We start from the raw sequence: 54,951 nt of genomic DNA, 5'->3' as shown, positions 1-54,951 counted from the left end.
CCGGCCACTCCTGAGTACTGGGTCGAACACGTGCGGCAGGCCGTCCGGTTCGCCGACGGGATCGAATCGTTGCGCGGCGCCGGAGTGACTACGTTCGTGGAACTGGGCCCGGACGGGGTGCTGGCCGGGATGGCCCAGGAGTGCCTGGCCGAGGCCGGTGCCGAGGTCGGTGTGGTCGCGGGCCTGCGCAAGGACCGCCCCGAGCCGGTGGCGCTGGTGGAGGCGCTGGCCGGGGTGTTCGTGCGCGGACCACGCGTGGACTGGCCGGTGCTGTTCGCCGGGACGAACGCGCGCCGGGTGGACCTGCCCACCTACCCGTTCCAGCGACGCCGCTACTGGGCCTCCGGCCACACCGCGGCCGGGGACGTGAGTTCGGTGGGGCTGGCGCCCGCGGACCACCCCCTGCTGGGTGCGGCGGTGCCGCTTCCGGATTCCAGCGGTGTCCTGTTCACCGGTCGCCTGTCCCCGGGGGCGCAGCCGTGGCTGGCCGACCACGCGGTGTCCGGCGCCGTGCTGCTGCCCGGGACCGCGCTGGTGGAACTGGCGATCCGCGCGGGGGACGAGGTCGGGTGCTCGGTCGTCGACGAGCTCACCCTGCACACCCCGCTGGTGCTGACCGAGGACGCCGCCACCGCGGTCCAGGTCGCGGTCGGCGCGCCCGAAGCGAACGGGCGGCGGCCGGTCGAGATCTTCTCCCGCACCGGCGACCTGCCCGCGACCCGGCACGCCACCGGTTTCCTGAGCGAACGGGCGGCGGAACCGGGGTTCGCCTTCCCGGTGTGGCCGCCGGAGGACGCCGAGCCGGTGGACGTCGACGGCGTCTACCCCGCGCTGGCCGACGCCGGTCTCGGGTACGGCCCGGTGTTCCAGGGGCTGCGCGCGGCCTGGCGGCGCGGCGAGGAGGTGTTCGCCGAGGTCGCGCTGCCCGAACCGGCACGCGAGGACGCCGAGCGGTTCGGGGTGCACCCCGCGCTCCTCGACTCCGCGCTGCACGCGCTGGCCGCGGGCGCGGATGAGGGCCCGCCGCGGCTGCCGTTCTCCTGGACCGGCGTGACGCTGTTCGCCTCCGGGGCGACCTCGCTGCGGGTGCGGCTGACCCCGAACGGGGACGGCGTCACCCTCGAGGCCGCCGACGAGACCGGTGCGCCGGTGGCCGCGGTCGAATCGCTGATCGCGCGGCCCGTCGCCGCGGACCGGCTCCGGGCGGCCGGGCACCGCAGCCTGTTCCGGCTGGCCTGGACCCCGGTCGCGGCGCCGGGAGCCGGTGCGGACGTCACCTGGTCCGATGTGGACTCCCTCCGGGCGGTGTGCGCGTCCGGTGACACGGTTCCCCCGGTGGTCGCGGTCGAAGTGACCGGGGGAGACGGCGCGCTCGCCACGGCGAACCGGGCGCTGGAACTCGTCCGGGCGTGGCTGGCCGGGGAAAGCACGGCCACGGCCCGCCTGGCCGTGGTGACCCGGTGCGCGGCCCCGGCCAACGGGGACGAGGACTTCGACCTCGACGCCGCCGCGGTGTGGGGGCTCGTGCGCACCGCGCAGTCCGAACATCCCGGCCGCTTCACACTCATCGACCTGGACCGCACCGCCACCGCCGCGGATCTGGTGCCCGCCGCGCTCGCCCTCGACGCCGAACCGCAGCTCGCGATCCGCGACGGCGAACTGCGCGCGCCCCGGCTGGAGCGCGCCCCCGCCGAACCCGGCGAACCGGTCGAGTTCGCGGCGGAGGGAACCGTCCTGATCACCGGCGCCAGCGGCACCCTCGGCGGCGTGGTCGCGCGGCACCTGGTGCGCGCGCACGGCGTGCGGCGGCTGGTGCTGCTGAGCCGCCGCGGTGACCGGGCGCCGGGGGCCGCCGAGCTGACCGCGGAACTGACCGGCCTCGGCGCCGAAGTGGTGTGGGCGGCATGCGACGCCGCCGACCGGGCGGCGCTGGCCGCGGTGCTGGGCGAGATTCCGGCGGACCATCCGTTGACCGGCGTAGTGCACGCGGCGGGTGTGCTCGACGACGGGCTGGTGGAATCCCTGACCCCCGAACGCCTCGAGCGGGTGCTGCGCCCCAAGGCCGACGCGGCGATCAACCTGCACGAACTGACCGCGGACCAGGACCTCTCGGCGTTCGTGCTGTTCTCCTCGATCGCCGGGATCTTCGGCGGGCCGGGTCAGGCGAACTACGCCGCGGCGAACGCGTTCCTGGACGCGCTGGCGCACCACCGGCGCGCCCGCGGCCTGCGGGCAACCTCGCTGGCATGGGGCCTGTGGGCCGATGGTGGGATGGCCGGGGACCTGCGGCAGGGCGACCTCGACCGGATGGCCCGCGGCGGCGTCGCGGCGCTGACCACCGAGCAGGGGCTCGAGCTGTTCGACGCCGGGCACCGCGCGGCCGAACCGCTGCTGGTCCCGGTCAACCTCGACCTCGGGGTGCTGCGCGAACAGCACCCGATCCCGCCGCTGCTGCGCGGCCTGATCAAGACCCCCGCCCGGCGCGCCGCGGGTGGCGATCGGTCCGGCGCGTCCGCGCTGGCCGACCGGCTGGCCGCGCTCGCGCCGGGGGAACAGGCCGCGCAGCTGACCGAGCTGGTGTGCCGCGAAGTGGCCGCGGTCCTCGGGCACGCCGGCGCCGCCGACGTGCCGTCCTCGAAGGCGTTCAACGATCTGGGCTTCGATTCGCTGACCGCGGTGGAACTGCGCAACCGCCTGGGCACCGCCACCGGACTCCGGCTCCCGGCGACCCTGATCTTCGACTACCCGACCCCCGCCGTGCTCGCCGATCGGCTGCGGTCCGAACTGACCGGTGAGCGGGCCGGAACCGCGTCGGTCGCGGTCACCGCCTCGGACGAACCCATCGCGATCGTCGGCATGGCGTGCCGGTATCCCGGCGGGGTGTCCTCGCCGGAAGGGCTCTGGCGGCTCGTTTCCACCGGCGGGGACGGGATTTCCCGGTTCCCGGAAGACCGCGGCTGGCCGCTGGAAGCGCTGTACGACCCGGAAAGCGGCCGGATGGGCACCTCCTACGTGCGCGAGGGCGGGTTCCTGCACGAGGCCGGGGATTTCGATCCGGGGTTCTTCGGGATCAGTCCGCGTGAGGCGTTGGCGATGGATCCGCAGCAGCGGTTGTTGCTGGAGACTTCGTGGGAGGCGTTCGAGCGGGCGGGGATCGACCCCGAGTCGTTGCGCGGCAGCCGGACCGGCGTCTTCGCCGGGATGATGTACCACGACTACGCCACCGGGTTGAGCGCGTTACCCGAGGGGCTCGAAGGGTTCATGAGCACGGGAACCTCGGGCAGCGTCGCCTCCGGGCGGGTGTCGTACACCTTCGGGCTGGAGGGTCCGGCGGTGACGGTGGACACGGCGTGTTCGTCGTCGCTGGTGGCGCTGCACTGGGCGTGCCAGTCGCTGCGCGCCGGGGAAAGCGATCTGGCGCTGGCGGGCGGGGTGACCGTGATGGCCACCCCCGGGCCGTTCGTGGAATTCTCCCGCCAGCGCGGCCTGGCCCCGGACGGGCGATGCCGCTCGTTCTCCGCGCAGGCCGATGGTGTCGGCTGGTCCGAGGGTGTCGGTGTGCTGCTGGTGGAGCGGTTGTCGGACGCCCGGCGGAACGGGCACCGGGTGCTGGCGGTGGTGCGCGGTTCTGCGGTGAACCAGGATGGTGCGTCGAACGGGTTGACCGCGCCGAACGGTCCGTCGCAGCAGCGGGTGATCCGGCAGGCGCTCGCCAGCGCGGGTCTGTCACCGTCCGATGTGGACGTTGTGGAGGCGCACGGGACGGGGACCCGGCTCGGGGACCCGATCGAAGCGCAGGCGTTGCTCGCGACCTACGGCCAGGACCGGGAAGACCAGCTGTGGCTGGGGTCGGTCAAATCGAACATCGGGCACACCCAGGCCGCGGCGGGCGTGGCCGGGGTGATCAAGATGGTCGAGGCGATGCGGCACGAGGTGCTGCCGAAGACCCTGCACGCCGAAGAACGGAGCCCGGAGATCGACTGGACCGCGGGCGCGGTCGAACTCCTCACCGAAACGCGGGAGTGGCCGCGATCGGACCGGCCGCGGCGGGCGGGGGTGTCGTCGTTCGGGCTCAGCGGCACCAACGCCCACGCCATCATCGAGGAACCCCCGGCGGTGCCGGAAACACCGGCGGCCCAGGAGGACGACACCCCGCTCTACCCGTTGCCCTGGCTGGTGTCGGCGCGTACCGAACCGGCGCTGCGGGCGCAGGCCGAGCGGCTGCGCACGTGGCTGGCCACCGAGCCCGGCCCGAGCCCGGCCGATGTGGCGTTCTCGCTCGCCACGACCCGCGCCGCGCACGAGCACCGCGCCGTGATCGTGGGCGGCGACCGGGACGAACTGGTCGGCGGGCTCACCGCGCTGGCCCGGGGCGAAGCCGACCCCGGACTGGTCCGGGGCACCGCCACCGGGGACGGCCGGGGCGTGGTGTTCGTGTTCCCCGGGCAGGGCGCGCAGTGGGCGGGCATGGCGGTCGAACTGCTGGACTGCTCACCGGGCTTCACCGAACGGCTGGGGGAGTGCGCGGCGGCGTTGGCGTCCTATGTGGACTGGTCCTTGCTGGACGTGCTGCGCGGTGTGGGCGGCGCGCCCGATCTGGGCCGGGTGGACGTGGTGCAGCCGGTGTTGTGGGCGGTGATGGTGTCGCTGGCGGAGCTGTGGCGTTCCTGGGGTGTCGATCCCGTGGCGGTGGTGGGGCATTCGCAAGGTGAGATCGCGGCGGCCTGCGTCTCCGGTGCGCTGAGCATCGCGGACGGCGCGAAGGTGGTGGCGTTGCGGAGCCAGGCGCTGGCAGCGCTGTCCGGTACCGGCGGGATGGCCTCGGTGGCCGCTTCGCCGACCGAGGTGACCGAGTGGCTGGCGCCGTGGGGCGAGCGGCTCTCCCTGGCGGCGGTGAACGGTCCGGCGTCGACGGTGGTCTCCGGGGAACGCGCCGCCCTCGACGAGTTCCTCGCTTCCTGCCGGGAGCGGGAGGTGCGGGTCCGCGAGGTCGACGTGGACTACGCCTCGCATTCGCCGCAGGTCGAAGCGATCCGTGCCGATCTGGCCCAGGCCCTCGCCGGAATCCGGCCCGGTCCCGCCGCGGTGCCGATGTACTCGACCCTCACCGGCGACCTGATCGAAGGCCCCGAACTGGACGCCCGGTACTGGTACGACAACCTGCGCGGCCAGGTCCGGTTCGCCCCCGCGATCCAGGCCCTCGCCGATGCCGGTCACCACGCGTTCGTGGAGGTCAGCCCGCATCCGGTGCTCATCCCCGGAATCGAGGACCTGCTCACCGAAGCCGGGGTGGCCGGAACCGTGGTCGGCACCCTGCGCCGGGATCACAGCGACCGGCAGCGGTTCCTGAGCGCCGCCGCGGAACTGCACGTCCACGGCGTGCGGGTGAACTGGTCGGCGGTCTTCGACGGTCGCGGCGCCGCACGGGTCGAGCTGCCCACCTACGCGTTCCAGCACCGGCGCTTCTGGCTGGGCGGCACCGGCGGCGACGCGGGCGACGTGACCGCCGCGGGCCTGCGCGCGGCCGGGCACCCGCTGCTCGGCGCCGCGGTGCCGCTCGCCGGTGCGAACGGCGTGGTGCTCACCGGCCGGCTTTCGGTGCGGACGCATCCGTGGCTGGCCGACCACGCGGTCGGCGACACCGTGCTGCTGCCCGGGACCGCACTCGTGGAACTGGCGATCCGCGCGGGTGACCAGGTGGACTGCCCGGTGCTCGACGAGCTGACCCTGCAGGCCCCGCTGGTGCTCCCCGCGAAGGGCGCGATCCAGCTCCAGGTGGTGGTCGGCGAACCGGAAGAGAGCGGACGCCAGGTCGAGATCCACTCCCGGCCCGACGACGCCGAGGACCACCCCTGGACCCGGCACGCCACCGGACTGCTCGGCGACCGGCCCGCCGAGCCGGGGCCCGAAGCGCCGGTGTGGCCGCCGGAGGACGCCGAAGCGGTGGACGTCGACGGCGCCTACCAGGCACTGGCGGAGGCCGGTTTCGGTTACGGGCCGGTGTTCCAGGGCCTGCGGTCGGTGTGGCGGCGGGACCGGGAAGTGTTCGCGGAGGTGGCTCTGCCCGAGGACGCGCGGGACGACACCGCACGCTTCGGCCTGCATCCGGCGCTGCTGGACGCGGCCCTGCACGCACTGGCCGCCGGTCCCGGCACGGGGGAGGGCGCCCCGGGCGGCCTGCCGTTCTCCTGGACCGGCGTCACCCTGTTCGCCTCCGGCGCCACCGCGTTGCGGGTCCGGCTGACCCCGCACGGCGCCGAAGGCGTCGCGCTCGCGGCGTGGGACGAGGCGGGCGCCCCGGTGGTCTCGGTCGGCTCCCTGGTGGTGCGGCCGGTGAACCCGGAGCAGCTCCGCACGGCCGAAGCGCGCCCGCTGTTCCGGGTGGGCTGGCACGCCATCCCGCACCAGCCCGCGGCGGCCGAGATCTTCTGGTCCGATGTGGACTCCGTCCGGGAGCTGTGCGCCTCCGGCGAGGTTCCCCCGGTGGTCGCGGTCGAGGTGACCGGGGACGGCCCCGGTGACACGGCGGCGAACGCGCTGGAACTGGTCCGGACCTGGCTGGCCACCGAGGCATCCGCCGACGCGCGGCTCGTCCTGGTCACCCGCGGGGCCATCGCCACCGGCGACGGCGCGGACGTGACCGGCCTGGACGCCGCACCGGTGTGGGGGCTCGTCCGGGCCGCCCAGTCCGAGCACCCCGGCCGGTTCGTGCTGGTGGACCTGGACGAACCGGCGGACCGCGCCTCGCTCGCCGGTCTGTCCGAAGTGGACGAACCCCAGCTGGCCGTGCGCGGAGGCGAGTACCTCGCTCCCCGGCTGGAGCGCGCCGAGGAGGTGGCGGCCCCGGCGGAGCCGATCGAGTTCGCCGAGGGCGGCACGGTCCTGATCACCGGCGCCGGTGGCGCGCTGGGCGCGCTCGTCGCCCGGCACGTGGTCCGCGCGCACGGCGTTCGGCGACTGCTCTTGCTGAGCCGTCGCGGCGGGGAGGGCGCCGAGGCGCTCACCGAGGAGCTGTCCGCCCTGGGCGCCGAGGTGGTGTGGGCGGCGTGCGACGTGGCCGATCGGGCGGCGCTTTCCGCGGTGCTGAGCGACATTCCGGCGGAGCACCCGCTGACCGGGGTCGTGCACGCGGCGGGTGTGCTCGACGATGGCCTGGTCGAATCGCTGACGCCCGAACGACTCGACCGGGTGCTGCGGCCCAAGGCGCTGGGCGCGTGGCACCTGCACGAGCTGACCCGCGACCAGGACCTCGCGGCGTTCGTGCTGTTCTCCTCGGCGGCGGGTGTGCTCGGGACCGCGGGCCAGGCCAACTACGCGGCCGCGAACGCGTACCTGGACGCGCTGGCGCACCACCGGCGGGCTCGCGGCCTGCGGGCCACGTCGCTGGCGTGGGGCCTGTGGGCCGAGGGCGGGATGGCCGGGGACCTGCGGCAGGGCGACCTCGACCGGTTGTCCCGCGGTGGTATCCGGCCGCTCGACGCCGAGCAGGGACTCGACCTGTTCGACGCGGGCTGGACCGGCGCGGAGTCCCTGCTCGTCCCGATCCGGCTCGACCTCCCCGCCCTGCGGAACCGGCTGCGCGCCGGGGAGGTGCCGCCGCTGCTGCGCGGCCTGGTCCCGGTCCGGGCCCGGCGCGGGGCCGCCGGTGCGGCCGCGCCGGAGGACGCGAAATCGTTCCGGGAACGGCTGGCCAAACACCCCGAGGCCGAGCAGAACGCGATGCTGCTGGACCTGGTGCGCGCCCAGATGGCCGCGGTGCTCGGGCACACCACGCCCGGGGAGGTCGACGTGGACCGCGGTTTCCTGGAATCCGGCTTCGATTCGCTCACCGCGGTGGAGCTGCGGAACCGGTTGAACTCGGTGACCGGCCTGCGGCTTCCGGCTACCTTGATCTTCGATCACCCGGCCCCGTCGGCGCTGGTCAAACATCTGCGGTCGGAGATCGATCCCGGACCGGCCGACGTGGTCGCGCCGCTGCTCGACGAACTGCGGCGGATCGAGGACGCGCTCTCGGCGGTGGAGGCGGACGAGGAGTCCCGGGCGAAGGTCACCACGCGGCTGGAGTCGTTGCTGACGACGTGGACGGGCCCGCGCGGGGCGGACGGATCCGATATCCAGTCGGCCACCGACGACGAGATGTTCGACCTGCTGGGGAGGGAATTCGGCATTACCTGACAGAGCAGTTGATTTCGGGTTGGGGTCGAATTCGTAAGGGGACCGCGTTCGATGGACAATGAGGAAAAGCTCCGCCACTTCCTGAAGCAGGTGACGATCGACCTGCGGCAGGCCCGGCAGCGGATCGGGGAACTGGAAGACGGCGCGCACGAGCCGATCGCGATCGTCGGCCTGGGCTGCCGGTTCCCCGGCGGGGTCGACGGCCCGGAGGACTACTGGCGGCTGCTGGCCGAGGGCGGCGACGCCATCACCGCGTTCCCCACCGACCGGGGCTGGGACCTGTCCGGCCCCGCGGACGGGACCACCCGGGAGGGCGGATTCCTCCCCGAGGTCGGCGAATTCGACGCCGGGTTCTTCGGGATCTCCCCGCACGAAGCGCTGGCCATGGATCCGCAGCAGCGGTTGTTGCTGGAGACGTCCTGGGAAGCGTTCGAGCGGGCGGGAATCGATCCGCACTCGTTGCGCGAGAGCCGGACCGGGGTGTTCGCGGGCATCATGTACCACGACTACGGCGGCGCGCTGACCGACGTGCCCGAAGGCGCCGCCGGGTACGTCGCGAACGGCACCTCGCCCAGCGTCGCGTCCGGCCGGGTGGCCTACACGTTCGGCCTGCAGGGCCCGGCGATGACCGTGGACACCGCGTGCTCCTCGTCGCTGGTGGCGCTGCACCTGGCCGTGCGGTCACTGCGTTCGGGGGAGTGCTCGCTGGCGCTCGCCGGTGGGGTGACCGTGATGTCGACCCCCATGCTGTTCGTCGAATTCGCCCGGCAGCGCGGGCTCGCCGCGGACGGCCGGTGCAAGGCGTTCGCCGAGGGCGCGGACGGCACCGGATTCGGCGAGGGCATCGGCATGCTCCTGCTGGAGCGGCTCTCGGACGCCGAACGCAACGGCCACCCGGTGCTGGCGGTGGTGCGCGGGTCCGCGGTCAACCAGGACGGCGCCACCAGCAGGCTGAGCGCTCCCAACGGCCCGGCGCAGCAGCGGGTCATCCGGGACGCGCTCGCCGACGCCCGCCTGGAACCGTCCGATGTGGACGTCGTGGAGGCGCACGGGACGGGCACCCGGCTCGGGGACCCGATCGAGGTGCAGGCGTTGCTCGCGACCTACGGCCGGGACCGGCCCGCCGAGCGGCCCGTGCTGCTGGGGTCGGTGAAATCGAACATCGGGCACACGCAGGCCGCCGCCGGGGTGGCCGGAGTGATCAAGCTGGTGCTCGCTCTCCGGCACGGCCGGCTGCCGAAGACCCTGCACGTGACCACCCCGACCACCCAGGTGGACTGGTCGGCGGGGGCGCTGGAACTGCTCACCGAGGCCCGGTCCTGGCCGGAGAGCGAGCATCCGCGCCGGGCCGCGGTCTCCTCGTTCGGCATCAGCGGCACCAACGCCCACGTCATCCTCGAGCAAGCCCCCGTACCGGACCGCGCGGACGCCCCCGAGCCCGCGGCCTGCCCCGCGCTGCCCTTCGTGCTGTCCGCGCGGACCGCCGCCGCGCTGCGCGGGCAGGCGGCCGCCCTGCGCGCGCACCTCGACGAGCACCCGGAACTGGCCCCCGCTGAGATCGCCTATTCCCTTGCGACCACGCGGGCCACCCACGAGCGGCGCGCGGTGGTGGTCGCGGCCGACCGCGAAGAGGCGATGCGCGGCCTGGCCACCGTGGAAACGGGGGAAGCCGCCGCGGCGAAGGCCGGGCGGGTGGCCTTCCTCTTCTCCGGCCAGGGCGCCCAGCGACTGGGCATGGGACGCGAGCTGTACGAGACGTTCCCGGTGTTCGCCGAGGCGTTCGACGCGGTGTGCGCGCGGCTCGACGCGGAACTGGCCCGCCCGCTGCGGGACGTGGTGTGGGCCGCGCCGGACTCGCCGGAGGCGGAGCTGCTGGACCGGACCGCGTTCACCCAGACCGCGCTGTTCGCGGTGGAGGTCGCGCTGTTCCGCCTGGTCGAGAACTGGGGTGTCACGCCGGACTTCCTGCTGGGGCATTCGATCGGCGAACTGGTGGCCGCGCACGCGGCGGGCGTGCTGTCGCTGGACGACGCGTGCCGCCTGGTCGCCGCGCGGGGCCGGTTGATGCAGGGGCTCCCCACGGGTGGCGCGATGGTCTCGGTGCAGGCGCCCGAATCGGTGGTCACCCCGTGGCTGGCCGGGCGCGCGGACCGGCTGAGCGTGGCTGCGGTGAACGGCCCGGCCGCCGTGGTGCTCTCCGGTGACGAGGACGTGGTATCCGAAGTGGCCGAGCGGCTGGCCGCCGAGGGGCACAAGACGAAACGGCTGCCGGTGTCGCACGCGTTCCACTCGCCGCGGATGGAACCGATGCTCGACGAGTTCCGCGCGGTCGCGGCCGGGGTGGAGTTCCACCCGCCGCGCATCCCCATAGTGTCCAATGTGCATGGTCGACGGGCGGCGGACGAGGAGGTGTGCTCGCCCGAGTACTGGGTGCGGCACGTGCGCGAGGCCGTGCGCTTCGCCGACGGGATCCGTCACCTGGAAGACGAGGGCGTCGGCACGTTCCTGGAGCTCGGGCCCGGCGGATCGCTCGCGGCGCTGGCCCAGGACTGCCTCGCCGACGAGGCGGCCGCGACGCTGGTTCCGGCTCTGCGCAAGGAGCACGCGGAGGTGCGGACCCTGACCGAGGCCGCCGGGCGGCTGCACGTCCGGGGCGTGACCGTGGACTGGGGCGCGTTCTTCGCCGCGCCGACACCCCGGCGCGTCGAACTCCCGACCTACGCGTTCCAGCGCAAGCGGTACTGGCTCGACCCGTCGGGTGCGGCCGACCCCGCGGCGGTCGGTCAGGACCTCGCGCACCATCCGCTGCTCGGCGCCGTGGTGGCGTTGCCGGGATCGGACGGCGTGGTGCTGACCGGCAGGGTCTCGGCGAGCACGCATCCCTGGCTGGCCCAACACACCGCGGCCGCGGTCGCCGAGCTGGCGATCCACGCCGGGGATCAGGTCGGCTGCCCGATCGTCGAGGAGCTGACCGTGCAGGCGCCGCTGGCGCTGCCCGAGCGGGGCGCGATCCGGATCCAGGTCTCCGCCGGGGCCGAAGCGGGCGGGCGGCGGCCGGTCGCCGTGCACTCCCGCCCGGAAGACGCTCCGGGGCAGCCGTGGACCTGCCACGCGCGCGGTGTGCTCACCGCCGAGTTGACGGCCGGACCGGTCGCCGAACCGGACGGCGACCTCGTCGGCGAGGTCGCCCTGCCGGAGCCGCTGCTGGCCGACGCGAACCGGTTCGTGCTGCACCCCGCGCTGCTGGACGCCGTGCTCACCGTGGCCGCGGACGGGTACCCGGCCGGTTGGCGGGGCCTGGCGGTGCACGCGACGGGGGCGACCTCGCTGCGAGTCGAATGCATCCCCACCGGACCGGACACCTTCCGCCTGCGAGCCGTCGACGAGGGCGGGGCGCCGGTCGTCACGGCCGAGGAGGTCCGGCTGGCCCCGGTCCCGCCGGAGGACGCGCGCCGCCGCCCCGCCGATGCTCTGTACACAGTGGACTGGGTGCGGCTGCCCGCCCCGGCTCCGGCGGAGGTTCGCGCGGCGGTGCTCGGGCAGGGCGATCTCGCCGAGCGGCTGCGCCGCGCGCTGGGCGGGGACGTGCCGATGACCGCCGAACTCGCCGCGCTCGCCGCGGGCGAAGTGCCGGAAGTGGTCTTCCTGCCGGTGGAGGACGAACCGGGCGATCTGGCGGACGCGGCGCGCGCGGTCACGAACCGGGTGCTGGCCCGGGCCCAGGAATGGCTCGCCGACACGCGCTTCGCGTGGTCCCGGCTGGTGGTGGTGACCACGGGAGCGGTGGCCACCGGCCCGCACGACGCCGCGTCCTCGCTCGCCGCGGCGCCGGTGTGGGGCCTGCTCCGGTCCGCGCAGGCCGAGGAACCCGGCAGGTTCGCGCTGCTCGATCTCGACGAGCTGGACGCCTCGTGGGCGGCCGTGCCGTCCGCATTCGCCGCGGACGAACCGCAACTGGCCGTGCGGGCGGGAACCGCGCTGGCACCGCGCCTGGCCAAAGCCGCCGAACCGGCCACCGGACCCGAGCTGGACCCCGACGGCACCGTGCTCGTCACCGGCGCCACCGGCGGCCTCGGGCGCCTGCTCGCCCGCCACCTGGTCACCGAGCACGGCGTCCGGCGGTTGCTGCTGACCAGCCGCCGCGGCCAGGACACCGAGGGACTCGTCGGCGAACTCACCGCGCTGGGCGCGCAGGTCACCCTGGCGGCGTGCGACGCGGCCGACCGGGACGCGCTGGCGGAGCTGCTCGGCCGGATCCCCGCGGATCACCCGCTGCGCGCGGTGATCCACGTGGCCGGGGTGTTCGACGACGCGGTGCTGACCTCGCTGCGCCCCGAACAGGTCGACCGGGTGTTCCGGGCGAAGGTGGACGCGGTGGTGAACCTGCACGAGCTGACCGCGCGATCGGAGCTGTCGCTGTTCACCGTGTATTCGTCGATCACCGGCACCCTCGGCGGCCCCGGCGTGGCGAACTACGCGGCCGCGAACGCGTTCCTGGACGCCTTCGCCGGGCACCGCCGCGCACGCGGCCTGCCCGCCCAGTCCCTGGCGTGGGGTATGTGGGACGTGCGCGAGGGCATGGCCGGGCAACTCGACGAGGGCCACACCGACCGGATGGCGCGCCGCGGGATCGCGCCGATCTCCCCGGACGACGGGCTCGCCCTGCTCGACGCCGCGTGGCGGTCGGAACCGGCGGTCCTGGTGCCGGTCCGCCTCGACGACGCGGAACTGCGCGCGCAGGCCCGGACCGGTGCGCTCCCGCCGCTGCTCGGCGGCCTGGTCCGGACGCGCAGGCAGGCGGCGGTGGCCGGGGCCGAGTCCGCACCGGGCGAGCCGCTGCGCGAACGGCTGGCCGGGCTGGACGAAGCCGAGCAGGAGCGGGTGCTGCTCGATCTCGTGCGCACCCAGGCCGCGGCGGTCCTCGGGCACAGCGGCCCGGAGGAGGTGGAGCCCAGCCGCGCGTTCCGCGATCTCGGGTTCGATTCCGTTGCCGGGCTTGAGTTCCGCAACCGGCTGAACCTGGGCACCGGGCTCCGGCTGCCCGCGACCCTGGTCTTCGACCAGCCGACTCCCGCCGCGCTGGCCGGGCACCTGCGCGCCGAACTGGTGCGCGGCGGAGCGGCGGCCGCGCCGTCCCTGGCGGCCGAACTGGCCCGGCTGGAGAACGCGCTGTCCGGTCTGGACGCGGAGCGGCTCGCCGAACTCGGCGCCGACGAGCGCGCGGACATCACGTCCCGGCTCAAGGCCCTGCTCGCGCGGTGGAACGAACTGCCCGGCGATTCCGCGAGCGGCGCCGCGGACGATCTCGAGTCCGCGACCGACGACGAGATGTTCAGCTACCTCGACGAGAAGTTCGGGATCTCGTGATGCGGGGGAGGGTGCAGCAGTGACCGATGTGGACAAACTCCGCTACTTCCTCAAGCGGGTCACCGGCGAACTCGACGAGGCGCACGCGCAGTTGCGGCGGATGCGCGACCGGGAGCGGGAGCCGATCGCGATCGTCGCGATGAGCTGCCGGTTCCCCGGCGGGATCGACACGCCGGAGGAGTTCTGGGAGCGGATCGCGCGCGGGGAGGACCTGCTCTCGGAACTGCCCCGCGACCGGGGCTGGGACCTCGACGCCCTGTACGACGACGACCCCGACCAGCAGGGCACGAGCTACGTCCGGCGCGCGGGATTCCTGCGCGGGGTGACCGAGTTCGACGCGGGGTTCTTCGGGATCTCGCCGCGTGAGGCGTTGGCGATGGATCCGCAGCAGCGGTTGTTGCTGGAGACTTCGTGGGAGGCGTTCGAGCGGGCGGGGATCGATCCGGAGTCGTTGCGCGGCAGCCGGACCGGGGTCTTCACCGGAACCAACGGTCAGGACTACCCGACGCTGCTCGCGCTCGGCAGCGATCCGGTCGAGGGGCACCTGTCGACCGGGAACGCCGGCAGCGTGCTGTCCGGGCGGGTGTCGTACACCTTCGGGCTGGAGGGCCCGGCGGTGACGGTGGATACGGCGTGTTCCTCGTCGCTGGTGGCACTGCACTGGGCGGTGCGGGCGCTGCGGTCGGGCGAATGCGACCTCGCGCTCGCGGGCGGGGTCACCGTGATGTCCACCCCGATGATCTTCGTGGAGTTCTCCCGGCAGCGCGGGCTCGCGGTCGACGGGCGGTGCAAGGCGTTCGGCGAGGGCGCCGACGGCACCGGATTCGCCGAGGGCGTGGGGGTGCTGCTGGTCGAGCGGTTGTCGGATGCGCGGCGAAACGGCCATCCGGTGCTGGCGGTGGTGCGCGGTTCCGCGGTGAACCAGGACGGCGCGTCGAACGGCTTGACGGCGCCGAACGGTCCGTCGCAGCAGCGAGTGATCCGGGAAGCGCTGTCCAGCGCCGGGCTGCATCCGTCCGATGTGGACGCCGTGGAGGCGCATGGGACGGGGACCACGCTGGGGGACCCGATCGAGGCGCAGGCGCTGCTGGCGACCTACGGACAGGAGCGGGACGAGCCGTTGTGGCTCGGGTCGGTGAAGTCGAACATCGGGCACACCCAGGCCGCGGCGGGGGTGGCCGGGGTGATCAAGATGGTCGAGGCCCTGCGGCACGGGGTGTTGCCGAAGACCCTGCACGCCGACCAGCCGAGTTCGCGGGTCGACTGGACCGCGGGCGCGGTGCGGCTGGCCACCGGGACCAGGCCCTGGCCCGCGGCGGACCGCCCGCGGCGGGCGGGGGTGTCGTCGTTCGGGCTCAGCGGCACCAATGCCCACGTCGTGCTGGAGCAGGCCGAGCCGGTCGAGCAGGCGCCGGGCGCCGCCCCGCCCGGTCCGGCGGCCTGGGTGCTGTCCGGCCGCACTGAGGCGGCGCTGCGGGCGCAGGCGCGGCGGCTGCGCACGTTCGTCGCGGACCGCCCCGAACTTTCCCCCGCGGACGTGGGTTTCTCCCTGGTCACCGCGCGGACGGCCTTCCCGCACCGGGCGGTGGTGCTCGGGGACGACCGCGGCGAACTGCTCGACGGGCTCGACGCCCTGGCCGCCGGGCGCCCGGATCCGGCCGTGGTCGAGGGCGTCGCCGCCGACGCCGGTCGCGGGCCGGTGTTCGTGTTCCCCGGCCAGGGCTCCCAGTGGACCGGCATGGCCGTGGATCTGCTGGCGACCGCCCCGGCGTTCGCGGCGAAGCTGGCCGAGTGTTCCGCGGCGCTGTCCTCCTTCGTGGACTGGTCCTTGCCGGACGTGCTGCGCGGAACGCCGGGTGCGCCCGGTCTGGAGCGGGTGGACGTGGTGCAGCCGGTGTTGTGGGCGGTGATGGTGTCGCTGGCGGAGCTGTGGCGTGCGCACGGCGTGGAACCCGCGGCGGTGGTGGGACATTCGCAGGGCGAGATCGCTGCGGCCTGCGTGGCCGGGGCGCTGAGCGTCCCGGAGGCCGCGCGGATCGTCGCGCTGCGCAGCCAGGCGCTGGCGGAACTTTCCGGTACCGGCGGGATGGCCTCGGTCGCCGCTTCGCCGTCCGACGTGGCCGAGTGGCTGGCGCCGTGGGGCGAGCGGCTGTCGGTGGCCGCGGTGAACGGTCCCGCCTCGGTGGTCGTCTCGGGCGAACCGGGCGCACTGGCCGAGTTCCTCGCGTCCTGCCGCGAGCGCGAGGTGCGGGTGCGCGAGGTCGACGTCGACTACGCCTCGCACGCCGCGCAGGTGGAGGCCATCGAAGCCGAGGTCCGCACCGCGGCCGACGGGCTGACCGCGCGGCCGCCCCAGGTGCGCTGGCTGTCCACGGTCACCGGCGACTGGGTCACCGGCGAGCTGGAAACCGGTTACTGGTACGAAAACCTCCGCCGGCCGGTGCGGTTCGCCGAGGCGATCGGCGCGCTCGCCGAGCAGGGCTACCGGTCCTTCGTCGAGTGCAGCCCGCATCCGATCCTGACCACGGGAATCCAGGACACGGTCGACAGCCGTGCCGCCGACGCGGTGGCCATCGGGTCGCTGCGGCGGGACCACGACGGTACCCGGGAGTTCCGCACCGCGCTGGCCCGGGCGCACACCGCCGGAATCGCCGTCGACTGGGCGAGTGCCCACCCCGGCGCTCGGCGGGTTGACCTGCCCACCTACGCCTTCCAGCGCGCCCGGCACTGGCCGAACCTGCCCGCGCCGGGCGGGAACCTGGACTCGCAGCGCTACCGGATCACCTGGACGCGGGTGGCCGAACCGGCGGCGGTGCCACCCGGTTCGTGGCTGGTCGCCGTCCCGGCCGCGGAGCGGGACCGCGCCGACCGCTGCGTGCGAGCCCTGGCAGCCCGCGGCGCGCGGGTCGAGGTGCTCCCGCTGACCCCGGCCGAACACGATCCCGCCGTGCTCGCCGACCGGCTGGCCGAAACCGCGTCCGGGGTCACCGGTGTGCTCGCCGTGCTGGACACCGGCGCGCCGCATCCGGACCATCCCGGCTTGCCCGCGGGACCGGCCTGGGCGTTGACCCTGCTGCAGGCGCTGGACCGCACCGGACTCGACACTCGCCTGTGGTGCGCGACCCGCGGCGCGGTGTCCACAACGGACTCTCCGGAACCGGTCAGCCCGGAGCAGGCCATGATCTGGGGGCTGGGCCGCGTCGCCGCTCTGGAACACCCCCAGCGCTGGGGCGGGCTCGTCGACCTGCCCCCGGACCTGGACGAGCGGACCGGAAGCCTGCTGGTCGCGGCGCTCACCGCGCTCGGCTCCGAGGACCAGATCGCGATCCGGCCGACCGGATTGTTCGTCCGGCGCCTCGAACGCGCCGAGGCGCCTTCCTCGGATCCGTGGGAGCCTTCCGGCACCGTCGTGGTCACCGGAGCCGCGGGCACCGTGGGCGCGGTGGCCGCGCGCCACCTCGCGCGCGACGGCGTGCACCTGGTGCTGATCACCGAGGGATACCGGCAGGAGGTGGACGCCGACCGGCTGGCCGCCGAAGTGGCCGAACTCGGCGCGGAGGTCACCCTCGTCCCGGCCGGAACCGCACCGGACCTGACCGGCCACCGGGTCACGGCGATCGTGCACGCCGAAGAGGGCAGCCCGGACCTGGCGCCGCTGACCGGAACCGGCGCGGCCGGGCTCGCCGAAGCGCTGCGCGCCAAACTCGGCCGCGTCACCGAACTCGCCGAACGGCTCGATCCCGATTCCGCGGCGGCCCTGGTGCTCTGCACCTCGGTGTCGGGGATCTGGGGCGTCCGCGACCACGCGGCGCACGCCGCCGCGAACGCCTACCTCGACGCGCTGGCCGGTAACTACCGCGCCCGCGGGCTGCCCGCCGTGGCCGTCGCGTGGGCGCCCTGGCGGATCGAGGGCATGCCCGAGGGCGAGGCGTTCGCCGAGGACCTCAGCCGCCGCGGGGTCGCGCTGCTGGAGCCCCGGCGGGCCGTCGAGGCGCTCGCGCACCTGCCGGGAGCGACGGCCGGGCTGACCGTGGCCAGGGTGAACTGGAGCCGGTTCCTGCCCGCGTTCACCGCGGTGCGCCCGAGCCCGCTGTTCACCTCCCTGGCCGCGCCCCCGCCGCCGCGGGCCGCCGAGGAGGCTCCGGTCGAATCGGTGCGGGACCGGCTGCTGGCCGCCCCGGATGCGGACCGGGCGGAGCTGGCGTGCTCGCTGGTTCGCGAGCACGCCGCGATCGTGCTCGGGCACCGCGACGCGGCGGAGATCGAGCCCGGCGCCCGGTTCCTGGACCGCGGTTTCGACTCGCTGACCGTCACCGCGCTGCGCAAGCGCCTGGACGCCGCGCTCGGGCTGCGGCTGCCCGCCACGATCGTCCTGGACCACCCCACCCCGGCGGACCTCGCGCGCGAACTCGTCGCGGTGGTGTCCGCCGGGACTTCGGCGGCGCCGCCGCGCAACGACACGCTTGGCGCGCTGCTACGGGGTGCTCGTGTCCAAGGCGTGCTTTCCGATTTCGTGCCCTTCCTGGCGAACGCGGCCCGGTTCCGCCCGCGCTTCACCGCGCCGGGAGAAGGGGGCGAGGCCGTGCGGCTCGCCCGCGGACCGGGCGAACCCGTGCTGGTCTGCCTGGCGGCGATGACCGCGCTGTCCGGTCCGCGGCAGTACGCCGACTTCGCGGCGGGCTTCCACGGCACCCGGGACGTGTCCGGGGTGCCCCTGCCCGGTTTCGCACCCGAGGAGCAACTGCCCGCGACCGTCGAGGCGCTGGCCGCGGCGCTCGCCGAGCGCGTCCGCGAGCACACCGCGGGCCGCTCGTTCGTCCTCATCGGACACTCCTCGGGCGGGCTGGCGGCCTGCGCCACCGCGAAACGGCTCGAGGAGATCGGCGTCCCCGCGCGGGCGGTCGTGCTGATCGACACCTACCCGCTGCGCGACGACCTGGGCGCCGACTGGCGCGCCGATCTGCTGGCGACCATCCTCGACCGCGACCCCGAGCTGGTCCTCGCCGACGACACCCGCCTCACCGCGCAGGCCGCGTACCTCGAGTTGTTCCGCGACTGGGAACCCGGCGAGTTGTCCTGCCCGATCCTGCTGATCCGGGCCACCGAGGCGACCCGGCTCGGTTCCGCGACGACCCATCAGGTCACCCCGTGGAAACACGCCGACGACATCCTCGATCTCCCCGGCGCCCATTACGGCCTGCTGGAGGAACACGCCGAAAGCACGGCCGCCGCGATCCGGGAATGGCTCGAATGAATACCCGGGAGAAAGGAGGTGTTCCGCTGCGCCGGGCGCACAAGCGCGTTGGTCGACCGCCCGGCGGAGCCTGAGTATCGTCAAACCGCGCACGCGGTTTCCACGATGGGAATTCTCCGCGAACTGGGGTGGACAACGGCGTTGCCCGAGAACGGGTATTCCGAATTCCGAGCAAGAGCTGAAAGGTGATTTTCGATGGAGGTGTCGTGTCGGAGGACCAGACAGCCCACCGGCTGATGATTTTGGGCGCGGGCGTGATGGGCGTGGGCATCACCACGCTCGCACTGGGGTTCGGGTTGCCGGTCACCCTGGTCGACGTCGACGAGGACACGCTGGCGCTGGCCCGCAAGAAGATCCGCCAGCAGCTGAAGCTGGCGCAGATCATGGGCACGCTGCCCGCCGATACCGCCCACGGCGAACTCGTCACCACGGTTTCGGTCGAGGAGGGCGCGGAGGCGACCGTGGTCATCGAGGCCGTGACCGAACTGGCCGACGTCAAGGCCGCCGCGCTGGCCAAGGTTTCCGCGCTGGTCAGCCCCGGGACCCCGGTGGTAACCAACACCTCGTCGATCCCGGTCGACGAGCTGGCGGACTCGGTGACCCGTCCCGAGGACTTCATCGGGACCCACTTCATGAACCCGCCGTACCTGATCCCGATGGTCGAGGTGATCCGCGGGCGGCGCACCGGGGCCACCGCGGAGGCGACTCTCAAGTCCGCGCTGGAACGGCTCGGGCGCAAACCGCTGGTGGTCAACGACAACCCGGGCTTCGTGACCAGCCGGGTGCTGCACCCGATGATCAACGACGCGGTGCGGGTCGTGCAGGAGGGCACCGCGCCGCCGGAGACCGTCGACGCGCTGTTCGAAGGATGCCTCGGCCACCGCACCGGCCCGCTGCGCACCGCGGACCTGATCGGGCTGGACAACCTGGCCGACTCGCTCCGGGTGCTCTACGAGCGGACCGGCGACGAGGGCTGCAAACCGAACGAACTACTGCTGGAAAAGATCCGCGAAGGCAACCTCGGCCAGAAGAGCGGCCGGGGATTCTACGAGTACGGGGGGCAACCTTCATGACCACGACGCCGGAACAGAGCATCGAGCTGACCTCGGCGGTGATCGAGGAGAAGATCCTCGACTTCCTCGAGGAGCGCACCAAGGTCCGCTGGGAGCCCGAGGTGGACCTCTTCGATTCGGGCACGGTGTCCTCGCTGTTCGCGATGGAGCTGGTCGTCTTCCTGGAGGGCGCCTTCGACATCGAGATCGCCGGCCCCGACCTGAAGCTGGCCAACTTCCGCACCGCGCGGATCATGGTGGGCCTGGTCGAGCGCCTGCGGGCGGAGGACGCCGAGGACGGCCGTGGCTGACCAGCTGCCCGGGCTCATCGCCCTCGCCGATGACCTGATCGGCGACCAGCCCGACGCGTGGGACCGGGCCGGGACCATCCCGGAGGATCTGGTGCGCAAGCTCGCCGGTGCGGGCGCGCTGTGCGCCGAGGTCCCGGCCCGGTACGGCGGCCTGGGACTGAGCAGCGCGGACAGCGGCGAGTTCACCGCGCATGTGGGCAGCCGGTGCAGCTCGCTGCGCAGCCTGATGACCTCGCAGGGCATGGCCGCGTGGACGATCCAGCGACTGGGGGACCGGGCGCAGCGCAAGGAGTTCCTGCCCCGGCTCACCGCCGGTGAGCTGGCCGCCGTCGGGTTCAGCGAGCCGGGCGCGGGCAGCGATCTGTCCACAATGGCCACCCGGATCCGGCCCGACGGCGACTCGGTGGTCGTCGACGGGCAGAAGGTCTGGGTGACCGCCGCGGACTACGCCGATCTGCTCGTGGTGTTCGGCCAGTACGAGGGCGGCGCCGCGGCGGTGGTCGTCCCGGCCACGACACCCGGGGTGCGGGTGGAGCGCGTTCCGGAACCCCTGGGCTGCCGGGCCGCCGGGCACGCGAACATCCAGCTCGACGGCGTCCGGCTCCCGGCCGCGAACGTGCTCGGCGGCGTCGGCCAGTCCACCGCCATGCTGGTCACCACCTCGCTGGCCTACGGCCGCATCTCGGTCGCCTGGGGCTGCGTGGGGATCCTGCGCGCGTGCCTGGCCGAGGTGACCCGGCACGCGGGCGCCCGCGAGCAGTTCGGGAAGCCGCTGGGGCAGCACCAGCTCGTCGCGCGGCACGTGGCGGAGCTGCTGGTGGCCGAGCAGTCCGCCACCCGCGCGTGCGAACACGCCAGCCGCCGCTGGGACGAGCGGTCACCGGAAATGGTGCAGGCCACGGTGCTGGCGAAGTACGTGAGTTCCCGGCACGCGGCCGACGGCGCGGCGTCGGCGGTCCAGGTGCTGGCGTCGCGGGGCGCCCGCGACAGCCATCCGGTCGCGCGCGCGTACCGGGACGCGAAGCTGATGGAAATCATCGAAGGCAGCAACGAGATCTGCCAGCTGATCCTGTCCGAGCACGTGCTCGCTGGGGCGAAACGGGAGGAAGATCGGTGAGCGACAAGAGTTCCGCGGACCAGCCGACGATGGTGAAGTGCCTGGTCTGGGACCTGGACAACACGTTGTGGCAGGGCACCCTGCTCGAGGACGGCGAAGTGCGGCTGTCCGACGAGATCCGGAAGGTGATCGTCGAACTGGACGCGCGCGGCATCCTGCAGGCCGTGGCGAGCAAGAACGACCACGAACCGACCTGGCAGCGCCTGGAGGAACTGGGGGTGGCCGAGTACTTCGTGCTCGCCCGGATCGGCTGGGGGCCGAAATCAGCTTCGGTGCGCGAGATCGCCGACAAGCTCAACTTCGCGCACAAGACCATCGCGTTCATCGACGACCAGCCGGCCGAGCGGGCCGAGGTGCAGTTCCACCTGTCCGAGGTGCGGTGCTACGAGGCGGAACGGGCGACCGAGCTGCTCGATCTCCCGGAGTTCACCCCGCGGGCGCGCACGGTCGATTCCGCCAAGCGGCGCGAGATGTACCAGGCGGGTTTCCGCCGCGAAGCCCAACGCGCCGAGTTCACCGGCCCGGACGAGGAGTTCCTGCGGACCCTCGAGCTGGAGATGCGCATCTTCCGGGCCACCGAGGTGGAGCTGAGCCGGGTCGAGGAACTCACCCTGCGCACCAGCCAGATGAATGCGACCGGGGTGCACTACTCCGACGAGACGCTGCGCGGCCTGCTGGCCGATCCGGCGCACGAGGTGCTGGTGACCACTTTGGAGGACCGGTTCGGCACGCACGGTGCGGTCGGCGTGCTGCTGGTGGAGAAGCTGGCCCGGGTGTGGCACCTGAAGCTGCTCGCCACGTCCTGCCGGGTGGTGTCCTTCGGCGCGGGCGCGGTGATCCTGGACTGGCTGGCCGACCAGGCCGCGCGGGCGAACGTGCACCTGGTCGCCGATTTCCGGCGGACCGACCGGAACCGGATGATGGAGATCGCCTACCGGTTCGCCGGATTCGACGAGCAGGACTGCGCGTGCCGCGGGGACTTCGCCGGTTCCCCCGCGGCGGACGGAGTCCAGCGTCTGCACCTGGAAGCCGCCCGGCGCAATCCGCCCACGACCATGCGGCTGATCGCGCCGGAGCTCGGCGCCGGGGTGGCCAGCCCGGCGTGAGCCCCCGGGAGACCGTGCACTTTGTCGGCTGAGTGCGGCGCCTTGGCCACCGAGGTCGCCGCGGTAACGCACTCAGCCGACAAAGTGCGAACCCTGGCACTCCGTCCCCAAAGTGCCACCCGGGTCAGGCGCCCTTGCGGCGGGCGAGGGTGACGCCGTCGGAAAGCGGCAGCACGCAGATCTCCACCCGGTCGTCCTTGCGGATGAGCTGGTTGACCTCGCGGATGCCGTTGGTGTCCGGATCGTCGGCGGCCGGATCGATCACCCGGCCGAGGAACAGCGTGTTGTCCAGGACGATCAGGCCGCCGGGCTTGACCAGCTCGACGGATTTCTCGTAGTACTTCGGGTAGTTCGCCTTGTCCGCGTCGATGAAGACGAGGTCGAAACCACCCGCGCCCGACTCGTCGGCCAGCGCGTCCAGGCTGGCGCCCGCGTCACCGATCCGCGGTTCGATGCGGTCGGCGACGCCGGCCCGTTCCCAGTAAGGTTTCGCGAATTTGACCCATTTCGGGTTGAGATCGCAGGTGATCACCCGCCCGCCGGCGGGGAGTGCGCGGGCCATGGACAGCGTGCTGTATCCGGTGAACGTGCCGATTTCGAGAATTCTGGTGGCGCCGGTCAACCGCACCAGCAATGCCAGGAATCGCGCTTCTTCCGGTAGCACCTGCATGGCCGTCCCGCCGGGCAGTCCGGCGGTCTCGGTGCGGAGTTCGGCCAGTACTTCGTCCTCGGAGCCGGAAATTTCCCGGACGTAGTCGAGCAGTTCTTCGGTCGCGGTGATCTGAGTGGCCATGCGCCCAATCTATCGCCTCGACGGCTATTCCGGCCGGTGAGATCGACTGGAACAACATTGCGTTCTTGTGACTCGAGCATCGCCCGGCTAGCCTCCTCGCGAGAATGGCGGGTGCTCGAAAACCCGCCGCGTTTCGCTTGTCGACAGGAGTTCCGCATGGGGGATCTGGCCGGTAGGACCGCGCTCGTGACCGGGGCGTCCCGGGGGATCGGGCGGGCCATCGCCGAACGCCTCGCCGCCGACGGCGCGCTGGTCGCCGTGCACTACGGCAGCAACGAGACCGCGGCGAAGGAAACGGTCGCGGCGATCGAGCAGGCCGGGGGACGGGCGTTCGCGATCCCGGCGCGGCTCGGCTCGGACGGCGACGTGGACGAGCTGTTCACCGGCCTGGAGCGCGAACTGCGCGGGCAGTCGCTGGACATCCTGGTCAACAACGCCGGGGTCCACTCGTCCGCCTCGATCGAGGAGGTCACCCCCGAGGAGTTCGACCGGGTCTTCGCGGTCAACGTCCGGGCGCCCTTCTTCATCATCCAGCGCGCCCTGCCGCTGCTGCGCGACGGCGGCCGGATCATCAACATCAGCTCCGCCAACACGCGGATCGCGGTCACCACCGAACTCGCCTACGCCATGACCAAGGGCGCGCTCAACGTGCTCGGCCGGACCCTGGCCAACGGCCTGGGCGCGCGGCACATCACGGTGAACACGGTCGCCCCGGGGACCACGGAGACCGACATGATCGGCTGGCTCCGCCACAGTCCCGAAGCGGCGGCCGGGGTCGCGGCGAGCACCGCGCTCGGCCGGGTCGGGCAGCCCGAGGACGTCGCGGCCGCGGTCGCCTTCCTCGCCTCCGACGACGCGCGGTGGGTCACCGGGCACGTGCTCGACGCCAGCGGCGGACTGTTCCTCGGCCCGGGAGTCTTCCGCCCGTCCTGATCTGTCCGGAATGGACGGTCCCGTGAACCCCGGCCCGGCGTGGCCGGTGAAAGGAATGCACCCGGAATGTACGAGGTACTGGTCTATCTGTCGGTCGTTTCGGCCGCCATGCTCGTGGGCCTGATGACCACCTTGCTGACCGTCCTGCGCCCGATCTGGGCCCAGCAGCCCGAAGACGCGGCCGCGCGCAGCTTCCAGACGTTCCTCCGGTTCGCCACCCCGAACCCGATCCTGTTGCTGCTGAGCTTCATCCCGGTGATCTCCGCGATCATCATCGCCTTCCTCGACGCCCCGGGCACCGGCGAGTACGTTTCGGCGCTGGTCGGCGGCGGCGTCTTCTTCGTCGGCTACTTCGCCTGCACCGCGCTGGTGAACACGCCGATCTACAAGATCGTCATGACCTGGGATCCGGAGACGTCCCCGGAGGCCGTCACCCCGCTGCTGCAGCGGTTCCACAAGGTAAACCTGATCCGCCTCGCCGCCACGGTCGCCACCACGATCCTGTTCTTCGCGGCCGCCTGAGATTCCCGCTCGGACCTCAGCAGAGCGTCTGCGGCACGGCATCGGGCGGGATTTCCAGGAGGATCCGATTCGCCTCGCCTTCGTGGTAGCGGTAGCCGCTGTCCCGGGCGCCGGTGAGGGCGGAGGACGCGTGGCCGAACGCGTCCGCGTGGCGCGCGGCTTCGGCGTGTGCCCGGGCGAGCCCGAGGAGCGCTTCGAGCATGCCGTAGTGGTGCGCCGCGCTCTGGGTCGAGTGCTCCAGCGCGTTCTCGTGCGCGTGCACGGCTTCGTCGATCTCGCCCATCCGGCGGCGGACGGTCCCGAGGACGTTCCAGGCGTTGGCCGTGGTGCGCGGATTGCCCAGTCGCACGGCGGACTCGAGGGCCCGTTCGCCGGTGGCGGCGGCGTCGGCGGAATCGCCGGCCTCCAGCAGCGCGATCGCGAGCAGGCCGAGACTTTCCGCGTGGTGGTAGCGCGTTCCGGAGGACTTCGCCCGGTACGACGCCTCGCGGAGGTACTCGGCCGCGAGCCGGGGATTGCCCAGTGCCAGCTGGCAGCGCCCGATCAGGAGCAGGGTCTCCACCAGTTGGATCGTCGCCCCGGTCCGCTCGGCCAGTTCCCGCGCGGACTCCAGGAGCGGCAGGACGGTGGCGAACTCGCCGCGCAGCACATGCACGTAACCCAGCCCCAGCAGCGCGTTCAGGCGCACGGTGGGCACCCCCGGCCGGGTCTCGGCCAGCTCGATGACCTGGCGGAACCGCGCGTGCGCGGCGTCCAGTTCGCCGAGGTCGAGCCGAACGCTTCCGTCCAGGACGAGCACCATCGGCCACCCGGGGGTACTCGCCTTGGCCTCGTCCAGCGCTTCGGCGAGGTGGCGCTGCGCCGCCGCCAGGTCGCCGGTCACCTGGCATTCGCGGATCAGCGGGAGCAGCATGGCGACCTCGGCGGCGGCATCGCCCGCCCGGCGGGCGGCACGCAGGCCGGCCGTCGCCGCGGCGAACAGGTCGACGTGATGACCGGTGACGCTCAGGTAGGCGGCCAGCGTTTCGGTGAGTTGCCAAGCCACTTCGGCGGGGCCGTTCTCGGCGCAGTGCTCCACCATCGCCACCAGGTTGGCCCGCTCGGCATCGAGCCAGCGCAGCGCGTCCGCACGGTCCCGGGAAGTCGGGGCTCCCGGGGCGGCGGCCGGGCGTGGCCGGGTGAACAGGGGGAGTTCGCGGTAGAGCGTCCGGACCGCCCGGTCCACGGTGCGCAGGTGCCAGCCGTACAGCCGATCCTGCGCCCGGGCCCGGAAATCCGGATCGTCGCCGGGCTCCCCGCACCGCGCCGCGTAGTCCCTGAGCAGGTCGTGCATCTGGTACCGGCCACCGGGCACGCGCTGCAGCAGGCTCGCCCCGGCCAGCTGTTCCAGGGTGCGCGCCGTGTCGGCGAGCGTGAAATCGGCGAGGGCGGCGGCGACCTCGGCGGTGAAATCGGAGCCCGGCACCAGGGAGAGCAGCCGGAACATCGTCCGGACTTCGGGTTTCAGCCCGGCGTAGGAAAGGTCGAACGCCTGGTGGACCGCGATGTCCTCGTCGTTCTCCACGGTCAGCGCCTGGGCCAGGAACCCGTCCGCGAAGGACCGGTTGTAGGCGCTGAGGTCGGGCCGGGGCCGGCCCACCAGGTTGCCGCCCGCGATCCGCAGCGCCAGCGGCAGGTGACCGCAGAGATCGGCCAGCTGGGCGGCGGCTTCCGGCTGGTCCCGGATGGTCTGCGCGCCGAGGAGCGTGCCGAGCAGGGACACCGAAGCCTTCGGATCGAGCAGGTCGAGCCGGACCAGGCGGGCGCCGTCCAGTGCGACGAGGGCGCGCAGCTCGCGCCGGCTGGTGATCAGCACGGCGCATCCCGGCTCGCCCGGGATCAGCGGCCGGACCTGACCGGCCGACGCGGCGTTGTCCAGGGTGACCAGAACCCGCTTACCGGAGAGCAGTGCGCGGTAGGCGGCGATCTGCTCCTCTTCCTCCACCGGGATCTGTTCGGCGGGCATGCCGAGCGCGCGCAGCAGGCGGGCGAGCACGGTGGTGGTCGCGAGCGCCGGTTTGGCCGAGTAGCCGCGCAGATCGACGTAGAGCTGGCCGTCCGGAAAGCGGGAACGCAGCTTGTGCGCCATCCGCACGGCCAGCGCGGTCTTGCCGACACCGGGCGGGCCGGACACGGTGACCACCGGCACCGCCCGGTTCCCGCCGGTCTCCAGCAGTTCGCTGATCTGCGAGATTTCGGCGGTTCGCCCGACGAAATGCCCGAGCGCGGGGGGCAGCTGGGACACGGCCGGGGCGGGTTCGGGACGCCGGGGACCCGGGATGGCTTCCGCCGCCGGCGCCGTGAGTTCCGGATCGCCGTTGAGGATGGCGTGGAACAGGTCCTGCAGTTCCCGGCCCGGCTCGACCCCCAGCTTCTCGGCGAGCGCGTCGGCGATCGTGCGGTACGCGGAGAGCGCCTCCGCCTGCCGGTTGGCGCGGTGCAGGGCGAGCATGAGCTGGTGCCAGAACTGCTCGCGCAGAGGGTATTCCGACGTCAGCGTGCGGAGGTGGCTGATCACCTCGTGGTGCTCACCCAAGCGCAGTTTCGCGTCGATCCGCTCGCATTCGGCCCGGAGCCGGATCTCCACCAGTTGCGGGGTCTCCGACCGGCGCAGGGAATCCGAGGGCACGTCCAACAGGGGCTCGGCCCGCCACAGCGCCAGGGCCTCGTCCCACAGCCGGACGGCACGTTCGAGTTCGCCGGACGCCGCTTCCCGCCCGGCGCGGCCGGTGAGGTCGCGGAAGCGGTGCAGGTCGAGTGCCTGGTCCGGGACCTCCAGCAGGTATCCGGTCGGCGTGGTCCGGATGACCTCGGGCCGCCCCAGCAGGCGGCGCAGCCGCATGATGTAGACGCGCAACGCGGTCGTCGGCTGGGCGGGTGTGCCACCGTCCCACACCACTTCGGTGAGTTCGCCCAGGGTCACGACCCGGTTCGTGCGCAGCAGCAGCGCCGCGAGCACGACCCGCTGCTTCGGCGCGTTGACCGGCACCGGCGCACCTTGGGCACGCAACTCCAGCGGCCCCAGCACGCCGAACTCGAAAGGTGGGTGAATCACCGACGCCCCCCAGCAGTTTGACTAGAGAAACTCTAGAGCGAACGCACCCGACCTGCGCGTGAAGTACACGAGGTCGTGATTTTCCGACAATCAGCTGCCGAATAGGAGCTGGGCCGGGTACAATCCGGACGTCCAGCGGGAGCGGTGTGCAACCGCTGGATTCCCGCGGTTGCACACCGCCGGTCTAGCCGCCCGCCACCCGATCCCGGATGAGCGCGTTGATCTCCTGCTGGTGGTGGGCCAGGAAGAAGTGGCCGCCGGTGAACACCCGGAGGTCGAAGCCGCCGGTCGTGTGTTCCCGCCAGGCCCGTGCCTCGTCCACCGTGGTCTTCGGGTCGTCGTCGCCCACCAGGACGTCGATCGGGCAGTTCACCACCGAATCCGGCTGCGCCTGGTAGGTCTCGATCGCCCGGTAGTCGCCCCGGATGGCCGGCATGATCATCCGGAGGATCTCGTCGTCGCCGAGCAAGCGGGCGTCGGTCCCGCTCATCAGCTTCATCTCGGCGAGGATGCCGTCGTCGTCGCGCTGGTGCACGGACTCGTCCCGATGGGTCGACGGCGCTCGGCGGCCGGACGCGAACAGGCGCACCGGGCCGGGGCCGGATTCGCGTTCCAGGCGCAGGGCCACTTCGAACGCGAGGATCGCGCCCATGCTGTGCCCGAAGAAGGCCACCGGGCGGTCCAGCCAGGGGCGCAGGACCCCGGTGACCTCGTCGGCCAGTTTGGCGATGTCGTCGATCAAGGGTTCGTGCCGCCGGTCCTGGCGGCCGGGGTATTGGAGGTTCAGCACGTCCAGGCTGCCCGACAGCGCCTGCGATACCGGGAAGTAGAAGCTGGCCGAACCACCGGCGTGGGGGAAGCAGACCAGCCGCGCGGGCGCGTCCGGAGCCGGGTGGAAACGCCGGATCCAGGGGCTGCTCTCGGTGGTTCCTGACATCTGGGGTGGGATCCTCTCTGCTCTTCCGGCCGGGTTCTGCGGCGCATCGGCCACGTTAACCAGATCCGCGGGCCCGGCCAACCCGATCAAATGTCGGCGCGGACGGCTGCCTACTCACCCGCGGGTCCGAGTTCGCGCTGGCTGTCCCACAGGGCGTCCCAGGACTCGGTGCGGCCGGAGAGCAGGGTGAGCGGCAGGGTGCCGTTGACCCAGGGGATGCCGTGCGGGTTCTGGTACGTCGTGAGCTGCTGGGCGCGGGCGAACCCGCGGCGCAGCGACTCGGGAACCGGTCCGACGTAGAGCACGTTGTCGGCGTCGGGCGGGGGAGCGCCGAGGAACCAGTAGCCGCGGCTGCCGCTGAGCACGGGGAAGGCGAACCGCCCGTCGCGGTAGTGCTCCAGTGCGGCGGCCTGCGGGTAGAACGAGGTGATGACCACCGTGTCACCGGGAAGTGCGGGAGCGGTCGCGGCTACGGTGTCGGCGAGCTCGGACCATCCGGTGGTGCCCGGTTTGGTCAGGAAGCGGTCGTTGGGATCGGTGGCGTCGCGGGGCAGGACCGGCAGCGCGGCGAGGATCCCGATCAGGGCGGAGAGGATCAGGACCGGGCGGCTGGTGAGCCAGCGCCACCACCGGGCCGCGGTGAGCTCGGTGACGGCCACCGCCGAAGCCGCCCACAACGGGCCGAAGACCTCGGCCGCGTAGTACGGGCGCCCCGCGGTGAGCGCGAACGCGATCAGCGGAAGCAGCACCGCGACCGCGAGGAACCGGTACGGGGCGAACGCCGGGCGGCGGCAGAGCACGATCAGCCCGTGCACGGCCATGGCGGCGCCGGTGAGGGCGCCGGCCCAGAACAGGGCGAGTGGGCCGAACATGATCCGGCCGACGGTGCCGCCGTTCTCCGCCGCGATGACGTCGCTCATGGCCAGCTGGGGCCAGCCGTGTCCGGCCTGCCAGAGAAGCGAGGGCAGGGCGGTCGCCGCAGCGAGGACCAGCCCGATCCACAGCATCGGGCGGCGCAGCAGCGCGCGGGGACCGAGGAAGAGCACGCCGAGCAGGATCGCCGCCCACAGCGCCGGAACGAGGTACTTGATCTGCAGGGAGACCGCGGTCAGCACCGCGGCGCCGAGCAGGAGCCGGTCGTGGCGCCGGTCGGTGGTGCGTGCGCGCTCGAGGCGGATCCAGCGCACCACCAGCCAGCAGATCCCGGTCCACAGTGGAGGGTCGAAGGTCGAGGTGGCCAGCAGGTGCCCGGTCCACAGCGTGCCGAACGACCCGGCGTGCACGGCGGCGGCGAGGATCTGCGCGCGGCGGCCGCCGCCGAGTTCGCGGGCCAGGCCGACGGTGGTGAGCACACCGGCGGCGGAGACGAGCGCGGCCGGCAGCCGGAGCCAGGTCAGCGAGTCCGGCCAGATCGAATCCAGCGCGTGGGCGAGCAGGGGCAGCAGCCACGGCTGGTCGGCATACCCCCAGGACGGGTGGTCACCGGCGACGATGAAGTACAGCTCGTCCACGAAATAGCCGTAATTCCCGCTGACCAGAAGCAGGACGACGGCGAGGAGGCCGGCGATCACCAGGACGGGGCGCCATGCCCAGGGCGCGAGGCCCGAAGCCGCCGCCGAACTCCGGGCGACCGGCTCCGCCGTGCCGTTACCGGTCCTGCTCCGGTTGTCCTCGTTCACTTCCGAACTCAACTTTTCGCCTCCCCAAGCCAGCGACCGGGCAGCAGTCAACCAGTCCGCCCGCCAGTGCAAATGCGGCAACCTTCGGTCCGCCGCCGTGGTCCTCAGTCGTACAGCGATTCGCAGGCAATAGCATCTACTCAACGCTGTTCGAGTACCTTGATTGAAGGTAACAGTCGGTGGAAAATTCGAACTTGGGGGAGACGAGGCAGTGGCTGAGACGAAGCCGACCGCTAAAGGTATGCAGAACCTGAATCGTCTGTCCAAGCCGACGGACCGGCTGCACCTGGCGGGCACGGGCACCGGACCCGACTACGACGACCAGGAGGCCGCGAAGGCCAAAGCGGCGATTTCTTCCGTTTACGACATGATCGCCGCGACCTGGAGTTTGGGCGATTTGTGGAACTGGGGTTTGTACGATCCCAAACTGCTGCAAGAGGTCGAGGAGATCATTCCCGATTTCACCAGTTTCGGCACCGACGGTTTCTCCGAGCTGCTGTACTTCTACACCCTTCGCCAGGTGCCGCTGGACATCGCGGACTATCGCGGCAAACGAGTGCTCGAAGTCGGCAGCGGTATCGGTGCCGGGCTCAACTTCCTGTCGCGGGTGGCCGGCGGGGCGGAAATGTCCGGGGTGGACATCTCCAAGACCGCGGTCGAGCGGGCGAACGCGCGTTACTCGCGCGGGGAGGCGCTCTCCTACACCGTCGGCGACGCCGAGTCGCTGCCCTTCGACGACGGCGTTTTCGATGTCGTCATCAACGTGGAAAGTTCGCACAGTTATCCGAGCCTGGGCAACTTCTTCGGCGAAGTCGCACGGGTGCTCAAGCCGGGCGGCTATCTCTCGCTGGTCGACGCGTTCACCGAGCACCGGGCGAACACCTTCAACAAGACGATGCCCGAATGCGCGCGGTTGGAATGGCTGGCGGACAACGACATATCACCGCAAGTCAGCGCCGCCGTCCGGCAGCGCATGGCGCCGGGGAGTTACCTCCGCCAGTCCTTCGCGAAGCAGCGGATGTCACCGCTGAAGCGGGTGGTCGGCAAGCACGGCCTGATGGCGGCGTTGGGCGCCCCGTTCACCGGCGACGCCAGCATGACGCCGCTGGCGAAGTGGTCGCGGAAGGTCAGCGGTCTGGCCATTTCCGACAAGGCGCCGGTGCGGACGTACCGGCACTACCTGGCGACCCGCGTTTCCTGAAACACCCCTCGGCCCGGTCATCCCGCTGTTACCGCACGATGTTGAGAATGGGGGTCGGATGAGCACAGCGCCCACCGCGATGGTGCCGGTGTGTCCCGCCGCCGAGCTGGCGCTGAATGAACCCCGCCAGGTGGAGACACCGTGGGGACTGGTGGCCTTGGTACGCACCGGCACCGGTATCTACGCCGTGGCCGATCGGTGCTCGCACGACGATGTGGAGCTGTCGGACGGTTTCGTCGACGGCGACACGGTGGAGTGCCCGGCGCACTTCTCCCAGTTCTGCCTGCGCACCGGGGCCGCGCTCACGATGCCGGCCGTCGAGCCGGTCGAGACCTGGACGGTCGCGGTGATCGACGGTGTGATCCACCTGGGATCGCGGCAATGACCCCGACGGTCGCCGGGGTTCCCGCGACCACGGTGACCGGCCCGAAGACCCGAGGAGCCTCCGCATGACCGCATTCACCGATCCCGTCGTCTCCACCCAGGCATACCGGCCCCGGCCGGACGACGCACCGGCGGTGCGGCCGCCGCGTCGCGTCCCGCCCGCCGTGCTGCACGAGGTGGAGCAGTTCCTGTACTTCGAAGCACAGCTGCTCGACGAAGCGCGCTACAACGACTGGTTCGACCTGATCGCCGACGACGTGCACTACTTCATGCCGGTGCGGCGCAACCGGTTGCACCGCGACCTGCTCGCGGAGACCAGCGGCCTCGACGAGTTCAACCACTACGACGACAACAAGATGACCCTGGCGCTCCGGGTGAAGCGGCTGCAGCAGCCGACGGCGTGGTCGGACAATCCACCGGCCCGCACCGCCCGGTCGATCACCAACATCACCGCCGAACCCACCGACGCGGACGGCGAATATCGCGTTCGAAGCGTGTTCCACCTCTACCGCAACCGGCTGGCCGACGATGCCGACTCCTACTCGGGGCGGCGCACCGACACCCTGCGTGCCCATCCCGATCTGGGTTTCCAGATCGTCAACCGCACCATCCATCTCGCCGAGAGCGTGGTGCAGGCCAACAATCTCGGCCTGTTCTTCTGACAGAGCGTCTGAGAACTGGAGTGACCTGCGAAAAGTACGCGACGGAACTCGCCGGCCGAAGGCCCCGCTATCGCGGCGGCAGGGCGCCCAACAGCTAGAAATGAGTGTGACTCATGAAGGAGCGCCCTGTCGACGTGATCGCGGAGCGAGTTCTCAGAAAGGCACTGACAGCAGCCGATCCGACTTCGAGCAATGACGGGAGCGTGGTGAGGATGTATGCGGATCTGATCGATTTCGACAAGGTCGGAACGGTCTCGGCGGACATCTTCCACTCGGAAGAGATGTATCGACGGGAGCTGAGCACGGTCTTCGCGCGCTCGTGGCTGTTCCTGGCCCACGAGTCGCAGTTGCGCACGCCCGGGGACTTCGTGACCGCGATGATGGGCGAGGACCCGATCATCGTCTCGCGACAGCGCGACGGCGGCATCCGGGCCGTGCTCAACGTGTGCCGGCACCGGGGGATGCGGGTGTGCCGGCAGGACTTCGGCAACACCAAACGGTTCACCTGTTCCTTCCACGGCTGGTCCTACGACAACGCGGGCACGCTGATCCACGTGCCGCGCGAGGCCGAGGGATACCACGACCGGCTGGACAAGTCGGGCTGGTCGCTGACACCGGTCACCCGGGTCGAGACCTATCGCGGCATGATCTTCGGCACCTGGGACGCCGAAGCCCCGGACCTGATCGACTACCTCGACACCGCCCGCCCCGCCCTGGACTCGTTCCTCGACACGCTGGGCGGGGACATCGAACTGGTCGGCCCGATGAAGTGGCGGATCGCGGGCAACTGGAAACTGCCCGCCGAAGGGCTCGGCACCGACGGCTACCACGCCGAAACCACGCACGCCTCCGCGTTGCAGGCCATCGGCGGCATGGCCGAGCCGAGGCGGATATTCCAGTACGCCAGCGCTGCCGGGCACGCCGCGGCGATGATCGATGTCGGCGTGACCCAGCAGGTCCACAGTGAAATCGGCGTGGGACCGACACCGCAAGGCGAACAGGACAACTCCACGGTCGCGCACGCCACGGTGTTTCCCAACCTCTCCTTCATCGGGTATTCCGGCCCGCTGCGGGTGTGGCAGCCCCGTGGCCCCGAAGAGATGGAAGTCTGGGGCTGGGTGGCCATCCCGGCCGGACTCGACCCGGAGACCCGGCGGCAGAAACTCACCGGCGTCACGCTGTCGTTCTCCTCGTCCGGCATCTTCGAGAGCGACGACAGCGAGAACTGGTCGGAAATCTCCGCGGTGGGCCGGGGATTCGCCGCCCGCAGCACCCCGCTGAACTACCAGATGGGCATGGGCTTCGACGACCCCACCGGCGCCGACATACCCGGATTCGACGTGCGCACCGGACACCTGTTCAACGACATCGGCGCCCGCAGTTTCTACACCCGCTGGGCCCAGCTCATGGACGGACCCGAACTGGCACTCGCACCTCCCACGCCGCCGCCGAACCTCGGCATGTCCGCCGAATGACGGTTGTCAGCGCAGCGACGGGTCGGCGAGGGCTCGGGCGGTGACCTCGGGCAGGTAGGCCGCCAGCGCGGTGATGAGGGCCCGGATGTCGTGGCGGGTTTCCGCGGTGAGCGGGGCGGTGCGGGCGACGTCGAGCTCGTTGGCGAGGGTGAGGAGCGCGAAGTCGGCGAGGTCGGTGGTGGCCAGGTCGGCGACCTCGCCGGTGAAGCGGTCGGTGAGCGGGAGCGGCGTGGCGCCGAGATGGGGGTAGGTCTTGCTCCGGTCGCAGGCGCCGTAGCGGTGGACGAGGGTTTCGGCCTCGTCGCCGATCGCCGCCCGCAGGCGGGCTCGCCGGTCGAGCGGCAGCAGCGGGTGCGGGAAGCCGTCGGTGCCGTAGATGGCGTGGCAGAGCGCGGCGAGGCGTACGCGCCGGTTCCCGCCCCAGCCCGCCACCAGCTCGTGCACGCGCCGGAGGTGGTCGAGGAGGTTCCCGCCGGGGTGCTCGACCCGTCCCGCGCCGAGATCGCGCAGAAGTGCCAGCGCGGGCCATTCGGTGGTGGCGGCCGCGATGGTCTCGGCCAGCGCCACCGGTTGGTCCCGGGCGACGAGGTGTCCGGCATCGGGGATGCGGGTGACCGTGGCGTGCGGGGCCAGGCGTAGCAACCGTTCGACGTCCTCGCCGATGACCGGCGACCCGCTGCCGCCGCGGACGAGCAGGACGGGCAGGTCGAGCTTCGCGGTGATCTGCCGCAGCCGTGGAACCTGGCCGAGGATGTCGTCGGCGAGTTCGGCGTGGACGTCGAGCAGCCCGTTGGCGGCGAGGAAGCGGCGGACCCGGTGGGGCTCGAGGTCGGGGACGACGTCCACCAGGACCAGGCCCGCCACTCGCGCCCGCACCGCCGGATCGGCCAGGGCGGCGAGGGCGGCGAGCCCGCCCAGCGAGGCGCCGACGACCACGCAGCCCGGTGGCTCGGCCCGGAGCATGGCGGCGACGTCGTCCGCGCAGGACTGGAGTGTCCGCGGCGAGCCGTCGCTGACACCGTGACCGCGCTGATCGAAGGCCACGCACCGGAACCCGGTGTCGACCAGGACGTCGATGACCGGCATCCACACCTGGCGACGCTCACCACCGGCGTGGAGCAGCAGGACGGTCGGCCCGGCGCCGACCTCGTCCCCGCGCAGGACGACCTCGTCGGGGCGAGCGATGTGCCGGGTCCGAGGGACGATGAGGTCGACCATGACCGGGCCTCCGTTACCTTGGGGTGTCAAGGTAAGAAGGTAAGGAGCATTGCCTTGGTCTGTCAAGGTAAGGTTCTGGTGTGACACATTCGCGGGTGCGCCGTTCTCCCGACGAGGCGCGGCGCCTGATCCTGGACGCCGCCGAGCGGCTGCTGGCCGAGGGCGGGGTGGCCGCCGTCGGAGTCCGGGCCATCGCCTCCCGCGTCGGCATGACCGATGCGGGGGTCAACCACCACTTCGGTACCCGGGACCGCCTGCTGGAAGCCCTGCTGCGCCACGGCGGCCGGAAGATCCGGGCCGGGGTGGAGGAGGTGCTGGATTCCTGGCTCGACCGCGGCGCCGATCTCGATGAACTGGTCGAGGCCTTGGCGGTCTTCTACCGCCGGGGCTACGGCGAGTTGGCCGTGGCGCTGCACGCCGCCGGGTGGCGGGACGAGGGAGCGGGAATGCTCGCCCCGGTCGTCGACGCGCTGCACGCCCTGCGACCGGACGCCGCCGACGTCCCGGTCGAGGACACCCGGCTCGCCGTCGCCGCGCTCCACCAGGCGCTGGCCACCGAGCCCCTGTACGGCCCGGCGTTCCGCCGCAGCGCCGGGCTCACCGGCCGGGCGGCCACCACCGCCGCCCCTCAGCTCCGCTGGTGGACCGCCCACCTCACCCGTTCGCTCGGGCTCCGCTAGCTACGATTCGCCGGTGATCCTGGCCGAGCCGATCGAGGCCGCGGCGATCGTCCGGGCGGCGGTCTGGATCGACGAGTTGGAGTTCAGGTTGGTCAGCGATTCCCGGTTGAGCGCATGGACGACGAACTCGTAGGTGTTCACCGTCGAAGGCGAGCACGGTCCCTGGTAGCCGAAGAGGTTCGCGCTTCCCCGGTAGTAGATCTGCCTGGCGCCCGCGGGGACCGAGGGCTGGTAGACGTGCTCGACGTTCTGGGGGAGCGAGGTCGCGCTCACCGGGATGTCGTAGATGATCCAGTGGAGGAGGTTGTTGTTGTCGAGATCGCGCATGACGATCGCGTAGCTCTTGGCGGCGGCCGGAGCGCCGGACCAGGCCAGGGGCGGGGACTCGTTCTTCTTGGCGGGGTCGTTGCCGCCGCCGCTGGTGCACTCGTGGACCTTGGGGATGACGCCGCCGTTGGCGAAGGCGGAGCTGGACAGGACGAACGCGTTCTGGCCTGCCGACGACGCCGGTGCGCTCGGCGAAGCGGCGGCGGGTGAGACGCCGACGGCCCAGGTGATGAGGAGGGCATAGAGCACAATTCTTGTGCTTCGCACTGGAGGCTCCCGAGGATTCTTGTGTTCCCTTTGATCCGTCCGTGAAAACGCGGCACACGTGCGGTGGAGCCAGCGTATGCTTCCTGAATCCTGGCGGCTAAGGCCACTTTTCCATGCAACAGTTTTATGTGCCGCATTGGCCTCGGTTATGGCGGCGCCGAGCTACAGGCGATCGCGGATCCGGTCGGCGTCCGCGGTGCCGAGCGGCTCGAGTATCTCCAGCGCCTCTTGCCAGCAACCGCGGGCCCGGTCCGGCTGCCCGAGTTCGGCCAGCGCCTGCCCGAGCAGTTCCAGTGCCAGGCCGCTGAACTGCGCGTGCTCGATGCGCCTGCCGGCGGTGTGGCCCAGTTCCGCGTGGTGCATCGCCTCGGTGGGGCGGCCCGTGCGCAGGTAGAGCTCGGCCAGCAGCACCTGCATGGTGGCCTGGTGCATGGTGTTCCCGGTTTTCCGGTCCAGTTGAATGGATTCCTGGTAGACACCGATCGCGTCGTCCAACCTGCCCAGTTCGGCGAGCACGTTGCCGAGCTGGTGGAGGGCGGCCCGCGCGGCGAGCCCGGTGGGACCGACCGTCTTGCTGACCCGCACCGCGTGCTCGGCCATGGCCAGCCCGATTTCGGCGTTCCCGAGGCCGAGCTGCGCGCGGGCGAGGTAGGCGAGCGTGAACAGCTTGCCCGCCCGATCGTCGATCGCCTGGTACCCGGCGAGGGCCTCGTCGAGGTCCCCGGCCGCGTCGGCGTAGCGCCCGGTTTCCACCGCGACCACCCCGGAGGCGAGCGTGCAGGTGGCGATCAGCAGGTGATCGTCGGTCTGCCTGCTGAGCCGGAGCGCGAGCAGGCGTTCCTCCTCGGCCTGGAGCAGGTGCCCGTGTTCCAGCGCCACCTTGCCGAGCACCACATGCGCCCGCGCGGCGCTGGCCGGATCCGAGGTTTCCCCGGCCCGTCGCACGATCACCCGGCCGGTCTGCTCGAGGTCCGTGCCCGCGGTGCCGCCGTCCGCGAGCAGGCCCACGACCAGCAGCAGATCGGCCGCCGGGCGCAGCGGGCAGGCGGGATTCCCGGCGGCCCGGCGGGTGGTCCCGAGCAGCACCGAACGCCGGGCGGCGACCCAGTCGTGTGCTTCCTTCGGGCAGGTGAAAGGCAATCCGGCCGCGGTGGTGGGAAAGAGCCGGTCGGCGAGCACGCTGGCCGGTTCGATGGTCCGGTAGGCGTTGCGCGCGGTCGCCAACGCGTAGTCGAGCAGCCGCGCCAGCGCGGCCGCCCGCTCGGTGTCCGGGTCCTCCGCCTCGCTGCGCTGGCGGGCATAGAGTTTCACCAGGTCGTGGAAGCGAAAATGGCGGGGTGCCGGTTCCTCCAGCAGGCTCGCGTCCACAAGGGACTCCACGAGCGGCAGGGTGGTTTCCTCGTCCAGGCCCAGGATCGAGGACGCGGCGGGCAGGGTGAACCCCACCCCGTCGACGACCGCGAGCAGCCGGAACGCCCGGCGCTGGGGCGGTTCGAGCTGGGCGTAGCCGAGATCGAAGGTCGCTTCCACGGCGAGATCGGCCACTCGCAACTCGCGCAGTCGCCGCCGCTCGCCCGCCAATCGCTCGGCCAGCGACGCGATCGTCCAGGACGGCCGGCCCGCCAGCCGGGCGCCCGCGATGCGGATCGCCAGCGGGAGGAAGCCGCAGGCGGACACCAACTCCAGCGTCGCCGCCCGTTCGGCGTCGACGCGCCACTCGCCCACCAGGCGGGCGAGCAGGGCCAGCGCCTCCTCGGCGTCCAGCACGTCCAGGTGGACCGTCCGGCCCGGCAGCCCGCCGAGCTTGGCCCGGCTGGTGATCAGCGCCGCGCTGCCCTCCCCGCCCGGCAGCAGCGGCGCGACCTGCTCGGTGTCGCGCGCGTTGTCCAGCAACACCAGCACTCTTCTTCCGTCCACAATGGACCGGTACAGGGCCGCCCGCTCGCCGGTGTCCGCCGGGATCTTGGGCCGCGGCACGCCGAGCGCGTGCAGGAACCCGGCGAGTACCACGGCCGGGGCCGCGGGCTCGGTGCCGGCGCCGCCGAGATCGACGTACAGCTGCCCGTCCGGGAACCCCGTCCGCACCGCGTGCGCCACGTGCACGGCCAGTGCGGTCTTGCCCACTCCGCCGGTCCCGGTCACCCCGGAAACGACGACCGGTGACCCGGCGGTGAGCGCCGCGCGCAAGGTCTCGGCCTGCCGGATGCGCCCGGTGAAATCGGTGATGTCGGCGGGCAGCTGCGCCGGTACCGCGGCGGGTGGCGATTCGCGTGTACTGCCCGGTTCCGGTTCGGCGAGCAGCCGGGCGTGCAGCGCGCGCAACTCCTCGCCGGGCTCGCAGCCCAGCTCGCGATCCAGGACGCGCGACAGGTCGGCGTAGACACCGAGCGCCTCCGCCCGCCGGCCACCGCCGTGCAACGCCCGCATCAGCAGGCCGTGCCAGTGCTGCTGCAACGGGTGCCGGTGCACCAGATCGGTCAGTTCCGCGGCGGCCTCGGCGTGCCTGCCCAGCGCCAGGTCGATCTCCAGCCGGTCTTCCACCACGGCGAGCCGTTGCTCGGTCAGCCGGGCCCGCTGCGCCCGCGCGAACGGGCCGGGAAGCCCGGCCAACGGCTCGTCCCGCCACAACTCGAGTGCGCCGAGCAGGGCCGTCCTGGCTTCCGCCAGATCGCCGGAGGCCCGCGCGATATCCGCTTCGGCGAGCCGCCGCTCGAAATCCCCGAGATCGGTGGCCAGACCGGCGGCGAGCTGGTATCCGCCGCTGACCGAGGTGACGACCCGATCCCGGTCCCGGCGGCCGAAAGCGGCGCGCAGCCGGCCGATATAGGTGCGCAGTGCCGCCACCGCCTGGTTCGGCGGCGTCTCGCCCCACAGCCCGTCGACCAGTTCGCCGATCGACACCGCCGCGCCGTCGCGCAGGACGAGCATCGCGAGCACGGCCCGCTGCTGCGGGGAACCGAGCGGGATCTCGGCCGTGCCCTGCCACGCCCGGAGCGGGCCGAGTACCCCGAGACGCAACTCTCCGCCCGAACCGTCTGCCACCAGTCCAGCCTGCCGAGTTCGTTCCGGCGGCGCGCCGGGCACGTGTGTGAGTTTTCCGACTGCGAATGGATGTATCAGGGGGCAGGTACCACCCGACTTACTAGTAGCCGGGTGGCTACACGGCGTTCGTCGTGCTCGGGCAAGGGGGATTGGGATGGGCGCCAGCGGACTCCGGTTCGCCGTCCTGGGCACGGTGCGCGGCTGGCAGCACAACCGGCCGCTGGACATCGGGCCGCCGAAGCGGCAGGCGGTGCTCGCCGCGTTGCTGCTGCGTGGCGGGCAGGTCGCGACCGCGTCGGAGCTGGTCGACGCGGTGTGGGGCGAGCGGCCACCGGCGCGGGCGCTGACTTCGTTGCGCACCTATGTCCTCGGCTTGCGGACCACGCTCGAACCGGACCGCCCGGCGCGGGCGCCCGCGCGGGTGCTGCTGTCGGTCGGGGACGGCTATTCGCTGCCGTTGGGCGGGAACGTGCTCGACGCCGATCTCGCCGAGGCGAGGTTCGCGGCGGCGGAGCGGGCGCGCCGCGCGGGCGACGCGGCCAACGCGCGTGACCTGCTCGGTTCCGGCCTGGCGTTGTGGGCGGGCGATCCGCTGGCCGGAGTGCCGGGCCCGTATGCCGCGCGGCAGCGCGCCCGGCTCGCGGAACGGCGGGTCGCGTTGCTGGAGACCCGGTTCCAGCTCGACCTGGAACTGGGCAGGCATGCCGAGATCCTGCCCGAACTGCGGACGCTGACCCTGGAACAGCCGTTGCGGGAAGGGCTGCGCGGGCAGCTGATGACCGCGTTGTACCGCTGCGGCAGGCTCGCGGAGGCGCTGGCGGTCTATGTCGACACCCGGCGGACCCTGGTCCGGGAACTGGGCGTCGAGCCCGGCCCGGACCTGGTGGCGCTGCACCACCGCATCCTCACCGGTGAGTTGCCCGCGCGTGCGGTGCGGCCCTCGGTCGTCGCACGACTTCCCCGGCGCGCCCGGTTGCCCGCCGATCTGCCCGATTTCACCGGCCGTGCCGGGATTGCCGCGCAACTGGTGGAACGCCTGTGCGCCGGTGCCGGGAACGCGGTGGCGATCACCGCGATCTCCGGGATGGCCGGGGTCGGCAAGACGGCGCTCGCCGTGCATGTCGCGCACCTGGTGCGGGACGAGTTCCCGGACGGTCAGCTCTACGCCGACCTGTGCGGTGCGGAACCCGCCCGGATTGTGCGTGATTTCCTGCTGGCACTGGGGATTTCCACCGACCGGATCCCGGGGACGCTGGATCAGCGGGCCGCGCTGCTGCGGACCGCGCTCGCCGGGAAGCGGGTACTCGTGGTACTTGACAACGCCCACGACGCCGAGCAGGTCCGCCCGTTGCTGCCCGGCACCCCGGGCTGTGCCGTGCTGATCGCCGGGCGCACCCCGCTGACCACCCTGCCCGGCGTCACGACCTGCCGGCTCGAGGTGCCCGGTCCGGCCGAGTCGCTCGCCCTGTTCAGCCGGATCGTCGGCCGGGACCGGGTGGCGGCCGAGCCCGAGGCCGCGCTGTCGGTGGTGGCGGAATGCGGGCACCTGCCGCTCACCGTCCGCGAAGTGGCGCAACGGCTGGCCGGGCAACCGCACAAACGCCTCGCGTCGGCCGCCGGGTGTCTCCACGAAGACCCGGGCCTTGCCGCCTCGGTCGCCGGATTCCGGCTGGGGAGCGAGCAGTTGAGCGGGGAACAGGCCAGGGCGCTTCGGTTGCTGGCCGCGTCCGCGGCACCCGATCTTCCGCTCGCCGCGGTCGCCGGGATCCTGCACCGGCCGGAGGAGATCGCCGAGGAGCTGGCCGAATCGCTGGTCAACCTCAACCTGCTCACCTCGCCCGCGCCCGGCCGCTATGGTTGCCAGGACGTGGTCCGATTGTTCGCGACGACCATGGGAGAGGGTCGGCGGGGAACCTGTTCGGGGCCGCGATGATGCCCCGCGGTCCCTCGAACCGCGCCGCCCGCGTGCCTACCGTGGCCTGGTGGTCACTTCAGCAAACCTCGCGTTGGGCGCGCCCGTCATCACCCCCGGGGAGACCGGCACCATCACGGTGACCGTGTTCAACAGCACGGATATCGTCGAGGCCTACACCTTCGAGATCCTCGGTGCGCTCGCGCCGTGGGCGGTCGTGGAGCCCGCGCGGATTTCGCTGTACCCCGGCACTTCCGGCAACGTCGTGGTGTCCCTCCAGCCACCGCGGTCGCCGGAGGTGCCGGTCGGGCAGGTGCCGGTGGGGGTCCGGGTGCTGCCCGCCGAGCATCCGGAGAACACCGTGGTGCTCGAAGAAACCGTGGTGATCGCGCCCTATCTCGACGCCGGGGCCGAGCTGGTGCCGCAGGCCAAGGCGGGCAGGCGAAGCGCCCGCTACGCGATCCGGCTGGACAACCGCGGCAACGATGCGGCCGCGCTGGCGGTGGACGGCGTGCAGGGCAGCGACGATCTCACGCTGACCACCCGGCCCGGCATGCTGACCCTGCCGCCCGGCCAGGCCACCGAGTCCGAGCTGACCGTCCGCGCGCACAAGCTGCTCTGGTTCGGCAAACCGGTGACCAAACCGTTCCAGGTCAGGGTGAACCGCCGGGGCGAGGACGACACCGCGATCCCCGACGCGCCGCCCGCGATCGTGCTGGACGGTACGTTCACCCAGCGCCCGGTGCTGCCGCGCTGGCTGCTGGCGTTGCTCGGGCTGCTGCTGGCCTTGCTCGCGTTGTGGTTCGGGCTGGTGCGGCCCGCGGTCAACTCGGCGGCCCGGCAGGCGGTGGACGACAAGACGAACCAGATCGCCGAGGCGGGCGGGCTCAGCCCGGGGCAAGGCGGAAATCCCGGGAAACAGCAAGGAAAAGGCGGACCCGGCCAGCAGACGGGAACCGGGCAGGATGGCCAGAACAACCCGGATGGCCCCAATTCGGGCGGGGATCGCCAGCAGTTCGACACCAACATCCAGGTCCAGACCAATCCGGGGCAGACCGGGACGAATGCCTACACCGTGCCGGACGGCAAGGTGTTCCGCGTCACCGACATGCTGCTGTCGAACTTCCAGGGCGACGAAGGCCGCGTCACGATCAAACTCGGGGACCGGACGATCGCGACCATCGCGCTGGAGACCTTCCGCAATCAGGACTACCACTGGGTCACCCCGGTCGACATCGACCAGAAGGCCACCGCATCGGTCACCGTGACCTGCACGAAGACCGGTGTGCCGCCGAGCGGCGCGCCCGCGCCCAACTGCACCGAACTGGTGACGGTGAACGGATTCCTCGTCAACAAGGGCTGAGTTCGCAGGCACGTTTATCGATCCTTGATTCCCGCTGGTGATGCTGCTTCGGCTCAGTAGGGGAGCGAATCGAAGGATGCGATGCGGATGTCTCGAGTGACGGTTGCGGTACATGCGGAAGATGTGGTTTCCCGGGCGGGGGTGGCCGCGCTGTTGCGGCACCGGGCCGAGGTTGAACTGGTCAGCGAGAAGCGGGGGGCGGCAGAGGTCACCGTGGTGGTGATCGATCAGCTGGACGACAGCAGCGAGCAGAGGTTGCGGGTGCTGCAGTCCGGGCGGGCGACCAGGATTGTGTTGCTGGTGCGGCAGATCGAGACGCACCGGCTGACCACCGCGATCGAACGCGGCGTGGTGGGTTTGTTGTTGCGGGCCGAGGCGGGGGAGGATTCCCTGTCGCGCGCGGTTTTGGCGGCGGCGTCGGGTAAGGGCAGTATGTCCGGCGATCTGCTCAGCCGGTTGTTCGAGCAGGTGAGCCGGTTGCAGCGGCAGGCGGATACCGGTCAGGCGGTGGGGTTCTCCCATCTCACCGCGCGTGAGCAGGACGTGCTGCGGCTGGTCGCGGACGGGTTCGACACCCACGAGATCGCGGCGAAGTTGTCGTATTCCGAGCGCACGGTGAAGAAGTGCTTGTACGAGCTGAATTCCCGGTTGCAGTTGAAGAACCGGGCGCACGCCGTGGGGTATGCAATGCGGCACGGGCTGATCTGACCCGGTGCCCGAAAGGCTCCCGGTGTGCCCGCGAAGGGGACCGCGGCGGCACTGCGGCGGCCGGGGCAGGCGGGAAAGGATGGGTCGGATACCCGGGGAGGCAAGCAGTGAGTCGGAGCTGGCGCGGCAGGTCGGCGTTGTTGAGCGCGGTCGTGCTGATCATCGCCGCGGTCTGCGCGGTGCTCGTGGCCGCGCCGAAGGACCCGCCCGCCAGGGCGGACGAGAGCCCGGGGGCCGCCGGCCAGGGCCGGATCGCGTTCGCGGGCACCCGGCACATCAGCCTCGGCGCGGCCGCCGCACCGGAGCTGGGCGACCAGGCGAAAACGGCGCCGTTCTTCGGCGGCGGCCCGGCTCATCTGGACTCCGAGGGCAACGCCCGCGGCGGGCAGCTGGTGTTCACCAGCCTGCGCGATGAGCCCCGGCCGCAGGTGTACCTGCGTACCGCCGACGGTCAGCTGCGGCGGCTGACCACCGGCCTCGACGCGAGCCACCCCGCGCTCTCGCCGGACGGCAGGACAGTCGCTTTCGCCTCGTCCGAGGGAGCCCGGCACACGCTGTGGCTGGTCGGCGCGGACGGCGGGGGCCTGCGCAAACTGACCCGCAGCGCGACCGCCGACGAGCAGTGGCCGACCTGGTCCCCGGACGGTGGCCGGCTCGCGTTCAGCAGCAACGCCGAACTCGGCCGCGGACGGCAGATCTACCACCTGGAACTGGCCACGGGCGCGGTCGGCCGGGTCACCGACGAGCGCGCGGGCGACGCGATCCAGCCGTCCTGGAATCCCGTGCACGGCACCGTGCTCGCGTACGTCGTCGACACCGACCACGACGACGGCACGACCGAGGACCAGAAGGCGCACATCGTCAACGTCGACGGCAGCGGGGACCGGCTGCTGGTCGGCGGGGGCCACGACGACTGGCAGAGCCGCCAGCCTTCCTGGAAACCGGACGGCGAAGCGGTGCTCTTCCTCAGCAGGTACTGCCTGTGCGGATCGCCCAAGTTCGATCAGGTGTACCAGCAGCCCACTCCGGGCGCGGTCCCGTCCGGGCCGCCGCAGTTGTTGCTCGCCGAGGATCGGCAGGTCAGCTTCCCCACCTGGCTGACCGGGCCGGACCGGCTGGTGGTCACCCGGCTGACCGCAGCCGACCGGGTCACCGCGGATCTGCAGGACGTCCGGCCGGACGGGGCGGATCCACGGGATCTGGGCGTCTCGGTGCTGCGGGAGGATCCGGAGGCAGCGACCGATGCGCGCCGGTTGTTCCGGCCGGGCGCCGGGTTCGATCCGTGGATGGAGCGCCAGTCGTATTCCCCGGACGGCCGGAGAATCGCCTTCACCCGGTTCGAGGACGCACCGGGCGGCGCCCGGATCGAGCGGATCTGGCTGGCCGACGCCGACGGCGGGAACCCGCGGCCGATGCCGCTGGCCGACCGGCGGCAGGGCGACTGGGAGTTCGACCCGGTGTGGTCACCGGACGGCACCAGGATCGCGCTGTCCCGCCGGTCGCCGGGCGGGTTCCCCCCGACCGGCGGCGGCCCGAGCCGGATCGTGGTGGCCGAGGTGGCCACCGGCCGGGTCGTGCACGCGCTGGCCCCGCCACCCGGACTCGAGGGGCAGAACGACACCCAGCCCGCGTTCTCGGCGGACGGCCGGACCCTGGCGTTCACCCGGGGCACCATCGCCGACGGAGAGACCGGCGAGGTCCGCCGCGGCCGGATCTGGACGGTGGACACGGCGGCCTTCACCGCCCAGCGCGATCTGTCCGCGGTGGTCTGCGGGTGGGACTGCCCGGTCACCGATGACAGCGCGGTGTTCTCCCCGGACGGCCGCACGATCGTGTTCAACCGCGAATCCGACGGCCTGCTGCAGGCCGGGGTCGACGGTTCCGGTTGCCGGGTGCTGCTGCCGCGGGGCGCGTCCTGCGCGGGCCCGGTCGGCCCACCGCCCACCGAGCCGTACCAGCCGCGGGACGCGTCGTTCTCCCCGGACGGCGGGAAACTCGTCCTCTCCGCCCGGCACGAGGGGGCCGCGACCACGCCGGAACACCTGAGAATCCTGGACCTGGCGAGCGGCAAGCTGGAGAACTTCACGCTTTCGCTGCGGGGCAGGCAGAAGGAACCCACCTGGCAACGCTCGGTGGATCTGCGCACCGAGCTCACCGGCGCGCCGCCACCCGCGGTGGTCGGCACGCCGACCAGGACGACGCTGACGGTGACCAATGCCGGACCGGCACCGTCGCCGGGCACCACGGTGACCTTCGCGCCGGGGTCCGGGCTCCGGCTGACCGGGGTGAGCGGCGACCGCGGTTCCTGCGTGCCCGCCGAACTCCGCTGCGATCTCGGCGTGCTGGAACCGGGGGTACCGGTGCGGATCGCGGTGGACGTGGTCGGCGACACGCCGGGTACCCGGGACCTGTCCTGGTCGGTGTCCGGAGCGGTGCTCGACGCCGATCCCGGCAACAACTTCGCCTCGTCCCAGGTGTCCACAGTAGACAAGCCGGAGCCGCCGGGCACGCCTCCGCCACCACCGCCCGCTCCACCGTCGCCACCCGCTCCACCGTCGCCACCGCCGTTGCCCGGTCCGGGGCTTCGGGTGAGCGTCGCTCCGGATCCGTCCTATGTGGGCGGACGGGCCATCGCGACCTATCAGGTCCGCAACTCCGGTGGACAGCAGGCGACCGGGATCCGGGTGTCGCTGGTGCTGCCCGCCGGGGTGCCGGTGACCGCGGTACCGGCGGGCTGCCCCGGCGGCCAGTGCTATCTCGGTGACCTTCCGCCGGGCGGCACCGCGGTGCTCCAGGTGGTGTTCGCGCCGAACGCGGCGGTGGACACCCAGGTGGCGGGGGTGCTCGCCACCAGCGGCCCGGACGCCGACCCGAGCGACAACACCGCCAGCGCGCGGCTGCGGGTGCTGCAACCGAAGATCGTCGCGGTGCCGCCGATCGGCCCGCCCGGATTCGTGACCTCGGTGCGCGGCACCGATTTCCCGCCCGGCGGACCGGTCACGCTGAACTGGTCGCCCGGGATCACCGCCGGCGCGGCCCCGGCGGTGCCCCGCCGCGACGGCAGTTTCGCCGCGCAGCTGCTGATCCTGCCCAAGGACCAGCTCGGCCCGCGCACGATCACCGCGAGCGGCGGCGGTTTCTCGCCGGTGACCACACCGTTCCTGGTGATCGCGCCCTCGGTGGGACCGCCGAACTTCGTGGAGCGCCGATGATTCACGAGGTGGACGAGGCGCTCCGCGCGCTGATCACCGACGGCGCCTGGCTCGGCTCGCAGATCGAGGTGGTCTTCGACGCCCCGACCAGGGACTGGGCGGCGCGGCGCAACGCGCCCACGATCAACGTGTTCCTCTACGACGTCCGGGAGGACCTGGCCCGGCGCGGTTCCGGCCGGATGGAGGAACACGACGAGCAGGGCGAGTTGCTCGGCTGGCGCCCGCCGCCGCGCTGGTACCACCTGTCCTACCTGGTCACGGCCTGGACCAGCCGGGCGCCGGACGAGCACCGGCTGCTGTCCGCGCTCCTGGCGCGCTTCGGGACGACGGAGCTGCTGCCGCGCCGCACCCTCGGCGGTTCGCTCGCGGAGACCGGGCTCAACCTGCCGCTGCAGGCGGCCCGCCCGCTCGGCGAAGGCAGGTCGTTGTCCGAGCTGTGGTCGGCGCTGGGTGGCGAGCTGAAGCCTTCGATCGATCTGCTGGTCACCGCGCCGCAGCTGGGCGAGCTGACCCCGGTCGGTGCCGCGGTCACCGACGGCCTGGTGCTGAGCACGGAGGCGCCGTTTCACGCGGACGCGGACGCCGAACAGCGGCGCCTGCGGTACCCGGAACCGGCCACCAGCGGTCCGTACGGCGATGCCCCCGAGTTCGGCGCGCACCGGCCACGGACCCGCCGCAGGATGGGGGAACGGTGACCGAACATCTGGCCGCCGGGCTCGCCGCGATCGAGCGCCGGGTCCGCCGCGCGGTCGCCGCGCGGCGGGCGAACGATCCCACTCCGGACGATCCCTACCGCGGGCTCTACCTCACCCCGGAAGCGGTCGAGGCCATTCTCGAGGACCCGGCGCGGATCCCCGCCCCGGACCCGATCGGCGGGGACCAGCCGGTGCTCCCGGAACTCGCGGACGCCTTCGGACTGACCGCGCTGGACGTGGAGATCCTGCTGATCGCGCTGGCGCCGGACCTCGACGCCCGCTTCGAGCGGCTGTACGGGTACCTCAACGACGACGTGACCCGGCGTAGACCCACCATCGGCCTCGCCTTGGAGCTGTGCGGGGTGCCGCCGTACTCGCCCGCCGGGCGCGCCCGGTTCGCCGCGGTGGAACCGTTGTGCGCCAGCGGCTTGCTGGTCGTGGCGGAACCGGAGCGGCCGCTGCTGTCCCGGACCGTCCGGGTCCCGGACCGGGTGACGGCGCACCTGCTCGGGGACCCGGCGCCGGATCCCCTGCTGCGCGGCGCGGCCAGGATCGCCACCGGGGAGGTGACCGCCGCGCGGGCGGGCCAGGTGGCGCGGGCGATCGAGGCAGGCGTGCGGCTGCTGCACCTCCGGCAACTCGGCGGCGCCTCGGGGGCGGACCTGGCCAGGGCCGCGCTGGCGGAAACCGGCCGGTCCGCGGTACTGGTCGAGTTGCCCGCGCTGGCCGAGGCGGAGGAACCGCGGGCCGTGCTGACCGCGATCGGCCGGGAGGCGGGTCTGCGCGGCGCCGGGGTGGTGGCGGGCCCGGTGGAGGCGCTGGCCGACCCGCGACAGCGCGGCGTGCTGCGCGCGTTGACCGGGCTGGCGACCCGGGTGCCGGTGCTGTGCTACGGCGACCGGCCGTGGCATCCGGACTGGCCGGGCGGTTCGCCGCCGCACCTGACCACCGAACCCGCCGCGACCACGGATCGGGCCCGGACCTGGCGCGAGGCGGTGCGCGAAACCGGTTTCCCGGTGTCCGAACTGGACACGTCGGAGGCGGAGGCGGCGCTCGCCCCGTACACCTTGACCCCGGCCCAGCTCGCCGGATCGGCCCGTGCGGCGGCCGGGTTCGCGGTGCTCGACGGCGGCACGCTCACCGTCGAACACCTGCGCGCCGGGGTGCGCGCGCAGAACGGCGCCGGGCTGGCCCGGCTGGCGCGGCGCATCGAACCGGCCGTCGGCTGGCCGGATCTGGTGCTGCCCGGCGAGCACCTCGACCAGTTGCGCGAACTGGTGCTGCGGGCCCGGCACCGGGATCGGGTGCTCGGCCGCTGGCGGATGCGGCCGGGCGGGGGCCGCGGCACCGGTGTGCTGGCGTTGTTCGCGGGCGAATCGGGGACCGGCAAGACGATGTCCGCCGAGGTGGTGGCCGCCGAGCTGGGCCTGGACCTGTACGTGGTGGACCTGGCGACCGTGGTGGACAAGTACATCGGCGAGACCGAGAAGAACCTGGACCGGATCTTCACCGAGGCGGCCGGGGTGAACGGGCTGCTGCTGTTCGACGAGGCCGACGCGCTGTTCGGCAAACGCACCGAGGTCAAGGACTCGCACGACCGAAACGCCAATCTGGAGTCGGCGTTCCTGCTGCAGCGGATGGAGTCCTTCGACGGGATCGCGGTGCTCACCACGAACCTGCGGTCGAACCTGGACGAGGCGTTCACCCGCAGGCTGGACGTGGTGGTCGATTTCCCGGTGCCGGACGCCGACCAGCGGCTCGCGTTGTGGGACCGCTGCCTCGGCCCGGAGCTACCTCGTTCGTCCGATGTGGACCTCGCGTTCTGCGCGAAGTCGTTCGAGCTGGCCGGTGGCTCGATCCGCGCCTGCGCGGTGACCGCCGCCTATCTCGCGGCCGAGGCGGATCGCCCGGTGGCGATGGCCGATCTGATCGCCGCGGTCCGGCGCGAGTACCGCAAGCTCGGCCGGCTGCTGCTGGACAGCGAGTTCGGTGACTGGCTGGAGGGTTAGCCGATGCACGAGAAGGAACAGGCGGAGTCCACGGACCGGGTCGCGGCGAGCACGCCGGTCGCCGCGGAAGTTCCGCCCGCACAGGCCCGGATGCTGGAGCTGCAGCGGACGGTCGGCAACGCGGCCGTCGTGCAGCGGTCGGCTGTGCACGAGGCGCTTTCCGCGCCGGGCAGCCCGCTGGACGACCGGGTGCGGACCGAGATGGAATCGCGCCTGGGCGCGGATTTCTCCGATGTCCGGGTGCACACCGACGACAGCGCGGACCGGGCCGCCGCGTCGGTCGAGGCGCACGCGTTCACCTCGGGTTCGCACATCGTCTTCCAGCGCGGGCGGTACGACACCGGTTCGCATGCGGGAAAGAAGATGCTGGCGCACGAGCTGACCCACGTCGTGCAGCAGCGGTCGGGCCCGGTGTCCGGTACCGACGCCGGGGACGGGCTGAAGGTCTCCGATCCGGCCGACACCTTCGAACGCGCTGCCGAGGAGAACGCCGAACGCGTGATGCAGCGAAGCGTGCAGGAGCACACGGATACCCGCACGCGCGCCCCGGGCACCGGCGATGGTTCGATCCAGCGGGTCGGTCCGCTGAAACGGCTCGGTTACGCACTGGGCAGGGGCAGCGATGCCACCCTCGCCCAGGCGCAGGGACAGCTCCCGACCAGCCCGCTGGGCAACTTCCGCACGGTCGGGGTGAACGCGCTGGGCAACGACCTGCAGCACGTGCTCTCCTGGGACCCGCCCGGCGCGGATGCGGGGGAAGTGCTCACCCGCGAGCACGTGTGGTGGGACGGTGACGCGACCCTGGCCCCCTATCTCGGCCAGGAGTTCGCGGAATACGCCAACCAGGGAGAGCATTACGGCATGTCCCCGGTGCCCGCGTCGTCCGGCGGCAACACCGACACCCACGCGCTGCTGGGGCCGCTGCAGGGCGCCGGGGTCTTCACCGTGCAGAACGAGATCACGCTGACCCTGAGACAGGCTTACGAATACTCCACGGACGGTGGAGCCACCTGGCACGAAGTACCCGGCGCGCGATTCACCATCGTCCGCCGGGTGCGCCGAGTGGGCGACAGGATCGAGGCGAAACTGTACAAATACGACCAGCAGGGCAGGCGTCTCGGCACGGTGACCCATGTTTTCTAGGCGGCACTGTGCATTCTCATGAAACCAAGCCGGTTCGGGACGCCACCGAACCACGAATTCACCGTACTCCCGCCGTGCCGACCGCTCATCCATTGCTCGCCCTGCAAAGCGAGGCGGGGAACGCGGCCGTCGTCCAGCGGTTCGCTGGGGCGACCGCGGATGAACGACGCCCGGTTCAGCGCGCGGTCGAGGATGCCGTCGAGCCTCCGGCGGGACCTTCGCTGAAGGTCAAGTTCGCCCACGGGGAGTGGTATCGATTGCCTTTCCGCGGCCCGGTCGCCGAGTGGGACGAGATGCGCAGAGGTGTCCTGCACGATCACCCGGCTATCGTGAACGACCCGCATGTGCGTTTCAACCACCAGCGGAAAGCGGTCGAGGTCGACTACGACGAGACGACCCTGAACGACATCTACCCATTTCTGGTCTACTACCTGAAAGAGCGGGCGAAAAAGGAACTCGGCGACACCACGGCGGCGAAGCCGCTCGAGCAGCTCGGCTCCGGCACACCGAGGACGGCCGGGTATTGGGCGAGGCAACGGGAGCGCGTCGATGCCTTGGGCCGGGCCGCGGTCGAGGCGGCCAACCAGGTCACCGCCGAGCCCGCCGACTACCAGACGGTGCGCACGCGGGAGGAGCTGGGCGATCTGGTGGAGGCGGAGCAGGGCTTCGCCATCGGGGAGAATCACAAGGAGTACCGGGTCTGGCGGTTCCTGGTGGACAACCTCGAGTACGCGAAGGGGCGCGGCCTGGCGACGCTCTACCTGGAACCGATTCGCCGGGACGGCTATCAGGACGTGGTGGACGAATACCTGGCGTCCGCGGCCGGTGCGGAGATGCCGCCCACGTTGGCCACGTTCTGCGGGCGCTACCGCGCCAACGTCAACCACGACGGCCTCCGGGAACTCCTGGTCGAGGCCAAGAGGCTCGGCATCCGCGTGCAGGGTGTGGACGCGTATCCCGCCCGGCGGCAGCCGTACCAGGGCCCCAGCGCTTCGATGCGGGAGTGGCGGCAGCACCACAAGCGGGCCGCGATGATGAACGTGTACGCCAAGCACATCGTGGAAACCGACCAGGAGACCAACCCCGGGAAGTACGCGATGGTGCTCGGCGACGCACATGTCGACCGCCACCGCTTCACCGGCGACCGGGCCGAGCTGACCGACGAACCCGAGTATCTCCTCGACCTTCCGGACGAGGTACCGGGAACCGCGCAGTACCTGGGCATCCCGGCGGTCCGGATCGCCGAACCCGAAGCCGCCGCGGAGGACTGAGCCCGGTGTCCGTTCGGGCATCGGGAGTGCCCTCGACCGGAGACTCCGGCCCTGTCGCCGTGGCCGGGAACCGGCGAAAGTGGACGGTGGCTGACCTTGTCGCAGGTAAGGAGCGAGAATGCCGACGTATCTCTCCCCAGGTGTCTACGTGGAGGAGGTCCAGGGCGGAGCCCGGCCGATCGAAGGCGTCGGCACCGCCGTCGCCGCGTTCGTCGGGTTCGCCGAGCGGGGGCCGTTCCACGAACCGACCTTGGTGACGAGCTGGAACGCTTATGTCGCCGCGTTCGGCGGGTTCGTCGCGGACACCTATCTGGCCCAGTCCGTCTACGGCTATTTCGCCAACGGGGGCGGATCGGCGTACGTGGTCCGGATCGGGAACACGTCCATGGAGAACGGGTCCGCGGCGCCCGCGGCCGAACCCGCCGCGCTGGGCGGGCTTCGCGTCGCCGCGCTGCCCTCGGCGGGCGGTGACGTCTCCGTCGAGGTCGCCGACGCGGACGGGGAGAACCCGCCGGAGGACCGGTTCAAGCTCCTGGTCAAACAGGGCGACAAGGTGGTCGAGACGTTCGACGTGTCCACCAGGAAGAACGTCAAGAACTACGTGGTGACCCAGATCCGGGAGCGGTCGAAGCTGATCACCGCGACCGAGGCGCAGGGCGGCGCGCTCGCCAGGCCGGAGAACCAGGCGGTGACGCTGCCCGCCCCGGCGCCCGCGCCGAACATCCCGGCCAGGCTCGCCACCGAGGAGTACGTGGGTGATCTGGACGAGCGCACCGGTCTCGGCGGCCTGGAGGCCATCGACGAGATCACCATGGTCGCGGTGCCCGACCTGATGAGCGCGTTCGGAAAAGGACTCATCGACGCCGAGGGCGTCAAGGCGGTGCAGATGGCGATCATCTCGCACTGCGAGCAGATGGGCGACCGGGTCGCGGTGCTGGACCCGCCGCCGGGGCTGACCGCGCAGCAGGTGCGGAAGTGGCGCCAGCACGAGGCGGGCTACGACTCCAAGTTCGCCGCGCTCTACTACCCGTGGATCAAGGCGTTCGACCCGGCGACCGGCACGAACACCTTCGTGCCGCCGAGCGGGCACGTCGCGGGGGTGTGGGCGCGCACCGACGTCGAGCGCGGAGTGCACAAGGCGCCCGCCAACGAGGTCATCCGCGGTGCGATCGACCTGCAGACCGGGCTCACCAAGGGCGAGCAGGACCTGCTCAACCCGATCGGCGTGAACTGCATCCGGGCCTTCCCCGGCCGCGGGATCCGGATCTGGGGCGCCCGCACGCTCTCCTCCGACCCGGCGTGGCGCTACCTCAACGTGCGGCGGCTGTTCAACTACCTGGAAGAGTCCATTCTGGTGGGCACCCAGTGGGTGGTCTTCGAACCGAACGACGACCGGTTGTGGTCCAGCATCCGGCGGAACATCACCGGTTTTCTCACCGAGGAATGGCGGCGTGGCGCGCTGTTCGGCCGCACCGCGGACGAGTCGTTCTACGTCAAATGCGACGCCGAGACCAACCCGGCGGAATCCATCGACGCCGGCCAGGTGGTGTGCGAAATCGGTGTCGCACCGGTGAAACCGGCCGAGTTCGTCATCTTCCGGCTGTCCCAGTTCTCCGACAGCACAAGCTTGGTCAGCGAATAACCGGGAAAGGTGTAGAAAACGATGGCGCAGGGAGACGCACTCTCCACCCACATCTTCGGGCTGCAGCTCGGCGGCTACGAGGTCGAGTCCATCCAGGAGGTCAGCGGGCTGACCGTGGAAGAGGACGTGGTGGAGGTGAAACAGGTCGTGGACGGCAAGCTGGTGATCCGGAAGCAGCCCGGTGCGCGCAAGGGCGGCGAGGTGACCATCACGCGCGGGCTGGACCAGAGCAGCGAGTTCACCAAGTGGATCACCGAGACGTTGAACAAGGGTGCGGTCGAATCGGCCCGGCAGAACATCACCATCGAGATCAAGCAGGCGGACGGTTCGACCGTGCGGCGGATGCAGCTCATGCAGGGCTGGGCGAGCAAGTGGGAGGGCCCCTCGTTCAAGGCCGGTGAGTCCAGTGCGGCGACCGAGAAGGTGACCATCACCTTCGAGGAGATCTCAGTCGAATGAGGCGTCGTGCGGTGAGCGCGCCCGCGGCACCGGTCGAGGAAGCGGGCGCGCCGGTGGAAGGCCCCGCCGCGCAGCGGGAGAGCCTGCGCACCGAGTTCGAGTTCGAGTTGCCGCGCGGGTACGTCGACGCCGACGGGGTCACCCACCGGTCCGGTGCGATGCGCCTGGCCACCGCGCGCGACGAACTGCGGCCGCTGATCGACCTGCGGGTCAAGGAGAATCCGGCGTACCTCAGTGTGGTGCTGCTCAGCCAGGTGATCACCAGGCTGGGCACCCTCACCGATATCCACGCCGGGCTGGTCGAGCAGATGTTCGCCTCGGATATCGCGTTCCTGCAGGACTTCTACCGCCGGATCAACAGCGAGGGGCACACCAGGGCGGCGGTGACCTGCCCGTCGTGCAGCACGGCGTTCGAGGTGGACATCGCCGGTGATCGCCTGGGGGAATCGTGACGTACGCGCCCGACCGGCTCCACCAGGAGGTCGCGTACGTCGCGTACCACTTCCACTGGTCCCGCGACGAGATCCTGGACCTGGAACACCACGAGCGGATTCGCTGGGTGGAGCAGATCGCCGGGATCAACACCCGGATCAACGAGGGCGGGTGACGCGGTGGGTCTGCTGGACCGAATTCGCCGTCGCCGCGTCCCGGCTCCGCCCCCGGAGCCAGCCGACGCGCCGCCGGTGCCCGACGGCGGGTGGCGCGCGGCCGGGTCGTTGCGCCCGGTCGTGCGGCGGGTGGCCACGGTGTCGGATCCACTCGGGTTCCGCGATGGCCTCGCCGCCTGGCAGAACCCGTCCTTCCGGGGCGAAATGGGGCACGCGGTCAGCCGGACCGCGCCGACCGGCGTCGTCAGCGGCCTGGTCCGCCCCCGAACGCTCGGCCCCGGCGCCGCCCCGCCGGTCGTGCACCGAGTCCCGGCAGAACCCCCACCGCGAGTC

33 protein-coding genes and 2 pseudogenes are annotated in these 54,951 nt (G+C 72.0%); 27 read left to right on the top strand and 8 right to left on the bottom strand.

The window, feature by feature from the left end; genetic code table 11:
• Nucleotides 1–204: 204 nt before the first annotated feature.
• The 7 genes and pseudogenes from FXO23_RS50805 to FXO23_RS25820 all read left to right on the top strand — a co-directional run.
• Nucleotides 205–8,175: pseudogene (locus FXO23_RS50805) on the top strand (SDR family NAD(P)-dependent oxidoreductase); the annotation flags it as partial.
• 51 nt (nucleotides 8,176–8,226) lie between these two features.
• Nucleotides 8,227–13,542, top strand: coding sequence for a type I polyketide synthase (locus FXO23_RS25845; RefSeq protein ID WP_158888013.1), 5,316 nt, complete (start codon nucleotides 8,227–8,229; stop codon nucleotides 13,540–13,542).
• Between the two features lie 118 nt (nucleotides 13,543–13,660).
• A pseudogene (locus FXO23_RS52300) lies at nucleotides 13,661–18,796 on the top strand (beta-ketoacyl synthase N-terminal-like domain-containing protein); the annotation flags it as partial.
• Between the two features lie 236 nt (nucleotides 18,797–19,032).
• Nucleotides 19,033–19,869: a 3-hydroxyacyl-CoA dehydrogenase family protein gene (locus tag FXO23_RS25835; RefSeq protein ID WP_158888034.1), complete on the top strand. Its 837-nt coding sequence runs from the start codon at nucleotides 19,033–19,035 to the stop codon at nucleotides 19,867–19,869.
• Nucleotides 19,866–20,159 carry an acyl carrier protein gene (locus tag FXO23_RS25830; protein ID WP_158888011.1) on the top strand — a complete coding sequence of 98 codons (294 nt, stop codon included), beginning with the start codon at nucleotides 19,866–19,868 and terminating at the stop codon, nucleotides 20,157–20,159. The genes FXO23_RS25835 and FXO23_RS25830 overlap by 4 nt, the downstream gene beginning before the upstream one ends.
• Nucleotides 20,152–21,276, top strand: a complete 1,125-nt coding sequence (locus tag FXO23_RS25825) for an acyl-CoA dehydrogenase family protein (protein WP_218952152.1) — start codon at nucleotides 20,152–20,154, stop codon at nucleotides 21,274–21,276. Before FXO23_RS25830 ends, FXO23_RS25825 begins: the two co-directional genes overlap by 8 nt.
• 29 nt (nucleotides 21,277–21,305) lie before the next feature.
• The gene (locus FXO23_RS25820; RefSeq protein WP_158888032.1) at nucleotides 21,306–22,382 is read left to right on the top strand and encodes an HAD-IIIC family phosphatase; all 1,077 of its coding nucleotides are present in this window, start codon (nucleotides 21,306–21,308) and stop codon (nucleotides 22,380–22,382) included.
• Between the two features lie 124 nt (nucleotides 22,383–22,506).
• On the opposite strand, the gene FXO23_RS25815 is transcribed toward FXO23_RS25820, so the two are convergent.
• On the bottom strand, nucleotides 22,507–23,175 hold the full coding sequence (locus FXO23_RS25815) for an O-methyltransferase (protein ID WP_158888010.1): 669 nt from the start codon (nucleotides 23,173–23,175) through the stop codon (nucleotides 22,507–22,509).
• 156 nt (nucleotides 23,176–23,331) lie between these two features.
• Here FXO23_RS25815 and FXO23_RS25810 point away from each other — a divergent pair, with 156 nt between their 5' ends.
• Both FXO23_RS25810 and FXO23_RS25805 read left to right on the top strand, forming a co-directional pair.
• On the top strand, nucleotides 23,332–24,108 hold the full coding sequence (locus FXO23_RS25810) for an SDR family NAD(P)-dependent oxidoreductase (protein ID WP_158888009.1): 777 nt from the start codon (nucleotides 23,332–23,334) through the stop codon (nucleotides 24,106–24,108).
• 66 nt (nucleotides 24,109–24,174) lie between these two features.
• Entirely contained in the window at nucleotides 24,175–24,630 is a 456-nt protein-coding gene (locus FXO23_RS25805) for an anthrone oxygenase family protein (protein ID WP_158888008.1), read from the top strand.
• A 16-nt stretch (nucleotides 24,631–24,646) separates the two neighbouring features.
• Here the strand turns inward: FXO23_RS25805 and FXO23_RS25800 are convergent, their stop codons facing one another.
• The 3 genes from FXO23_RS25800 to FXO23_RS25790 form a co-directional block, all read right to left on the bottom strand.
• On the bottom strand, nucleotides 24,647–27,724 hold the full coding sequence (locus FXO23_RS25800) for an AfsR/SARP family transcriptional regulator (protein ID WP_158888007.1): 3,078 nt from the start codon (nucleotides 27,722–27,724) through the stop codon (nucleotides 24,647–24,649).
• A 184-nt stretch (nucleotides 27,725–27,908) separates the two neighbouring features.
• The gene (locus FXO23_RS25795; RefSeq protein ID WP_158888006.1) at nucleotides 27,909–28,661 is read right to left on the bottom strand and encodes a thioesterase II family protein; all 753 of its coding nucleotides are present in this window, start codon (nucleotides 28,659–28,661) and stop codon (nucleotides 27,909–27,911) included.
• A gap of 110 nt (nucleotides 28,662–28,771) precedes the next feature.
• Complete coding sequence (locus FXO23_RS25790) at nucleotides 28,772–30,352, bottom strand: ArnT family glycosyltransferase (protein WP_158888005.1); 1,581 nt, start codon at nucleotides 30,350–30,352, stop codon at nucleotides 28,772–28,774.
• Between the two features lie 199 nt (nucleotides 30,353–30,551).
• Between FXO23_RS25790 and FXO23_RS25785 the strand changes: the two genes are divergently transcribed.
• The 4 genes from FXO23_RS25785 to FXO23_RS25770 all read left to right on the top strand — a co-directional run bounded on the left by FXO23_RS25785 (nucleotide 30,552) and on the right by FXO23_RS25770 (nucleotide 34,062).
• Nucleotides 30,552–31,541: a class I SAM-dependent methyltransferase gene (locus tag FXO23_RS25785; protein WP_158888004.1), complete on the top strand. Its 990-nt coding sequence runs from the start codon at nucleotides 30,552–30,554 to the stop codon at nucleotides 31,539–31,541.
• 58 nt (nucleotides 31,542–31,599) lie between these two features.
• Nucleotides 31,600–31,926, top strand: coding sequence for a non-heme iron oxygenase ferredoxin subunit (locus FXO23_RS25780; protein ID WP_158888003.1), 327 nt, complete (start codon nucleotides 31,600–31,602; stop codon nucleotides 31,924–31,926).
• Between the two features lie 64 nt (nucleotides 31,927–31,990).
• A complete protein-coding gene (locus tag FXO23_RS25775) occupies nucleotides 31,991–32,587 on the top strand; it encodes a 3-phenylpropionate/cinnamic acid dioxygenase subunit beta (RefSeq protein WP_158888002.1) in 597 nt (198 codons plus the stop codon).
• Nucleotides 32,588–32,799: 212 nt separating this feature from the next.
• Nucleotides 32,800–34,062 carry an aromatic ring-hydroxylating oxygenase subunit alpha gene (locus FXO23_RS25770; RefSeq protein WP_158888001.1) on the top strand — a complete coding sequence of 421 codons (1,263 nt, stop codon included), beginning with the start codon at nucleotides 32,800–32,802 and terminating at the stop codon, nucleotides 34,060–34,062.
• A 6-nt stretch (nucleotides 34,063–34,068) separates the two neighbouring features.
• Here FXO23_RS25770 and FXO23_RS25765 read toward each other — a convergent pair whose 3' ends face one another.
• Nucleotides 34,069–35,280 carry an alpha/beta fold hydrolase gene (locus FXO23_RS25765; RefSeq protein WP_158888000.1) on the bottom strand — a complete coding sequence of 404 codons (1,212 nt, stop codon included), beginning with the start codon at nucleotides 35,278–35,280 and terminating at the stop codon, nucleotides 34,069–34,071.
• Nucleotides 35,281–35,360: 80 nt separating this feature from the next.
• Between FXO23_RS25765 and FXO23_RS25760 the strand changes: the two genes are divergently transcribed.
• The gene (locus FXO23_RS25760) at nucleotides 35,361–35,960 is read left to right on the top strand and encodes a TetR/AcrR family transcriptional regulator (protein ID WP_246257795.1); all 600 of its coding nucleotides are present in this window, start codon (nucleotides 35,361–35,363) and stop codon (nucleotides 35,958–35,960) included.
• Here the strand turns inward: FXO23_RS25760 and FXO23_RS25755 are convergent, their stop codons facing one another.
• On the bottom strand, nucleotides 35,961–36,554 hold the full coding sequence (locus tag FXO23_RS25755) for a YbhB/YbcL family Raf kinase inhibitor-like protein (RefSeq protein ID WP_158887999.1): 594 nt from the start codon (nucleotides 36,552–36,554) through the stop codon (nucleotides 35,961–35,963).
• Between the two features lie 162 nt (nucleotides 36,555–36,716).
• On the bottom strand, nucleotides 36,717–39,596 hold the full coding sequence (locus FXO23_RS25750) for an AfsR/SARP family transcriptional regulator (RefSeq protein WP_158887998.1): 2,880 nt from the start codon (nucleotides 39,594–39,596) through the stop codon (nucleotides 36,717–36,719).
• Nucleotides 39,597–39,750: 154 nt separating this feature from the next.
• On the opposite strand from FXO23_RS25750, the gene FXO23_RS25745 reads away from it, so the two are divergent.
• The 7 genes from FXO23_RS25745 to FXO23_RS52520 all read left to right on the top strand — a co-directional run bounded on the left by FXO23_RS25745 (nucleotide 39,751) and on the right by FXO23_RS52520 (nucleotide 50,638).
• Nucleotides 39,751–41,529, top strand: a complete 1,779-nt coding sequence (locus FXO23_RS25745) for an AfsR/SARP family transcriptional regulator (RefSeq protein ID WP_158887997.1) — start codon at nucleotides 39,751–39,753, stop codon at nucleotides 41,527–41,529.
• 49 nt (nucleotides 41,530–41,578) lie between these two features.
• Nucleotides 41,579–42,871: a COG1470 family protein gene (locus FXO23_RS25740; RefSeq protein ID WP_218952151.1), complete on the top strand. Its 1,293-nt coding sequence runs from the start codon at nucleotides 41,579–41,581 to the stop codon at nucleotides 42,869–42,871.
• A gap of 87 nt (nucleotides 42,872–42,958) precedes the next feature.
• Nucleotides 42,959–43,579, top strand: a complete 621-nt coding sequence (locus tag FXO23_RS25735) for a response regulator transcription factor (RefSeq protein WP_218952150.1) — start codon at nucleotides 42,959–42,961, stop codon at nucleotides 43,577–43,579.
• Nucleotides 43,580–43,686: 107 nt separating this feature from the next.
• On the top strand, nucleotides 43,687–46,791 hold the full coding sequence (locus FXO23_RS25730; RefSeq protein WP_158887995.1) for a DUF11 domain-containing protein: 3,105 nt from the start codon (nucleotides 43,687–43,689) through the stop codon (nucleotides 46,789–46,791).
• Nucleotides 46,788–47,486 (top strand): Pvc16 family protein, encoded by a 699-nt coding sequence (locus tag FXO23_RS25725; protein ID WP_158887994.1) that lies wholly within the window; start codon nucleotides 46,788–46,790, stop codon nucleotides 47,484–47,486. The genes FXO23_RS25730 and FXO23_RS25725 overlap by 4 nt, the downstream gene beginning before the upstream one ends.
• A complete protein-coding gene (locus tag FXO23_RS25720; protein ID WP_158887993.1) occupies nucleotides 47,483–49,495 on the top strand; it encodes an ATP-binding protein in 2,013 nt (670 codons plus the stop codon). Before FXO23_RS25725 ends, FXO23_RS25720 begins: the two co-directional genes overlap by 4 nt.
• A 3-nt stretch (nucleotides 49,496–49,498) precedes the next feature.
• Nucleotides 49,499–50,638: an eCIS core domain-containing protein gene (locus FXO23_RS52520; RefSeq protein WP_158887992.1), complete on the top strand. Its 1,140-nt coding sequence runs from the start codon at nucleotides 49,499–49,501 to the stop codon at nucleotides 50,636–50,638.
• On the opposite strand, the gene FXO23_RS25710 is transcribed toward FXO23_RS52520, so the two are convergent.
• Nucleotides 50,635–50,958 carry a hypothetical protein gene (locus FXO23_RS25710; RefSeq protein ID WP_158887991.1) on the bottom strand — a complete coding sequence of 108 codons (324 nt, stop codon included), beginning with the start codon at nucleotides 50,956–50,958 and terminating at the stop codon, nucleotides 50,635–50,637. The genes FXO23_RS52520 and FXO23_RS25710 overlap by 4 nt on opposite strands.
• Before the next feature lie 9 nt (nucleotides 50,959–50,967).
• Here FXO23_RS25710 and FXO23_RS25705 point away from each other — a divergent pair, with 9 nt between their 5' ends.
• The 6 genes from FXO23_RS25705 to FXO23_RS51100 form a co-directional block, all read left to right on the top strand.
• Nucleotides 50,968–51,909 carry a TraB/GumN family protein gene (locus FXO23_RS25705; protein WP_158887990.1) on the top strand — a complete coding sequence of 314 codons (942 nt, stop codon included), beginning with the start codon at nucleotides 50,968–50,970 and terminating at the stop codon, nucleotides 51,907–51,909.
• A 118-nt stretch (nucleotides 51,910–52,027) separates the two neighbouring features.
• The gene (locus tag FXO23_RS25700; protein ID WP_158887989.1) at nucleotides 52,028–53,551 is read left to right on the top strand and encodes a phage tail sheath family protein; all 1,524 of its coding nucleotides are present in this window, start codon (nucleotides 52,028–52,030) and stop codon (nucleotides 53,549–53,551) included.
• A gap of 21 nt (nucleotides 53,552–53,572) precedes the next feature.
• Nucleotides 53,573–54,010: a phage tail protein gene (locus FXO23_RS25695; RefSeq protein WP_158887988.1), complete on the top strand. Its 438-nt coding sequence runs from the start codon at nucleotides 53,573–53,575 to the stop codon at nucleotides 54,008–54,010.
• Entirely contained in the window at nucleotides 54,007–54,462 is a 456-nt protein-coding gene (locus FXO23_RS25690) for a hypothetical protein (RefSeq protein ID WP_158887987.1), read from the top strand. Before FXO23_RS25695 ends, FXO23_RS25690 begins: the two co-directional genes overlap by 4 nt.
• Nucleotides 54,459–54,617: a DUF6760 family protein gene (locus FXO23_RS50800; protein WP_179956874.1), complete on the top strand. Its 159-nt coding sequence runs from the start codon at nucleotides 54,459–54,461 to the stop codon at nucleotides 54,615–54,617. The genes FXO23_RS25690 and FXO23_RS50800 overlap by 4 nt, the downstream gene beginning before the upstream one ends.
• A 4-nt stretch (nucleotides 54,618–54,621) precedes the next feature.
• Nucleotides 54,622–54,951, top strand: a 330-nt coding sequence (locus FXO23_RS51100; RefSeq protein WP_218952149.1) for a hypothetical protein, incomplete at its 3' end; no start/stop codon positions are given.

The sequence above is a fragment of the Amycolatopsis anabasis genome (genome assembly GCF_009765355.1).
GTDB lineage: Bacteria > Actinomycetota > Actinomycetes > Mycobacteriales > Pseudonocardiaceae > Amycolatopsis > Amycolatopsis anabasis.
The sequence above is the reverse complement of the archived record's forward strand: the minus strand, read 5'-3'. Positions and strand labels throughout refer to the sequence as shown.

Coding starts and splice junctions, on each gene's coding strand:
- FXO23_RS25845 (WP_158888013.1), top strand. CDS start 8,227: ATGGACAATGAGGAAAAGCTCCGCCACTTCCTGAAGCAGGTGACGATC.
- FXO23_RS25835 (WP_158888034.1), top strand. CDS start 19,033: ATGATTTTGGGCGCGGGCGTGATGGGCGTGGGCATCACCACGCTCGCA.
- FXO23_RS25830 (WP_158888011.1), top strand. CDS start 19,866: ATGACCACGACGCCGGAACAGAGCATCGAGCTGACCTCGGCGGTGATC.
- FXO23_RS25820 (WP_158888032.1), top strand. CDS start 21,306: ATGGTGAAGTGCCTGGTCTGGGACCTGGACAACACGTTGTGGCAGGGC.
- FXO23_RS25815 (WP_158888010.1), bottom strand. CDS start 23,175: ATGGCCACTCAGATCACCGCGACCGAAGAACTGCTCGACTACGTCCGG.
- FXO23_RS25810 (WP_158888009.1), top strand. CDS start 23,332: ATGGGGGATCTGGCCGGTAGGACCGCGCTCGTGACCGGGGCGTCCCGG.
- FXO23_RS25805 (WP_158888008.1), top strand. CDS start 24,175: ATGTACGAGGTACTGGTCTATCTGTCGGTCGTTTCGGCCGCCATGCTC.
- FXO23_RS25795 (WP_158888006.1), bottom strand. CDS start 28,661: ATGTCAGGAACCACCGAGAGCAGCCCCTGGATCCGGCGTTTCCACCCG.
- FXO23_RS25780 (WP_158888003.1), top strand. CDS start 31,600: ATGAGCACAGCGCCCACCGCGATGGTGCCGGTGTGTCCCGCCGCCGAG.
- FXO23_RS25775 (WP_158888002.1), top strand. CDS start 31,991: ATGACCGCATTCACCGATCCCGTCGTCTCCACCCAGGCATACCGGCCC.
- FXO23_RS25770 (WP_158888001.1), top strand. CDS start 32,800: ATGTATGCGGATCTGATCGATTTCGACAAGGTCGGAACGGTCTCGGCG.
- FXO23_RS25765 (WP_158888000.1), bottom strand. CDS start 35,280: ATGGTCGACCTCATCGTCCCTCGGACCCGGCACATCGCTCGCCCCGAC.
- FXO23_RS25745 (WP_158887997.1), top strand. CDS start 39,751: ATGGGCGCCAGCGGACTCCGGTTCGCCGTCCTGGGCACGGTGCGCGGC.
- FXO23_RS25735 (WP_218952150.1), top strand. CDS start 42,959: ATGTCTCGAGTGACGGTTGCGGTACATGCGGAAGATGTGGTTTCCCGG.
- FXO23_RS25725 (WP_158887994.1), top strand. CDS start 46,788: ATGATTCACGAGGTGGACGAGGCGCTCCGCGCGCTGATCACCGACGGC.
- FXO23_RS52520 (WP_158887992.1), top strand. CDS start 49,499: ATGCACGAGAAGGAACAGGCGGAGTCCACGGACCGGGTCGCGGCGAGC.
- FXO23_RS25700 (WP_158887989.1), top strand. CDS start 52,028: ATGCCGACGTATCTCTCCCCAGGTGTCTACGTGGAGGAGGTCCAGGGC.
- FXO23_RS25695 (WP_158887988.1), top strand. CDS start 53,573: ATGGCGCAGGGAGACGCACTCTCCACCCACATCTTCGGGCTGCAGCTC.
- FXO23_RS25690 (WP_158887987.1), top strand. CDS start 54,007: ATGAGGCGTCGTGCGGTGAGCGCGCCCGCGGCACCGGTCGAGGAAGCG.